Below are 56177 nucleotides of genomic sequence, written 5' to 3' on the forward strand. Positions count from 1 at the left end.
GCCGGATCGGCTCAACCGCCACGTAGGCGCGTCCCTCTATCGGGTCGCCGGCCCGCATCGGCAGGTAGAAGCCACGCGCCATGAAGGCCGTTTGCGCCGCGGGCGGTCGCGCTGGGCAGGGCGGCTGCAAGGGAGACGGCGTCCCGCAGACCGAGGTTGAGTCCCTGGCCGCCGACCGGGCTGCACACATGGGCGGCGTCGCCGATCAGCAGCACCCGCCGGCTGCCGTGGCGTGCGGCGAGGCGCCGCTGGGTGTGGAAGGTGCTCGTCCAGCGGCATTCGCGGACGACCGCCGTCCACCCGCGGGCGGCCGCCTCGGCGGCGAGCGCCTCCGGGCCGTCCGCTCCGCCCGGCGCGGGGCCGTGCGGCAGGTGCAGCACCACCCGGGCCCAGCCGTCGAGGTGCATCGGCAGCACCACGAGCAGCCCGCGGGGCCCGCCGACCATGTGCACGCGCGTCGGGTCCAGCGAGGGACCCTCGACTCGCAGGTCGGCGAGCTGCCACAGGCCGGCATAGGTCCGGCCGTGAAACGCCGTACCGGTCAGGGCGCGCAGTGTGCTCGACGCGCCGTCGGCCGCCACCACCCAGCGGGCGCGCAGGGGGTCGAGGGAATCCGACAGCAAGGTGACGCCGTCGGCGTCCTCGTCGACCGACCGTACGGCCGTCGAGCGGTGCACGCGCACACCCATGCGCTCGGCCTCCGCGGCGAGCATGCCCTCGGTCGCACACTGCGGGACGGTCAGGATGTACGGGTACGGCGAGCGCAGCCCCGCCATGTGGAAGCCGCCGAGCCTGCGGCCCTGCGACCACATCTCCACCGTGTCCACGCGCCGCCCCAGCGGGTGCAGCGACTCGGCCAGCCCGCTCGGGGCCAGAGCCTCCAGGGTCCGCGCGTGCAGGTCCGTCGCCCGGGACTCGGTCACCGGACCGGGGCGGCGTTCCAGCACCACCACGCCGAGCCCCGCCCGGGCGAGCAGCAGCGCGGCGCTCAGACCGACCGGCCCTGCCCCCACCACCGCCACATCCGCGTCGACCGCCATGTCCGGCACTCTAGCCGGGCCCGGCGGGGCGCCGACCGCGGGCCTGGAGCCGGTTGGGCCTGCTGTCTTGGCCTGCCCACGGCCGCCCTGGCGGTCAGCGGTCAGCGGTGGCCAGCAGCGGTCGTACGGCCGGGAGTTGCCGGTGGCTGCCGTGCGACCGGTCGCCTGGAGCAGTCGCCTGGAGCGAACGGCACATCGTCCCGCCCACGTCCTCGCGCGGCCGATCCACCCCTCGACCTGCGGGAACCCCCGCGTCCGTCAGGGGTGCCGGCGCAGCTCGTACACGGCCAGATGCAGACCCTGCACCGCCTCCTGGGCGCGCCCGCGGTCCCGGCCGTCGTCGATGGCCTCCAGGGCGGCGGCCGCGGCCGTGCGCACGGTGTGCGGCAGCCCCTCGTCGGCGGCGATCCGGTAGGCGAGGGTACGGCGAGCATCCCGTTCTCCGGCGGAGACGGAGGCGGGGCCGGTCAGGGGGAAGGCGGCGGCCTCGTACGAGGCGATCCCGAGGAGCACGGCCTGGGACAGGCCTTCGCCGTAGCCATGGACGGCCGCGTCCGACTCGGCCTGCCTCAAGTCGGCGAAGACCCGGCGGCGGATGACGACCGCGCCGCCCCACGCGGCGACGCCGGTCACCAGCGCCGAGACGACAGCCGCCACCGTCCCGCCCAGCACATACCCGCCGCATGCCGCGACGACGGCCGCGGCGAGCGACAGCAGAGCAGTGATCACCACGTACACGCGGGTGACGGCTTTGGTGTCCATGAGAGGTCAGTATGCCGAGCCCCGCGGACAGGGCACCAGTCGCGCCCTCCGGGCGGACTCCCCGCCCGGCCGAACTGCCGTCGGCCCCAGCTCGCGTGAACTCTCCGGTATCTTCTTCCGGACTCGGTGACGGCGAGTTCCGTGGGAGCAAGTGATGTCGATCGTGCCTGCTGAGCGTCTCGACGCCGAGTGGGTCCGCCGCTGGTGCGAGCGGGCGGACGCCGCCCTCTCGGAGCTGATGCGGTCGTTCCTGCTCCGGCACGGCTTCCCGCCCGGCCCGAACGCGGTCGGCCTCGCAACGGAGGCAAGCCGCCGGGCGACGGACGCGCTCGTGGAACTGACGCCGATCCCCTCCGATCTGACCACGATGTACTGGGTCGTCGACGAGGTGTCCCTGCCCGATGTGGGCGTCGGCTGCTTCGTTCACTCGCCCTCTACGGTCGCAGGGCACTTCCGCGAGTACGGCGCCATACGGATCGACGGAGAGGAGCCTGCGCTGGTCTTCGCCAGCGACGGCGGGGGTCGTCTGTACGCACTGGCCGGGAGCGGACGGGTCTGGATGTCGGCGACCGCCTCCTGGTTCGATCAGTTCGATCTTGCCGCGGCCAGCCTCCAGGAGTTCCTCGAAGGGCTGGAGCGGCGGATCGCCGAGCAGCTCTGAGCGACGGTCGACGAGTAGCCGACCCGGCGTCTCCCACCGGCAGGAGCAGAGCCGCGAAGCCCCCAGGCTCTGCTCCCGCTCCCCAAGTGGCCCAGTTCCATAATGGAGTTGGGCTCAGTGAACGGAGAAACCGCCGTCGACGAAGATCGCCTGGCCGGTGACATAGCTGGACGCCCGGCTCGCCAGGAACACGGCCGCTCCGGCGAAGTCCTCGCCCAGGCCGTTGCGTCCGACCATCGTGCGTGCGGCCAGCGCCGCCACCCTCTCCGGGTCGGACGACAAACGCGCGTTGAGCGGGGTCATGACGAAGCCGGGCACCAACGTGTTGCAGGTGACGCCGTGCGGCGACCACGCCTCGGCCTGAGAGCGCGCCAGCGACTCCAGCGCCCCCTTGGACACCCCGTAGGCGCCGCTCTGGACGAACGCCCGGTGCGCCTGCTGGGACGTGATGTGGATGATCCGTCCGAAGCCCCGCTCGGCCATGCCGGGCCCGAAACGATGGCCCAACAGGTAGGGCGCCTCCAGGTTCACCGCCATCGTGACGTCCCACACCTCGTCGCCCAGCTCGCTCATCGGCGGCCGCAAGTTGATCCCGGCGCTGTTGACGAGGATGTCGGGCTCGCCGAACACCTCGGCTGCCTGCTCCGCCGCCGCGCGCACACCGTCACGGGATCCCAGGTCGGCGCTCACCCAGGCCGCCCGGCAGCCGTCCGCCGTCAGCTCGTCGACTGTGGCGGCCAGTTCCGACTCCTTGCGCGCCACGATCACGACGCTCGCCCCCGCTCGCGCGAGAGCCCCGGCGATGGCTCGGCCGATGCCGGAGCTGCCACCCGTCACCACGGCGACCCGGCCGTCCAGCGAGAACAGTTCGGAGAGGTAGCTATGCGAGTCCATGCCCGCACCCTAGACGGCTCGTCCACGGCGACCGTGCCCGGGGCTGGGGCCCTCGGCGCGGCGACCGCACAGTGCGCTACGGCGAGTTGGACAGATGGGGAGTCGAGTCAGCCGAGCGGCTTCGCCAGGAACTCCTCGAACGTGCCCTTGCCCACCGCCCGTTGTGGCGTCAGATGCCCGCCGTCCCGCGCAGCACGGAAGGCCTTTCCCGGCAGGCGGACGTTCAGCAGGCGACGGCGGCGACCGCTCGCCCGCAGATAGGCGCGGGCCAGGTCGGGGAACGTGCGCACCTGGGGGCCGCCCATGTCCGCGACGCGCCCGGCGGGGCCGCCCAGGGCCAGTTCGGCCAGCCGGTCGGCGACCTCCGACACCTCGATCGGCTGGTCGCGGAGGCCTGCCGGCAGCAGCAGGACCGGCAGCTTCGCCAGGCCCTGCAGAATCTGCAGCACCAGGTCGTGGAACTGCGTCGTACGCAGCACGGTCCAGCCCAGCCCCGAGTCCTCGATCAGCCGCTCGACGGCGAGCTTCGTCCGGTAGTAGCCGAGCGGCACCCGGTCGACGCCGACGATCGAGATATAGACGAGGTGGCGGACTCCGGCCCGCCGCGCCGCCGCGATCAGATGGCCGGCGGCCCGCTCGTCCCCGCCCCGCGGTGAGGAGGCGCAGTGCACGATCACCTCCACCCCCTCGACGGCGGCATCGAGACCGGCGCCGCCCTTGACCAGATCGACGGCGTACGGCTCGGAGTGCCGGCTGAGCACGCGGACCTCGTGCCCGCCCTCACGCAGCCGCTCGGTGACGAGCCGTCCGAGCGTTCCCGTGCCGCCTGTCACCAGAATCGTGGTCATGTCCTCTTCCGTCCTTTCGACGACCGTGCCTGTACGACTCACCGGATCGGCCCCGTGCCGGGTCCCTGGAGGTGCTGCCCGTCCCTCGACGCTCTGCTCACGCGAACTCCGTCGACGAGCCCGGCACCGCCGCAGCACGGTCCCGACCTCCGGGTGGCGAAGTCGGGAGCCCCGTCAGCTCTACCGGTCATGATGTCGCCGGCGAGCCTCGTTCGCCTCGCGGACGACCGCCCACGCGTCCGCTACGGGACCCACGTGCCCGAGCTTGTCGGGGTTGATCACCGAGCGGATCGTCTGGATCCGTCCGTCGAGCACGTCGAGCGAGAAGGTGTTGAGGACCTTGCCGTCCCGGTCGCGCAGGACCGCGCCCGGCTGTCCGTTCACCTCGTGCGGCTCCACCATGACGCCGATCTCGACGAAGGGCGTGGCGAGCGCGGCGAGCAGCCGGGCCACGTTCTCGGCGCCGACGATGCTCCTGGCCCACTGCGGGGCCTTGCCGCCGCCGTCGCCGACCATCTGGACGTCTGCGGCGAGCAGCTCCTTCAGCCCGTCGACGTCCCCTTCCCTGAAGGCGTCGAAGAACCGCTCGGCGAGCTCCTCGCGCTCCTTCCGGTCGGCCTCGAACCGGGGCCGGCCCGCGTCCATATGGCGACGCGCCCGCACGGCGAGCTGGCGGCACGCCGCCTCCGAGCGCCCCACGGCCGACGCGACATCCGGGAAGCCGAACCCGAACACCTCGCGCAGCACGAAGACCGCACGCTCGAGCGGGCTCAGCCGCTCGAGCAGCAGCAGCGCCGCCATCGACAACGAGTCGGCCAGCTCCGCCGAGCGCTCCGGGTCCTCAAAGGGATCGGTCAGCAGCGGCTCGGGGAACCACGGCCCGACGTACTTCTCCCGCCGGAGGCGGGCCGACCGCAGGACGTCGATCGAGATCCGGGTGACCACGGCCGAGAGGAAGGCCTTGGCCGACGTGGGCTGGGTCGGGGAGGACTCCCAGCGCAGCCAGCTCTCCTGGACCGCGTCCTCCGCCTCGCTCACGCTGCCGAGGATCCGGTAGGCGATCGAGAACAGCAGGGGCCGCAGCTCCTCGAACTCCTCGGTCCTGGTCACGCCAGCTCCTCCTTGAAGCCTTCTCGCCACGACGGATAGCGAAGCTCCCAGCCGAGCTCCCGCTTGGCCTTGGCGTTGGAGAAGCCGCGGCCCTCGGTCATCATCGTCACCGCCACCTCCCCGGCCAGCAGCCGGGCAAGCCACGTGGGGACCCGCATCGGCGGCTTCGCGCCCGCGCACCGGGCCAGATAGGGCAGCCACTCGCGGGCCGGGGCCGGTTCGTCGTCGACGATGTTGAACACGCCTCTCGCCTTCTGCTCCACGGCCAGGACGGTGGCGCTCGCGGCGTCGTCGAGGTGCACCCACGAGCTGTGGCCGGCGCCGCTCCCGACGAGCGGGAACTGTCGCTTGCGTACCAGCTCGACCTGGTCGTCGGTGGCGCCGGGGCCGTAGAGCCCGCCGTACCGCAGGGCCGCGCCGCCGGCCTTGACGACGACGTCCTCGAGATACCGGATCGCATCCGCCACCGCGCGTGCCTTCGTCCCCGTCTCCGGGTCCAGCGGGTCCTCCTCGGACTTCACCCATCCGCCCGTGCGGACGCCGTTCCAGCTGCCGTAGCTCTGCGCGACGACGTGGGACACGCCGGTCGCCTCGGCGGCGGCCAGCAGGTGGTCCGTCCCCTCGGTGCGCAGCCGGATCGTGGTGGCGAACCAGCGGTCGATGTGCTTCAGATCGGGCTTTCCGGCGTGCGCCGGGGAGATCGCGGTCATCTGGTGCACGATCGCGTCCGGCCGGGCAGCGCCCACCGCCTCGCCGACCGACATCGCGTCCAGCCCGTCCATCACGACGGCATGGGCGCCCAGCTGCTCCAGCAAGCCCGACTTGGCCGCGCTCGTCGTCGTAGCCGTCACCTGGTGGCCCCTGGCCACGAGCTGCGGCACCAGCCGCCGCCCCAGGACCCCGGACCCGCCTGCTACGAATACCCGCACGACCATCACCTTCCCGACTCCACAGACGACCCTCACCCATGAGACGAGACAGCCCCGTCATCTGTGACATGGGAGCGCGGACGGCTGGGAGCGGAGGCGGATCCGGCCGCCGATCGCGGCGATGTCAGCTGCGCTCTGTGTGCCGGCCCTGCTCGTGGAGATAGTCGCCTATCTCGGCGGACGCATGGAGCATGGCGAGGGCGCGTGTGTGGAGGCGGTGGCGACGGTCGGCGATCGCCGACCCCGCCGAGGCCGGGGAGGCGACGTCGCGCAGCTCGCCCAGCAGCGGCGCGATCTGGGTCAGGAGATACCCGCTGCGTCGCAGCTGGTGGACGATGTCGGCGTCGCGGACGTCGCTGGGGGAGTAGGTCCGGTACCCGGTGACGGAGTCGCGCCGCGGGTGGAGCAGCCCGGCGCTCTCCCACCGACGCAGTGTGGCCGGACGGAGGCCGAGCCGGTGCGCCAGGGCGCCGATGGTGGTGGGCCGATGGGTCGGCCGCTCGTCGGGCGCGTGCGTCAGCTCCGTGAGCGCCTGCTCGACGGTGTCCAGCGTCTGCCGGTCGGTGAGCAGTTCGGCGTGGCTGCGGTCGATGACGGTGAGCGCCTCGTCGGTACTGCCGGTGTTGAGCAGTGTCATGACCGACCGGGCTTCGGCGTGGCCGTGGGCCGGGATCAGGGCGAGAAACGTGCGCAGCGCGGCGGCGTGCGTGCTGGTGTAGTGCCGGTAGCCCGACGCGGTGCGCTCGGCGGCGGGCAGGATGCCGGCCGCTTCGTAGTTGCGGACCGCCTGGCCGGACAGTCCGTGCGGCCGCGCCAAGTCCACGGGCCTCATACGTACTCCTCCAGGTGTGGCGCCCGGTTGAAGGTTGCTGCCGTTCCTGCCTGCGAATTCCGCGCCAACCTTCAACCGAAACGTCAAAGATACCATCGAAGCCATGACACACGATGAGCTGGTGAACGCGGTCGTCGAGCAGTTCCTGAACGAGCGAGAGCAGCGGCCCCGCCTGCTGGCCCTGGGCGAGCCGTTGCACGGCGAGGAGGCCTTCCCGCTGCTGCGCAACGCCCTGCTGCGGCGGCTGGTCGACGACGAGGGGTGTCGCTGCGTGGCGCTGGAGTCGGGCTGCCTGGCGGGGCGCGTAGTCGACGACTACGTACACGGCGGCGACGGCCGTCTCGACCAGGTGATGACCGACGGCGTCAGCCACGAGTTCAGGGGCTGTCCGGCGAACCGTGCGCTGGTCGAGTGGATCGGCGAGCACAACCGCGTGCGACCCCCGGCCGACCGGGTCCGGTTCGCCGGCTTCGACGCGCCGATAGAGCACAGCGGAGCGGAGAGCCCCCGCGCGGCCCTGCGCGTGCTGCACACCTTCCTCGCGGCCAACTGCCCGCCTGTGCCGCACGAGTGGAGCCGGATCGAGGCGCTCCTGGGCGACGACGACCGGTGGACCAACCCCGACGTCGTCATGGACCCCTCGCAGTCCATCGGCGACTCGGCCGACGTCCGCGAGCTGCGATCGATCACCGAGGACCTCGGCTGGTTGCTCGCCTCCCAAGCGCCCCAGTTCACCGCGGACGGCTCGGCGGAAGCGCTGCGGGACGCCGAACTCGGCGCCCGTACCGCCGCCGGTCTGCTCGCCTACCACGTGACCTTGGCGCGGACCGATCCCCAGGAGCGGCTCGCGCGAGGCCTCGGGATTCGCGACGCGATGATGGCGGCCAACCTGCACGCTCTCGTGACCCGCGAACGCGAACACGACCACGGGCCCGTCCTGGCCTACGGCCACAACGAGCACATGCGACGCGGCGAGCTGCGCATGCAGGTGGGCGACATGGACCTGCGGTGGACCCCGGCCGGCGCCCACCTCGCCCGCACACACGGTCCGCACTACGCCGTCATCGCCACCGCGATCGGATCCGCCCCGCACCTGGGCATCGACGAGCCAACGGCGAACACCGTGGAAGGCCTCCTGGCCGCGACCACGTCGGCGCCACGGCTCGTGTCCGCCGCCGAGCTGGTCAAACTGGTCGCGGGAGCCGCCGACCTGACCCGGCGCACATCTGAGAACCGCGGCTACTTCCCGCTCGACCCCCACGCGCTCGACGCTGTCGACGCCGTCCTGTTCCTGCCGCACATCGACCCGCCCGAGCCGGCGACGGAGGCCTCCGCCGTTCGTTAGCGCCAGGTGTACGACGAAGAGGGCGCGCGCCGGGAGTCGCGGTGCGGCGAACGGCGCCCGTCGCGGCGCTAGCGTGCGGCGAGCCGCTCCAGCAGGGCGGCGCTCCGTGCCAGTAGCGCCCGCTCCTCATCGGTGAGTTCGGCCTCGATGGCCTGCGCGAGCCAGCCGGCCCTGCGGCCGCGCTCCGCCTCGAGCGCGACCCGGCCCGCGTCCGACAGCTCGACCAGCGACTTGCGGCCGTCGGTGGGGTGCGCCCGGCGCGTGATCAGGTTCTGTTCCATGAGCAGCCCCACCGCCCGCGCCATCGACTGGGGGCGTACGCGCTGATCCGCGGCGAGGTCGCTGGTGGTCATGGCGCCGTTGCGGTCGAGCGCGCCGAGCACGGCGGCCTGGCCCAGCGGGATGCGGTCCTCGTGTTTGACGCGTCGGGTGAGCTTGCCCATCGCGATGCGCAGTTCAGCGGCGATGGCGGCGGCTTCCGAGGTGGGCATAGGGCACTTTACCCCGTTGCTCAGGACAGCTGTGCACCTGACCTGCACAGCAAAGCTGCGCAGCAATACTGCACAGCAAAACTAAGCAGCATTGCTGTATGGTCTGGCTCTGTCGGGCTCAGCGCCAGCGTCGTCGCAGCCAGGGCCACGGCACACGACCCAGGGGAAGGGACTCCCATGTCCGCAAAGTCAGTCGCACCCGCCGGCATCACCGACATCACCGGCATCGCCGACGCCGCCATCGAGACCGTCACCGCCCGCCGGATCATCGACAGCCGGGGCAACCCCACGGTCGAGGTCGACGTCGTCCTGGCGGACGGGTCCCTGGGGCGCGCGGCTGTCCCCTCCGGCGCCTCCACCGGTGCCCGGGAGGCCGTGGAGCTGCGCGACCAGGACTCCGCGCGCTGGCACGGCAAGGGCGTCGACCGCGCGGTGGCCCACGTCAACGGGGAGATCGCGGCGGCCGTGCGCGGCCAGGACGCGGCGGACCAGGCGGGTCTCGACGCCGCGCTGATCGCCCTCGACGGCACCGCTGCGAAGTCCCGGCTCGGCGCCAACGCGATCCTCGGCGTCTCGCTCGCCGCCGCCAAGGCCGCCGCGGCGGCCCGCCGCCAGCCCCTCTACCGCTACCTCGGCGGCGCCGACGCCTGCCTTCTGCCGCTGCCGATGATGAACATCGTCAACGGCGGCGCCCACGCCGACAACCCGCTGGACTTCCAGGAGTTCATGATCGTGCCCGTGGGCGCGGACACCTTCGCCGAAGCCGTCCGCATGGGCAGCGAGGTCTTCCACACCCTGCGTCGCGATCTGCTGGCCGCCGGGCACTCCACGGGCGTCGGCGACGAGGGCGGCTTCGCGCCCGCGCTGCGTACCGCCGAGGAGGCGCTCGACTTCGTGATGACCGCCGTCGAGCGCACCGGCTACCGCCCCGGCACGGACATCGGCCTGGTCATGGACCCGGCGTCGTCGGAGTTCTTCCGCGACGGGGTGTACGACTACACGGGCGAGGGGGTGCGCCGCACCCCCTCCGAGCACGCCGACTACCTGGCCAAGCTCATCGACTCCTACCCGGTTCTCTCCATCGAGGACCCGATGGCGGAGAACGACCTGGACGGCTGGCGCGAGCTGACCGCCCGCGTCGGCGACCGCTGCCAGCTCACCGGCGACGACGTGTTCTGCACCAACGAGACGCTGCTGCGCGAGGGTATCCGCACCGGCGTCGGCAACTCGGTCCTGGTCAAGGTCAACCAGATCGGGACCCTGACCGAGGCGCTCGCCACGGTGGCCACAGCTCACGAGGCGGGCTGGACAGTCGTCATGTCGCACCGCTCGGGCGAGACGGAGGACACCACCATCGCGGATCTGGCGGTGGCGACCGGCTGCGGTCAGATCAAGACCGGCTCGCTCTCCCGCTCCGACCGCACGGCGAAGTACAACCAACTGATCAGGATCGAAGAGGAGTTGGGCGACTCGGCGCGCTTCGCGGGCCGCTCCGCACTGCGTCGGGCGTGAACAGCCGGCAGAGGTAGACAGCGAGCGGGCCCCCGGACCGATCGGGGGCCCGCTCGCGTGCCGGGGAGACGGATCTTCCTGGGAGTCTCAGTGAGCGACCGCCGGGGGCAGGCAACCGGTCTCGGGGTAGTGGCCGTTGACGTCCGCCCACACACGGTCTTCGCTGACGGCGCCCGTGACGCAGGCGGTCTCGGCGATCCAGATGCCGTAGGCGCTGCCTTCGGCGTGTTCCATCCCGGTGCCCACCTGCCGTCCTTGCACGGAGAGGTGGGCGGGGCCGGCGAGCTGCGCGAGGACGGGCCGCACCTCGTCCGGGCTGATCCTGCCGCTTCGCCGCAGCTCGTCGAGGGCCCGATGGACCTCGGCGGCCTTCTGCCGGGCTCGCTTCTCGTCCTGCGGGCTCATCTCGCCGGCCCGCCGGGCCCGGTTGTCGTCGGCGTAGTTCGGTGGTGCGTCGCGCTGCGCGTCCGGGGTGGCGGTGTCCGGCGAGCTGGACGGGCTGGTGCCGTTGAGGTTGGAGAACACTTCGTCCGAGCTGGGCCCGCAGCCCGTGAGAGCGAGGAAGGCGACTGCGGTCGCGGCGGCGGCGGTACGTGTCCGTGGAGGCATGATCGGATTCTCCCCGCGCCGGTGCTGGGGTTCATGAGTACGGCTACTCAATCGAGGAGCTGAGCGCACAGCCCGTCGACCGCGAGCCTGTCCACACCCTGGGACAGACCGTCCTCGGGCTGAAGGCCGCAGTGGGCGTGATGGCAGGATGAGCGTATGTCGATCAATCAGCCGTGGTCAGGGCTTCACAGCGACCTGCTGGCGGCGAGGACGCAGGTGTACGACCCGAGTGGCTTCGCCTGCTCGCAGCCGGCGCCCGAACCGGAGAGCGCCGAGTACGCGGCTCACGGTTTCACACTCGACGGGCTGACGGTCCGGTTCCGTGTGGCCAAGACCACCCCGACGAAGGTCGGCCAGTTCGTCACGGTGTGGCAGCGGTCCTCGGAAGGGCCGATCCGGCCCTTCGACGTCGCCGACGGGGTGGACCTCTTCGTTATCAGCTGCCGCGACAGCGACCGGTTCGGACAGTTCGTGTTCCCGCGGGACGTGCTGTGCGAGCGCGGGGTGGTGTCCGGAAACGGCTCCGCCGGGAAGCGAGGGTTCCGCGTCTACCCGCCGTGGGTGACCACAGCCAATCGGCAGGCACGCAGCACCCAGGCGTGGCAGGTGAACTACTTCCTGCACCTCGACGAGCCTGTCGACCAGGCGCGTGTGCGCGCGCTCTACCACCTGTAGGCCCGCCTGCCACCGGTAGGCCCACGCCTCGACCGGCGTGCAGGAGCGCGACGTCATGCGTCATACCTCGTACTCGTCGGGGATGCGCAGTCCCGGGCCGCCGGCCTCCAGGCCGAGGGGGACGGCGCGGCCCTCCGGCTCCTCCCACGGCTCCTGGCGGCCGAGCGCGGTGAGGTCGAGATGGGGGTAGCCGTTGTGGAACTCCTCGATGCCACGGCCGAACGTGGAGTAGGTGTGGAAGACCTCCTCCCCGACGCGCAGAAACGCGCTGATGCCGGGATAGTCGCCGCGCATACTCTCTGACCAGGGGCTTCCGGCTTCGGCGAGCTCGGCCTCGGTGCGGTAGCCGAGCCGCACCGGCGCCACCCGCTCGTCGAGGGTCGTGTGGAAGTCGTAGTTGAAGTCGCTGCCGGCCGAGGAGTACCAGGGGAACGTCCACCCCATCCGCTCCCGGTACGCGGCGAGCTTCGCGTACGGCGCCCGCGTCACGGCGGCCAGCGCGGTGCTGCGGACACGCAGCTGCCTCAGCCTGCCGATGCCGTCGGCCGCGGAGGAGCAGCTGGGACAGCCGGTGTCGCGGGGGTGCTCGGCGCCGTCGGCGTCGATGTCGAAGGTCCACATGAAGTGGTGCACGACCAGCTGGGGCCGCCCCTCGAAGAGATCGAGCAGGCTCGCCTCGCCGTTCGGGCCCTCGAAGGTGTACGGCTTGTCGATGCGGACCATCGGCAGCCGTCGGCGGTCGGCGTTGACCTGGTCACGCGCCCGGGTGAGCTCCTTCTCCTTGACCAACAGCTCCTTGCGGGCGGCGAGCCACTCCTCGCGCGACACCACCTCGGGCAGGTTCGACATCGTCGCCATCTCGGCTCTCCCAGCTGCTCTCGTTCTGCCGTCGGACCAAGCGGGCCACACCTCCAGCTTGCGCCCGGATCAGACCCACTGCGACGAGCGGCGCACGGGGCCGAAGTCCGTACGCGGCGTGCCCCCTCCCGGCTGCGCCGAGCCGGGAGCCGGAGAGTGCTTCAACATCCCGTTTAAACGAATCGGGGGGTAATTAGCCCGTACGTGGCCCACTATTCTCACTGTGAGTGCCTCACTGAATACTGTGAGTGATGTCGACTGTGGTGGTCAGGAGCGGCCAACTCGGTCCAGTGGGCGGGGTCTTGGGGGACTTCGAGCGCTTCGACGACCGGTGCTCCCGCCTCCCCGACTCGGGACCGCCATGTCCGGACGGCATCCATCCACCGCTGGAGACCACGGAGAGGCACGAGCATGAGCGTTGAGGAGCCCGCGAACAAGGACGCGCGGGCGCTGTACCGGGCGATGATCGGCGCGTGTGGCCCGGAGGCCACCGGCTGGACGGGATCGACCGGCCTGACGGGATCCGCGCCCGAGGGCGCGTCGGTCGTGGTGCTGGGCGGCGGGATCGGGGGGCTGACGGCGGCGTACGAGCTGAGCAAGCGCGGCTACCGGTGCACCGTTCTGGAGCCGCAGACCCGGGCCGGCGGCCGCAACCGCACCGCGCGCGCAGGCGACAGGCTCTACGAGATCGGCGCGTCCGGGCAGCCGGTGCTGACCCACACCTGCTCGTTCGACCCCGGGCTGTATCTCAATCTCGGCCCCGGCCGCATCCCGTACCACCACCGCCGGGTCCTGGACTACTGCCAGAGGTTCGAGGTCGCCCTGGAGCCGTATGTCATGGAGACCACGGCGAACCTCGTCGCCCCGTCGGAGGTGTCCCCTCGTGCGCCCGCCGCCGCGCAGCGCTGGCACAGCCGCCGGGTCGCCAACGACGTCCGCGGCCATCTGGCCGCCCTGCTCGTCTCCAAGCTGACCGACGCCGACGACTTCACCGGCGAACTGCGGGATCTCCTGCGCGTCTTCGGCGACCTGGACGAGGCGGGGGAGTACACCGGCTCCACCCGGTCGGGGTACATGCAGGACCCGGAGGTCCACGACTTCCCGCAGCCGATGCCGCCCCTGGACTTCCGTGAACTGGTGGAGTCGAGGTTCTGGAAGTACGGCTTCTACCAGCCCGTCGACTACATGTGGCAGCCCACCCTGTTCCAGCCGGTCGGCGGCATGGACCAGATCGTGAACGCGTTCACCCGCCAGCTCGAGCAGCAGTTCGGCCTCGGCATCACGCTGGGGGCGGAGGTCACCGACGTCACCCTTCCCGACGAGGGCGGAGTCGTCGTCGAGTACGTCCACGACGGGGAGGCCCGCAGCCTCGACGCGGACTACTGCGTCAGCAACATCCCGCTCCCCGTGCTGCGCGGAATGGGGCTCAACAACTTCTCGCCGGAGTTCACCGACGCCATCGCCGCCGTGGGCTTCGCGGCCACGTGCAAAGTGGGCTGGCAGGCGAACAGGCGATTCTGGGAGGACGACACGAACCAGATCTACGGCGGGATCAGCCGCACCTCGCATGTGATCAGCCAGCTGTGGTACCCGTCCAACGACTACTTCTCGGAGAAGGGCACCCTGACCGGCGCGTACAACACCGGCAGGAACGCGCAGTACCTGGGCTCCCTCCGGCCGAAGCAGCGCCTGGAAGCAGCCCGCAAGGGCGCGGTCGCCCTGCACGAGGAGTTCGGGAACACCAGCGTCGTGCCGGACGACAAGGGCGTCACGATCGCCTGGCACAAGGTCCCGTACCAGCTCGGCGGCTGGGCGGGCTGGGACCCGGCGAACCCCGACCACATGGTCGCCTACAAGCAGCTCCTCCAGCCCGAGGGCGGCGGCCGCTTCCTTGTCGTGGGAGACCAGGCGTCGCCCCTGCCCGGCTGGCAGGAGGGGGCGATGATGTCGGCCCAGTACGTCGTCGGCCAGATCCTCGGGCTCCTTCCGCTCACCGTCCCGGAGGTCGTCCGGGTCCCCGACGCCAAGGCCCTCACCGACGGCCTCACCTGACGACGGACTCCGTCCATCGGCCGGCGGCGGCGTACAGGTCGAGAGCAGTCTCCTCGTCGCCGCCGCCGGTGGGTTCGGGCCCCGCCTCCACCGCGGCGCACCCGCCGAGGGCGGTTCGCACGGTCCTGACGACGGCCTCGGGCCAGGAAGGGACTCCACCGACCAGCGCCAGCAACTCAGCGCAGCTCGATCAGGGCCCGGGAGGCGCTTCGTGCGCAGGACGCATCACCGGATCGCCCGGCCCGCTCCCCGCCCCGTCGAGGGACCAGTCCCAGCCGTGCTCGCCCATTCCCTCCTTGGTCCACTCCACCAGCAGCTCCGCCCCCTCCTGGACACGCGACATGTCATGGCCGCCGCCGGTGGCGAACCAGGCCAGCAGTGCGCCGGCCGCGGGCTTGCCGGCATCACAGGCAGAGCACAGCTCGAGGTGGATCGGAAAGCCCTCGTCGTCCTCCTGCGGCATCACGGCACTGGTGATCAGCCGGCCGCCGCAGCGCGAGCACGACGGCAGTCTCTCTGCGAGTTCCACTCGGGTCACACCAGCCTCCTTGCGTTGCCTGCGCCTACCCAAGACGGTGTGAACCGCAGCGTCAACCATCTCGTCGGATCGGCCGCCGCGCCGCCCACACGGGCAGACGGGCGTGCGTGCGCCTATGACGCTGTGTCCGCCCCGCCAACTACTGTCTCCTCCTATGAAGTTGAACATACGTACGCACCGCCGGGTCCGGCTCAGCGCGGCACTGGTCGCGCTGTCCTCCCTGGCGGCCATCCTGACGGGTACGCAGCAGGCCGCTGCCGCCCCCGAGGATGGACGGTTCGAGAAGGTCGACCACTCCGCCTTCGTCCTCTATCCGCGCGAGATACCGGGCGTCGACCCCGGACAGCTCGGGGACCAGACGGCCCGCTCGGTGATCGAGGGCGCAGAGGCGACGAAGGCCGTCACCAGAGCGTCGGTGCCGAGCATCGCCCAGTCGCGGCAGCACACCGGCCGGAATCTGTGCCATACGACCGGCATCAACGGCACGTACAAGTACAACGGCTTCTGCTGGGACAAGACGGATGACGCCACCAGCGCCTACAACGACGCCGGGGGCTGGCATCCGCAAGGCCTGACGGCCTCGCACGACGCAGAGGCGAGCGGCACGGTGGGCGGCCGTCACCTGTATATGCAGGCCTGGTACTACGGCCACGGCAATGGGGCGACCGACCGCGACAAGAAGGCCCGTGTCTCCATACTCGAGTCGACCGGCAAGGACTGGAGCTACGGGCATGTGCTGCTCGTCAGGCCCCAGGGCAGCCGGACCGACCCCGGCTTCCAGGCGGTCGACAACGTCCACGCCGACGGCATGGCGTGGTACGGGAACAGGCTGTTCGTGGCCAACGGCGGCGAGCTGCAGATCTACGACCTGAACCATCTGTGGAAGGTGAACTCCCTCTCCCCGGAGGTGGGGATCAAGGGCGGTGTGTCGTCGGCGGGCCATCACCAGTGGGCCCTGCCGATGGTCGCCCGCTACGGGTACCAGACCAAGGCCCAGGAAACCGCTTGGGAGCAGGCGCACCCCGGCAGGAAGGCCGTCCGTGCCTGTGAAGGCCTCATCGCGTGCCTGAGCTCCCTGAGCGTGGACCGCAGCAGCGGGAGCCTGGTGTCCGGGGAGTACCGGAGCAACTCCACGGAGAAGGTGTTCGAGCACAAGGAAGAAGAGATCGACACGCGTCCGGCGCGGGTGATCACCTGGCCCCTCGCGTCCATCGGCGAAGGGGGCACTGCCCCGGTCACCGCGACGTCCGCCCATGTCGCCCCCGTTCGCCAGCTCCAGGGAGTGGCCACCGACGGCACGTACTACTACCTGTCCGCCGAGTGCCCCGTCGGCTACATGGGAGATCCCCGGCCCGGAGACGCACTCAGCTACTCCTGCGTCTACCAGGCCCGACCGGGCGAGCGCGCGTCGGTGCTGACCCGCGCACCGGCTCTGACCCAGAACCTGTCCTACGCGCCCAGCTCGGGCCGTCTGTGGGGCAGCAACGAACAGACCAATCATCGCGTCGTCTTCTCCCTGCTGCCACGGCGGGCCGACAGCGCGGTCTACCTCAGCAACGACTACAGCGCACTGTGCGCCGGCGCGGGCAACAAGATCACGAACGGTTCGAAGGTCATCCAGTGGGGATGCACCAACGCCCAGGACGAACGGTGGGTGTTCGAGGACACCACCGACGCCGACGGCAAGCGCGCCTATTTCCTGCAGAACGCGTACTCGGGCAAGTGCATGGGCCCCGCTTCGAGCCTCGCCGACGGGGCGGGCATGGTGCAGTACACCTGCAACGGCGCGGTGGACGAGAAGTGGTGGTACGACCCGGGCACGCACGAGCTGCGCAACGTCTACTCGGGCAAGTGCCTCGGCCTCGGCTCCCACGCGACCAAGGGATCCCAGCTGATCCAGTGGACCTGCAACGGCGCACCGGACGAGAAGTGGTCCAAGACGGCACGCTGATCCGTCTGCCGACCCGCCTCAGGGCGCCCTGAGGCGGGCTCCGAAGCGCGGCGCCCGCCAGGAGGCCGACGGGCGCCGCGGTCCTCCCTCTGGGCGGCTCCGGTGGCGCGAGCCCCAGATCGCTGATGTCTGTACGGAAGAGGTGCAGACAGAAAGCGAGGAACCATGCAGCGGAAGCAGGAGCGCCTTGGGACGCCCCGGGCCGCAGGGATCGCCGGAGTCGTGTTCGCGGTTCTGATGGCCGCGGCGATCGTCCTGGTGCGCATCGCCCTGCCCGGCGGCGCAGGCGGGACCGACATGACCGTCGACGACGGGCAGCGCAGCGCCGTGCGGACGGCGCTGGCGCTGCTGCCCTTCGCCGGGATCGCCTTCCTGTGGTTCATGGGCGCCCTGCGCGAGCAAGGAGGCGAGGGAGAGGACCGCTTCGTCTCCACCGTGTTCATCGGCAGCGGCCTGGTCTTCGTCGCCACCCTGTTCTGCAGCGCCGCGGCGGCGACCACCGTGCTCGACGAGGGCCAGCAGCCTTCCCCGTTCGGCCGCCACTTCGCCTACACCCTGCTCACCACGTACGCGATGCGGATGGCGGCCGTGTTCATCTTCACCACCTCCGCCATCGGCCGACGACTCGGCGCCCTCCCGCGCCCCCTCGTCGTCCTCGGCTACCTGGCGGGCCTGGCGCTGCTCGTGCTGGGCGCGTCCCTGCCCTGGTCCGAGCTGGTCTTCCCGGCCTGGGCGCTGATCGTCAGCCTGAACATCCTGTGGGGCCGGCGCGGCACCGGGCCACAGCCCGCCGCTCCGAGCTGAGCCGGCCGCACCGTTCACTCCAACGGACTCTCCCTCGTCGCCGCATCCCCTCCGGCCGTCGAGGGTGGTCGGAAGGGCTTGACCGGGCCATTGGAGAGGACAGATCCGTTGGTAAGGGTTGTCGTCGATCTGAACCGCTGTCAGGGGTATGCGCAGTGCGCGTTTCTCGCCCCCGAGATCTTCGCCATGCACGGCGAGGAGGCGCTGCTGTACGACCCGGAGGCCGACGAGGCACAGCGCGAGAAGCTGGCACAGGCCGCCGCGGCCTGCCCCGTCCAGGCCATCCTGGTCGACGCGGTGGACGCCCCGGCCGAGGCGGTGTCCGGTGAACGGTGACGGATCGCTGGAACGGCTCAAGCGCGAAGGCCGCATCGTCGTCGTCGGCGCCTCGCTGGCGGGCCTGCGGGCTGCCGAGACCCTGCGCGACAAGGGCTTCGCGGGCTCCCTGACCATGATCGGCGACGAGCCCTACGAGCCGTACGACCGACCCCCGCTGTCCAAGCAGGTGCTGCTGGGCAAGGCGACCGCCGACCGCACCGCGCTGCCCAGGACCCGGTCCGTCGACGCCACCTGGCGGCTCGGCGTCGCCGCCGCCGGCCTGGACATGGCCGCCAAACGGGTGCGACTGGCCGACGGCGACGAGGTGCCGTACGACCGGCTCCTCATCGCCACCGGCGTACGGGCGAGGCCCTGGCCGCGCGCAGCCGAGGCGGAACTCGACGGCGTCTTCGTGCTGCGGACCCGCGACGACGCCGCCGCGCTCGCACGGCGGCTCGGCGAGGCCCCCAAGCGGGTCTTCGTCATCGGCGCCGGCTTCACCGGCTCCGAGATCGCCTCCGCCTGCCGCGAACGCGGCCTCCCCGTCACCGTCGCCGAGCGCGGCGCCGCGCCCCTGGTCGGCGCGCTCGGCGGAGTAGTCGGCGCGGTCGCCGCCGAGATGCATCGCGCGCACGACGTGGACCTGCGGTGCGGCGTCATGGTGACCGCGCTGGAGGGCGACTCCGCGGGACGGGTGCGCGCCGCGCATCTGTCCGACGGCTCCACCGTGGAGACCGACGTGGTCGTCGTCTCGCTCGGCGCCACCCGCAACACCGACTGGCTCGCCGGATCCGGCCTCGGGGCGGGCCCCCGCGGCATCGCGTGCGACGCCGGCTGCCGCGCCTTCGACATCCGCGGGATCGTGACCGACGACATCTATGTGGCGGGCGACGTCGCCCGCTCCCCGCACGCCCTGTTCGGCTACCAGTTCCTGTCCCTGGAGCACTGGGGCAACGCCGTCGCCCAGGCCGAGACCGCGGCGCACAACATGCTCAGCGAGAGCGCCGACCGTCTCCCTCACCTGTGGATGCCGGCCTTCTGGTCCTCGCAGTTCGGAGTCAACATCAAGTCGGTCGGCGTGCCGTCGCTGGGGACGGAGATCCTCATCTCGCAGGGCTCGCTCAAGGGCCGCGGCTTCGTCGGCGTCTACGGGTACCAGGGGCGCGTCATCGGCGCGGTCGCCTTCGACCACGGCCGGTGGCTGCCGTTCTACCAGGAGCTGATCGAGACCACGGCGCCGTTCCCGCCGCCGTTCGCCACGGTCGACCGGCGCACGGACGGAGAGCAGCCGATGGACGCGGACTTCCCCGACCCGTCGATCCCCACTCACGGCCCCACCGTGACCCTCAGCGGATACTCGCCGGCCGACCGCCGGCTGACGTTCACCCCTGCGCACTGACCCGCACGGCCACGAGGACTCGCCATGACGCAATCCCCGCTGCACCAGATCCTGGACTACGCCAACCGTGCCAACCCGTACCCCATCTACGAAGAGCTGCGGAAGACGCCGGTCCACCACGAAGCCGACGGGCCGTACGTCATCAGCACCTACTACGAGATCCGCAGCCTCCTGCACGACCCTCGGATCAGCTCCGACGCCCGCAATCTGGCCTCGACCGCCCACGACCCGCTGGCCGAGTCCTCCCAGGACGAGCAGACCGCCCTGCCGCCCAGCTTCCTCCGGCTCGACCCGCCGGAACACGACCGGCTGCGACGCATGACCAACCGGCCCTTCGGCCCGCCGCACTCCCCTCACCGAGTCGACGGGATGCGCGAAGAGCTCCACGGCATCGTCTCCGGCCTCATCGACGGCATCGGCGACCCGAGCCGGATCGACCTGGTGGACCAGTTCTCGTACCCCTTCCCGGTCACGGTGATCTGCCGGCTGCTCGGGGTTCCGCGCGAGGACGAGGCGAGCTTCCACAGCTGGGCGGACACCATCGCCGCGAGCCTGGACCCCGACCCGGACGCGGACCCCGCCGAGCGGGGCAAGGAGTCGCACGACGCCCGCATGCAGCTCGGCATGTACCTCGCCGGCCTGATCGAGGAGCGCCGCAAGAAGCCCGGAGACGACATGCTCTCCGAACTGGCGACGGCCAAGGGCCCGGACGGCGCGATGACCACGATGGAACTCCTCAGCACCGCGGCTCTGCTGCTGATCGCAGGGCACGAGACCACCGTCAACCTCGTCACCAACGGAATGCTGACCCTGCTGCGCAACCCCGACGTCCTGCAACGGCTGCGCGCGGATCCGCGGCTGGCCGTGCCCATCGTCGAGGAGCTGCTGCGCTTCGAGCCGCCGGTGCAGCTCGTGCCGCAGCGCACCACCCTCGCCGACATCGACGTGCGCGGCGTCACCATCCCCAAGGGCGCCTCCCTCTGGCTGGTCCTGGCGTCAGGCAACCGCGACCCGCAGCGCTTCGAGAACCCGGATCGCTTCGACCCGGACCGCCCGGACATCCAGCACCTCGGCCTGGGCAGCGGCATCCACAGCTGCTTCGGGGCGCCGCTCGCCCGACTGGAGGCCCAGTTCGCGCTGTCGGAGCTGGCCCGCAGGCTGGAGAACCCACGGCTGATCGAGGACCCGCCTCCGTACCGGCAGAACGCCGTGCTGCGCGGGCCTCGCCATCTGCCCATCGCCTGCGACGGAATCCGCCCCTAGGAGCGGTGAGATGCGCCCGAGCCGAGACCGTCTGGAAGGAGCGTGGCCGGCGTGGCCCGGAACCGCCGTCTGATCCTGAGCTCGCCGGCCGAGGTCTGGAGCCTGCTGTCCGACGGCCATCGCTATGGGGAGTGGGTGACCGGAACCCAGCAGGTCCTCGCCGCGGACCCGCACTGGCCGGACGTAGGCGCCCGGCTGCGCGTCCGAGTCGGCGTCGGCTCTCTGACCCTCGAAGACACCTGTGTCGTCCGCATCTGCGATCCGCAGCGGCGTTTGGAGCTCGAAGCGAAGGCAGATCCCTTCGGCGCCGCCCGTATCGCCATGAACCTGATCCCGTGGGGCGAGCACACGCTCGTCGTCCTCGACTGGCACCCCCTTCGGGGCCCCGGGACCCGGATGCACGGACTCCCGGTGGACTACGTCGTCGCGATCCGCAACGGCATGATGCTCACGAAGCTGGCCCGGATCGCGGTGCGCGAGCACGGCGGAGGCGCCGGCCGCACCCTCGACGGCGGAACGCGGACGACTTCTCGCTGACCGCTGACCGTCGCATGCCGTGCGGCTCACCCGTTTTCGCGGCGCCTCGGGTGGGCCCGTGCCTCGGGTGGGCCCGTGTGTCGGGTGGGCCTGTGCCTCGGGTGGGGCCCGTCAGGTCGTCAGCAGCCGGTCGAAGAAGGACCGGTACTGCCGCAGCGCGATCCGCAGATCCTCCGTGGCGGCCTCGTTGCCCTGGTGCCACTGGCTCTCCAGACGTGATCTGGGCGCGCGATCACTGGAGCGCGATGTCTTCCCGGCGTTGAGGCTGCCAACGGCCAAGGAGCAGGGGGACGCTGGTGGAGCGTCCCACCGTTCGGCGGCTTACGCCTATGCGGTCGCTATCGGATGAATCGAGGGAGCCACTTCGCTTTGTAGTCGGGGTGCCAGGCGTATTCGGCAGCCAATTGACGTACTGCGAAGCCGAGTCCCACGGCGCGGCCGGACGTGTAGTCGTCGTCCGGACGGTCGGTGTCGCGGGCGGCCACCTCGGTGTACTCGCCGAGCAGGACGCGGTTGGTCTCGATGCGGGTGAGCGTACGGGCCGGGTCCTGGAGCGCGATGTGCTGGTCGTAGCCCGCGCCTCTGACCGTGAACGCGATGCCGGAGGTCCTGTCGTGGACCTCGCCGGGCACATCGGCCGGGCACCGCCAGCTGGCGCCTCCGGCGTCCCGCGCGACTTGTTCCTCCTCGGCAAGCCGCGCCTCGATGAAGGTCACCATGTCCGTATTGCCTGCCATGCGACGGCGTTTCCTCTCGCGACGTGATGTGCGCTCACTACCCCGCGTCATTGTGGGGGAACCTTGGCCCGGTGATCCAATTGCCGCCTAGCAGGGGCGCGGGCCCCGGAGGGGGCGCTCCGGGTGGGCGGATATATCCATGGCGCCTCAACGCGCCCCCGCGGGAATGCCGGAAGAGCGCGGTGCTGTTGTGGCGTTCATGACGTATTCCGTAGACATCACCGTGCGTGGTTACGAACTCGACACGCAGGGCCACCTCAACCAGGCCGTGTACCTCCAATACGCCGAGCATGCGAGGTGGGAGCTGCTGCGGGCCGCCGGTCTGCCGCAGGAGAAGCTGCTGGCCAGCGGGGTGGGTCCGGTCGCGCTCGAGGTGACGGTGAAGTACGCGCGTGAGCTGCGCGGCGGCGATCGGGTGCGGGTGACCTGCCAGTTCGTCTATGGCGAGGGCAAGACCTTCCGGGTCGTGCAGCAGATCGTCAAGGACGACGGCACGCTTGCCGCCGAGATCTCCGGCGTGGCGGGGATGCTCGACTTGTCGACTCGCCGCTTGATCGCCGACCCGAAGGCGCACCTGGCCGCGCTGGCCGACAACCCGGACCTGCTCAGCGGCTGACGACGGGGGCGGGCGTCGGTGGGAGCGACGCCCGGCAGCGGATCGTACGGACCGGGGCTGATCGGTCCGTACGATCCGATGGCCACTGCCGGTATCTCCCGGCTGGTCGCCGCCACGGCGGATGCGCTGGGCCTCCATCGGAGCTTCTTAGTTCATGGTTTCCTGAATCCATGCATCGCTGTACTGTCGTAGCGTGCTGACTATCGCCTCCGAGATCGAGGTCCTCGCGCGGTTCGGCCGCGCGCTCGCAGACCCGATCCGCTGCCGCATCCTGCTCGCCCTGCGCGAGGCCCCGGCCCACCCGGCCGACCTGGCCGAGACGCTGGGCATCTCGCGCACCCGGCTCTCCAACCACCTCGCGTGCCTGCGCGACTGCGGCCTGGTCGCCGCCGTCCCGGTCGGCCGCCGCACCCGCTACGAGCTCGCCGACGAGCGCCTCGGCCACGCGCTGGACGACCTGCGCACCGCCGTCGTCGCGGTGGAGACCGACCGGACCTGCGTCGAGGCGGACGAGAAGGGCTGCTGCTGATGGCGGCGATCTCGCTGGGCCCGTCCCCGGCCCGCCGCGACGCGCTCGCCCGGCGAATACGGCTGCTGGTCGCCGCCACGATCGCCTACAACGTGATCGAGGCGATCGTGGCCATCACGGCCGGCGCCATCGCCTCCTCCACCGCGCTGATCGGCTTCGGCCTGGACTCGATCATCGAGGTGTCCTCCGCGGCCGCGGTGGCCTGGCAGTTCTCCGCCCGCGACCACGCCGTGCGCGAGGCGCGCGAGAAGACCACCCTGCGGATCATCGCCGTCTCCTTCTTCGTGCTCGCCGCCTACGTCGCCCTCGACTCGATCCGGGCGCTGACCGGCACGGGCGAGGCCGAGCGCTCCATCCCCGGCATCGTCATCGCCGCCCTCTCGCTGGCGGTCATGCCGTTCCTGTCCGCCGCCCAGCGCAAGGCGGGCCGCGAACTCGGCTCCGCCTCGGCGGTCGCCGACTCCAAGCAGACCCTGCTGTGCACCTATCTGTCCGCCGTCCTGCTGGTCGGGCTGGTCCTCAACGCCGCGCTCGGCTGGTCCTGGGCCGACCCGATCGCCGCCCTCGTGATCGCCGCCGTCGCCGCCAAGGAAGGCCGCGACGCCTGGCAGGGCAAGGGCTGCTGCGCGCCGACAGCCGGAGGCGGCGTTCCGGCGGCGCAGGCCGACGGGTGCGGCTGCGGGTCCGGCTGCTCGTGCTGCCCCGCCGGACCGGAGTCGGCCCGGTGACCGGCTGGGCGTCGACGGCGCTCGTCCTGTACGCAGGGTGGGCGGGGTACGCCTTCGGGATACGGGCTGCCGTCCAGCGCCGACGGACCGGTGACGCGGGCTTCCGTGGGATCTCCGGACCGCCCGGCTCGGCATCCTGGTGGGCCGGAGTGCTGTTCGTCCTCGCGCTGCTGGGCGGCGCCGCCGCCCCGGTCGCCGCGCTGGCGGGTCTGGGCAACCTTGCGGCCACCGGGGGCGCGGCCGTCCGGTGGGCCGGACTGGCCGTCGCTCTGGTGGGCATCGCAGCCACCACGGCCGCGCAGGGCGCCATGGGCGCCTCCTGGCGGGTGGGTGTGAAGGACGGCGAGCGCACCGCCCTGGTCACCGGCGGCGTCTTCGCCCTGGTCCGCAACCCGGTCTTCACCGCGATGACCGCGACCGCCGCCGGCCTGGCGCTGATGGTCCCCAACGCGGTCGCCGTCCTGACCCTGGCCGCGCTCGTCGCCGCCGTCCAACTGCAGGTACGGGTGGTGAAGGAGCCGTACCTGACGCGCACCCACGCGGGCGCCTACGCCGCGTACACCGCCACGGCCGGGCGCTTCGTACCCGGCGTCGGGCGTCGGAGTGCGTGAGCTGCCGCACCGCACACCCCGCTGACCCGGATCGCCGTCCGCGCCACTGGCAACCCGCGCCGGTGTCCACCGCGTACACGCCCGACCCCTTCTCCTCGCCGGTCCCAACCTCCTGAGCGACCCCCACCCACCTGTCCCACCTGGAACGACGCCCGACACTGTGCCCGATCGGTGCGGCCAGGCTGTGCCTTGGCATGCGCAGCAGTTTATGTCATATACTTTTAGTGCTTCATAAACATGAGGGGGATCGATCCATGGCTCGCGAAGAACCCGGCGGTCGGCCCGATGGCGTATCCGACCTGAGCGCGGTAGCGGACCTGCTGTGGCGCACCGACGCCGAACGGGCCACAGAGGCCCGCCCCCGGCTCAGTGCCCGGCTGATCGTGGAAGCCGCCGTCTCCATCGCGGATGCCGAGGGGCTGAACTCGCTGTCGATGCAGCGCGTCGCGTCCGAGCTGGGGTACACGGCGATGGCGATGTACCGGCATGTCCCCGGCAAAGACCAGCTCATCGCGGCGATGATCGACGCCGCCACCGGCCGCCCGCCGGCGCCCGCCCCCACCATGACGTGGCGCACCGAAGTCGAGGTGTGGGTCGATGCCCTGTGGGACCTCTATCTGAGCCACCCGTGGATGACGAACGCGCCCACTCTGAGCGCACCGGTGGGCCCGAACGAACTGGCTTGGTTCGAGGCGCTGTTGAGCCCTCTGTCCCGTTCCGCGCTCGACCGCGCGGAGCTCGTCCCGATGGCCGCCTTCATCTCCAGCGCCGTGCGCGACCTAGCGCGGGTGGCCACCGAACTCGACCCGGCGGGCGCCGCCGCCTACGGCCAGGTCCTGGCCGAGCGCCTGGACCCGGAGCGGTTCCCCGTCCTGTGCTCGCTCGCGGGCGGGGACGGCTTCGACGACGAGGAGGACGGCGACGTCACGCCGATCGTCCGGTGCGGGCTCGACCGCCTCCTCGACGGCATCGAGGCGCAGCTCGAACACCCGTGAAATTCAAGGCAGGGAGTAGCGATATGAATGAGTCCAGCATTCGACGCCTGATGGGCGCGTGCGGCATAGCGGCGGGCTTACTCGCCGCGGTCGGCGTTCCCCTGTACTTCGTGTACTCCGGAGCGCCGCCGGCCTCGAACGTCCTCGCCAGGATTCTGCTGAACATCCTGACCTGCGGCGCGCTCCTGGTCTTCCTGGTGGGTCTGCGCCACCTGATCCGCGGCGCGGGCCCCGGCTTCGAGTGGCTGGCCAGCCTGGTGTTCGGCTCCGGGACGGCCTACGTCACCGTCACCCTGGTCGCGGCCTCGGTCGAGGCGGGAGTCGTCCTGGAGCACTCCGACGGAACACTCGACCCGACTGTCGACGGTCCGCTGGCACACGCGAACATGCTGCTGCACGGCTCGATTGCCAGACTGCTGACAGCGGTTCTCCTGACCGCCGCCGGATACGCCATCCTGCGCAGCGGAGTGCTGCCGCGCTGGACCGGGCGCGCGGCCTACGCCGTTGCTGTCATCAACCTGGCGTTCGTGCCGTCGCTGTTCTTCGGGACGGACGCCGCCCAGTTCTACAGCGCCGTCGGCTGGGGCAATACGGCCATGACCGCGGCGCTCGTCGTGTACTGGGCCCTCGCCGTCGGCGTCGTGGTGGTGCGACGCCCCTCCCGGCCCCTCGCCCGACTCGCCTGAGGCGTATGAGGCGTACGTGGCGTAGGTGGCGTCAACGGAGTGCCGGATCGTCTCGCACGCTGGGCGGTCCGGTCCGTGGGCGACGGTGGAGCGTGCGCACCCTGGGAGCTGGCCTCATGGGGTGGGCTCGGCGCTACGCTGGGGGGATTGGACCCGAGCAGCGGTGGGGACGAGACCGCGTCGCCGGGTGATCGACTGCGGTGTCAGCAGGATCAGGCTTGTCTCCAGCCTGCTTCCGCGGGAGGGCGGAGGGGCGTCTTGGGCTGGAGCCCGTTGATCTACAAGTTCGTTGACGGCGGTGAGGTGCCCGTGCCGCTGGATCTGGCGTTGGTACGTGCTGTTCTGGAACCGTACGACGTCGGCGATCCGCAGCTCACGGAAGGCGAGGACGCGAGCCTGGCTTTCTGGATCCGGGCTTCGGACGGCAGCGAAGCCGAGATATTCGCCGATGAGAACGGCATCCTGGTCGAGCGCCCGCATGCCGGCGGCGTGTTCGGCATCATCGCGGAGCTGGCCGCCCGGCTTGGCGCGGTCGTCATCAGCCCGAGCAGCGCCGGAATCGTGTGCGGGGCGGACGAGCACGCACACCTTCCGGCGGGCATGCGAGACGATGCCATCGTCATCGAGATGGAGGGCGAGACCCTCGAAGCAGTGCTCACGGGGCCGCGTCGTCCTCGATGACCACGTCCCCTATGTCGTCCGATCGCATAGACGGCTGACGGGCCCGGTCTCCGCTCCCCGGGCGGGAGCAGGTCGCAGCTCCACCTCACCGCCGAGCGCGCCGCACTGCCTGACTGCGCCTGGCAGGCGACGGCGGCCGCCCCGCCGCGCTCGCGACCGCCCGTCCGCACAGCCTCGCCCACGCGGGGGCGGTCAAGAAGCGCGTAGGTCGGCAGGCGCGTTGGCGGTCGCCGGCTTCACATGGCCAGGGGCGTGACCGGCGGATCCGAGACGACGGCCAGCTCGGGCGACACGACCCGCACCACAAAGAGTGTGATGACGACTTACCGTATGTTTCCGACATCGTGCTTCATGCTGGTTCGTGCCGCGCCAGGCCCGCCTGGCGCGCCGCCCCTTGCAGGGGCGGGGTGCGCGCAGGTGCGACCGACCGGAGGACCATGTTCAGGCAGGATCACACTCGTCCGGACTCTCCCACCCGGCGTGCCGTACTCGGTGCCGGAATTGCCGCAGTGGGATCCGCACTGCTCACGGGTTGCTCGGCCAGCGGCGCGGGCGGCACGGGAAAGGAGGCCGCCGGCCCCAGGGCCGGAGGCTCGGTCTCGGCGGACGGCAAGAAGGTCCGGGCCACATGGACCCCCAGCCCCGAGGGAATGGTCCGCGGACTCACCTTCAAGGCAACGCCGGCCACGGTCGAGATCGGCGGCGGACGCACCGTCAGGACCTCGACCTACAACGGCGACCTGCCCGGCAGAGAGGTGCGGATCACCGCCGGCGACACCCTCGAGCTGACGCTCGCCAACCAACTGCCCGAACCCACAACGGTGCACTGGCACGGAATCGCCCTGCGCAACGACATGGACGGCGTGCCCGACGTGACACAGCCGTCCATCCAGCCGAGCGGATCCTTCCGCTACCGCTTCCAAGCGCCGCACCCCGGTACGTACTGGTTCCACCCGCACGTGGGCCTGCAGAACGACCACGGGATGTACGCGCCGCTGATCGTGGACGATCCCAACGAGCCCCTCGCCTACGACGCGGAATGGATCGTCCTGCTGGACGACTGGATCGACGGGATCGGCGGCATCAGCCCCAAGGACGTGTTCGACCGGCTCCGCAAGGGCAAGCCGGGCATGAGCCACGGCTCCGGGCACGCCCACGGATCCCCGACCGCAACACCCTCCGCGGGAAGCACGCTCAGGCACGGTCCGCGCAGGGCCCACGCCCCGGCGCGGGACGGCGCGTCCACCTCACCGCAGCCCGGCGAGACACCCGGCTGGCTGTTGACCGGTGGCAGGAGCCCACTGCTCGGCGGCCCCGCCGGCCATGTCGCCTACCCGCACTACCTGATCAACGGACGCACACCCGACGACCCCGCTCAGTTCAGGGCCAGACCCGGTGACCGGATCCGGCTGCGGCTCATCAACGCGGGCGCCGAGACACCGTTCCGCGTGGCACTCGGCGGCCACCGGATGACGATCACCCACAGCGACGGATTCCCCGTACGCCACCACCGGGCCGACTCCCTGCTCATCGGCATGGGCGAACGGTACGACGTACTGATCACCGCGAAGGACGGCGTCTTCCCGCTCACCGCAATCGCCGAAGGCAAGGGCGATGCCGCCATGGCCGTGCTGCGCACAGCCGGCGGCGCACTCCCCAGTCCCAGCACCCGCCCCGGCGAGTTGTACCGCGACGTCCTCGCCTCAGCTCGTCGGCTCAAGCCTCACGAATCCGTCGCACTCGACCGGCGCACCCCCGACCGCACCCTCGAACTCACCCTCACCGGCGGCATGCAGAGCTACGACTGGGGCGTCGCCCACCGTCCCAAGGCGCCCGACGGCGTCCAGCGCGTCGAACACGGTGAACGCGTACGATTCATCGTCGTCAACGCCACCGATATGTGGCACCCCGTCCATCTCCACGGCCACACCTACGCCCTCACCGGCATCGACGCCGGCGGAGCGCGCAAGGACACCGCCACCGTCCTGCCCCACAACAAACTCGTCCTCGACTTCGACGCCGACAACCCCGGCCTGTGGATGCTCCACTGCCACAACCTCTACCACTCGGAATCCGGCATGATGACCACCGTCGCCTACCACTCCTGACCCGCACATCAGCGCCCAAGCACCCTGTGCCGAGACGCCCCGGATGGGCCGGGTGGGAACGGCGGGCGTGCCTCGCTTGCTCCGGACGGGTTGGACACGCCGCCGCCCAGCGCGTGCACCGGCCGGCATGTGGGCGGCTTGAGGATCCTGATCCTGCAGCAGTGCGGTCGATCATGGGCGGCCGTTCTGCGGCCCCGTAATCGCCGCTGCCGATCCCTCTCGTCGGTGTGTCAGTCCGTCACGTCTCTGGGTCGCCCGCGGGAGTCGTTCCGGCCCGTGGCCGTGCGGGGCGCGGCGCTGTTCGCCTCCGCCTGAGGGCCGTACACCGGCCGACACCCTTCAGACGAGGCATATATGACCCTCCCTTCGTCAGCCCTTCGTACGGCCGCCGGGCACATCGGCCGCCGCCGGTTCCTCACCGCCGGCGCCACCGCGGCTCTGGCCTTCGCCGTCGATCTCCCCGGCTCCGCGCACGCCGTCGAGCTGAAGGCGAAGGAGATCACCGAGAACCCGTTCACGCTCGGGGTCGCCTCGGGGGACCCGCAGCCCGGGTCCGTCGTGCTGTGGACCCGGATCGCGCCCCGCCCGTACGAGCCGGGCAGCGGGCTGCCCCGCGCCCCGCTCAGCGTGGGCTGGGAGGTGGCGCACGACGAGCTGTTCACACGCGTGGCCCAGAGCGGCACCGTGATCGCGGATCCGGAGTTCGACCACAGCGTCCATCTCGAGCTGAACGGCCTGGAGAACGACTGGGTCTACTACTTCCGCTTCCGCGTCGGCGAGTGGATCAGCCCGGTCGGCCGGACCCGCACCGCGCCGGCCCTCTCGGCCGACATCCGGGAGCTGAGACTGGCCGCGGTCTCCTGCCAGGCGTACTACGACGGCTACTTCACCGCGTACCGGCACCTCGCCGAAGAAGACCTCGACGTCGTCTTCCACCTCGGCGACTACCTCTACGAGTACGCGGTGACCGGCGTCGGCGGGTACCGCAACTACACCGACCGCCAGCTGCCCGCCCTCTTCAACCGTGAGACGCTCACCCTCGAGGACTACCGGCTGCGCTACGCGCTCTACAAGTCCGATCCCGACCTGATGGCCGCGCATGCGGCCCATCCATTCGTGCTGACCTGGGACGACCACGAGACCGAGAACAACTACGCGGGCGAGGACCCCGAGAACAGCGTCCCGTCGGAGGAGTTCCTGCTGCGCAGGGCCGCCGCCTACCGCGCCTACTGGGAGAACCAGCCGCTGCGTACGCCTCAGCTGCCGGTGGGCGCCGACATGCAGCTCTACCGGCGGCTGCACTTCGGGCAGCTCGCACAGTTCGACGTACTCGACACCCGCCAGTACCGCTCGGACCAGGCATACGGCGACGGCTGGCACGCACCGGGACCCGAGTCCGACGACCCGTCGCGCACCATGACGGGCGCGACGCAGGAGCGCTGGCTGATCGACGGCTGGCGCGACTCGAGCGCGCTGTGGAACGTGGTGCCGCAACAGGTCCCCTTCGCCGAGCGACGCGACAGGCCCACCGCTGACTACCTGGTGAGCATGGACGACTGGGACGGCTACCCGGCCTCCCGCAACCGCATCCTCGACGGCGCCGAGGCGGCCGGCGTCGAGAACCTGATGGTGCTCTCCGGCGACGCACACCGCGCACACGCCTGCGACATCAAGCGCGACTACCAGGCCCCGGACGCGAGGGCCGTCGGCGCCGAGATCGTGGCCACCTCCGTCTCGAGCGGCAGAGACGGCGCCGACCAGCCCGCCAACTGGAACGACCTCATGCTGGCCAACCCGCATCTGAAGTTCTACAACGGCCGCCGCGGCTACACCACCGTCACGCTCGGCACACGACAGGCGCGCGCGGACTTCAAGACGCTCAGCCACGTCACCACGCCGGGCTCGCCCATCGCCACCACCGCCTCCTTCGTGACCGAGGTCGGCTCACCGGGGATCACGCCTGCCTGAACCGAGCGGACCGGCGGCGAGGTGTGTCCTGAGGCATCCCGCCGGCAGCGCCTTGCCGTGTCCCGGGGGACCGAGAGGCGAGCCTCGGCCCGGCACGCTCGCCCATTCTCACAGTCGCGGTCCGGCGAGTGTGTGACGAGCGTTACCGTCCAAGATCGGCCGGGGTCACACCGGCGTAATGGGCGTTTCGTACCGTCGGGGGCACGCTTCGCTCGACAGAGAGGCCCTTCGGTGCCACCACAGGACACGTCGACACCCGTCTCCCAGGTTCGGACGGTGTGCTCGTACTGCGGTGTGGGCTGCGGAATGGTCCTCGACATCGCGTCCGGCCCCGACGGCCGCCGCAAGGTCCTCAAGGCGTCCGGCGACAAGACGCATCCCGCTAATTTCGGCCGCCTGTGCACCAAGGGCGCGACGACGGCCGACATGCTGGCCGCCCCGGGGCGGCTGACGACCGCGCTGGTGCGCGACGAGCGCGGGGCAGAGCCGGTCGCCACCGGTGTGGACGAGGCGATCACGAGCACGGCTCGGCGGCTGCGGGCGATCATCGACGAGCACGGTCCGGACGCCTTCGCGTTCTACGTGTCCGGGCAGATGAGCCTGGAGGCGCAGTATCTGGCGAACAAGCTCGCCAAGGGGTTCATACGCACCAACCAGATCGAGTCCAACTCGCGACTGTGCATGGCGAGCGCGGGCACCGGCTACAAGCTGTCCCTCGGCGCCGACGGTCCGCCCGGTTCCTATCAGGACTTCGAGCACGCGGACGTCTTCTTCGTCATCGGCTCCAACATGGCCGACTGCCATCCCATCCTGTTCCTGCGGCTCATGGAACGGGTGAAGGCGGGAGCGAAGCTGATCGTCGTCGACCCGCGGCGCAGCGCCACCGCCGACAAGGCCGATCTCTTCCTGCAGATCAAGCCCGGAACGGATCTCGCGCTGCTGAACGGCCTGCTGCACCTGCTGGTGGAGAACGGGCACACGGACCCCGCCTTCATCGCGGACCGCACCGAGGGCTGGGAGGCCATGCCGGAGTTCCTCGCGGACTACCCGCCCGCCACGGTCGCCGAGATCACCGGCATCCCCGAGGCGGACATCCGCCGGGCAGCGCAGTTGATCGGCGCCGCGGGGGAGTGGACGAGCTGCTGGACCATGGGGCTCAACCAGTCCACCCACGGCACCTGGAACACCAACGCCCTGATCAATCTCCACCTGGCCACCGGCGCGATATGCCGCCCGGGCAGCGGCCCGTTCTCCCTCACCGGCCAGCCCAACGCCATGGGCGGCCGGGAGATGGGCTACATGGGACCCGGCCTGCCCGGACAGCGGTCGGTGCTGGTGGACGAGGACCGCGCCTTCATCGAGGAGCTGTGGGGCCTCGAGCCCGGCGCCGTACGCAAGGACGGCTCCGGAAAGGGCACCGTCGAGATGTTCCAGCGCATGGCCGAGGGCGAGATCAAGGCCTGCTGGATCATCTGCACCAACCCCGTCGCCTCGGTCGCCAACCGCAAGACCGTCATCGAAGCGCTGGAGGCGGCCGAGCTCGTCATCGCCCAGGACGTCTTCGCCGACACCGAGACCAACGCCTACGCCGACGTCGTCCTCCCCGGAGCCCTGTGGACCGAGACCGAGGGCGTACTGATCAACAGCGAGCGCAACCTCACCCTCGCCCAGCCGGCCGTCGACCCGCCGGGACAGGCGCTCGCGGACTGGCGGATCATCGCGCGCATCGCCTGCGAGATGGGATACGCGGATGCCTTCTCCTACGGCAGCGCCGAGGAGGTCTTCGAGGAGATCAAGGGCTCGGCGAACCCGAAGACGGGCTACGACCTGCGGGGTGTGACCTACGAGCGGCTGCGCACGACGCCGGTGCAGTGGCCCGCGGCGACCGCTGACGGACCGGACCGCAACCCCATCCGGTACATGGGGGAGGACGCCGCCGGTCCGGTGTTCCCTACGGCGAGCGGACGGGCCGTCTTCTTCGCCCGCCCGCACATCGCGGCTGCGGAGATGCCGGACGACGACTACCCGTTCGTCCTGAACACCGGACGGCTCCAGCACCAGTGGCACACCCTCACCAAGACCGGAAAGGTCCCCAAGCTCAACAAGCTCAACCCGACGCCGTTCGTCGAACTCCATCCGGAGGACGCCGAGAGGCTGGGGATCGGGGAGGGCGACTCCGTCGAGGTCGCATCCCGGCGCGGCCGGGCCGTGCTGCCCGCCGTGGTGACGGACCGGGTCCGGCCGGGATGCTGCTTCGCGCCGTTCCACTGGAACGACCTCTTCGGCGAATACCTGAGCGTCAACGCGGTGACCAGCGACGCCGTGGACCCGATCTCCTTCCAGCCCGAGTTCAAGGTGTGCGCGGTGACGCTGGCGAAGATCGCCACGCCGGTGGCCGTCGCTCCGCCGGCCCCTGACGTCCCCACCGCCGCGCCGGCGGTGATCGTGCCGACCGCCGTCCAGCCCGGCGCGGCCTCGGTCTTCGGGCTGGAGAGCGCACCGCCGCCCGTCCTCGCCGCGCACGAACGCCAGTACCTGGTCGGATTCCTCGCCGGTCTAGAAGCAGGCGCGCCCGGTGTTCCGGTGCTGCCGGCCGGCGCTCCGTTCAGCGAGGAGCACGCCCGGTGGGTGAACGGTGTTCTCGCGGGCATGTACTCGCGTGCCCGCGAGAACACGGCGGAACCGGCGCCACCCGGCGCACCGGGCCGCGAGGTGGTCGTCCTGTGGGCCTCGCAGACGGGCAATGCCGAGGAGTTCGCCGCCGCTGCCGCCGACCGGCTCACCGCGACGGGACACCGTGCCGCGCTCGTCGGCATGGACGACACCGATCCGAGGGCCCTTCCTCCCGCCGCCGACCTGCTCCTGATCACCAGCACGTTCGGCGACGGCGACGCACCCGACAACGGCTCCGGCTTCTGGAGCGCGCTGACCGCCGCCGACATCCCGCGCATGGACGGCAGACGCTATGCGGTCCTGGCGTTCGGGGACTCCTCGTACGACGACTTCTGCGGCCATGGACGCCGTCTGGACCAGCGCCTGGACGAGCTGGGGGGCGTACGCCTGGCTCCCCGTGCCGACTGCGAGCCGGACTACGAGCCCTCCGCCCTCGCCTGGCTCGACCAGGTCCTCGCCAATCTCACCGATCTCACCGGCGACCCCACCGGAAACCCGACACTACCTGCACCGGCTGCCGCACAAGCCGCCGCACCCCCGTCCGTACGCAGCGCCAAGCCGGCCCCCGCCGCCGCCCGCCTGGCCGGAAACCGGCTGCTCAGCCTCCCGGGCGCCGGCAAGGAGGTCCGCCGGTTCACCTTCGACACCCGCGAGAGCGAAGCCCCGCTCGTCTACGAGGCCGGTGACGCGCTCGGCGTGCACCCCGTCAACTGCCCCGACCTCGTCGCCGAATGGCTGGCCGTCACCGGCCTCGACCCCGCCGCTCGCGTCGACGTCGCCGGAGTCGGCGACGTCCTGCTGGCCGACGCGCTGCACGAGCATCTGGACATCACCAGGCTCACCCCCGACCTGCTGGGATTCGTCACCGAGCGCACCGGCGACCGCGACCTAAAGAAGCTGTTGCGCCCCGACAACAAGGGCGAGCTGGCCCGCTGGTCGTGGGGCCGCCAGGCGGTCGACGTCGTGGTCGAGCGCCCGGTGCGCGCCACCGCCCAGGAGTGGGCCGACGTCCTCAAACGCCTCCAGCCCCGTCTGTACTCCATATGCTCCAGCCCGCTCACCGACCCCCACCAGGTCTCGCTCACCGTGTCCGTGGTCCGCTACGAGAACCTCAACGGCCGCCCCCGCAAGGGAGTGTGCTCGCCCTTCCTCGCCGATGCCGCGCCCGACGCGCCCGTGCCGGTCTTCGTACGGCGTTCCCCGCACTTCCGACCGCCGACGGACCCCGGCACGCCGATGGTGATGGTCGGTCCGGGGACCGGGGTGGCCCCGTTCGTCGGCTTCCTCGAAGAACGCAGGGCGCGCGGCCACCGCGCCCCCAACTGGCTCTTCTTCGGCGAACAGCACCGCGCCACCGACTTCTACTACGAGGACGAGCTGACCGCCTTCTGCGCCGACGGCACCCTCGCCCGCCTCGACACCGCCTTCTCGCGCGACCAGCGCGCCAAGATCTACGTCCAGGACCGGATCCGCGAGCACGGCCCCCAGCTCTGGTCCTGGCTCCAGGACGGCGCACACTTCTATGTGTGCGGCGACGCCGCGCGCATGGCCAAGGACGTCGACCGCGCCCTGCGCGACATCGCCGTCGCACACGGCGGCCTCGATGAGGAGGGAGCGGCGCTCTACGTCAAGCAGCTCGCCGCCGACAAACGCTACGTCCGAGACGTCTACTGATCCATGGCTACCCGACGCGCGCCCTCCGCCACTCCACTTCGGCGGCCGCCATCGGGGCATGGATGCTGTACACATCGCCGAGGCGCAGCCTGTCCGGTGTGCTGTACTCGCCACAGGCGCCTATGACGGAGACGGCCACCTTCGATTCGGGCTGCCAGAACGACCGGTAGTACGGCGCGTTCGCGGACGCCTCCGGGATCTCCAGCAAAGGGACGCCGCGTCGCTCCAGTAGGCGCCGCACCTTCTCGAACCGAAGCCTGGGGGCGAACCGCCCGTACCGGGCGCGCAGCGCGTCGTTGACGAGGGTGCGGTCCCGGCGCGCGAGCCTGTGCACCTGCAAGGTGAAGTGGCGCCCCGACCAGGGTAGGCCGGCGGAAGCGCGGTCCCAGAAGAACTCGGCCAGGCCGTAGTCACGCCACATGCTGCTGTCGTCGAAGCTGTTCTCGGCGAAGTCCGGCCCGAGGACCTCGGTGACGCGGTCGGGAGAGTCCGTGGGGCGCAGGCCGAGCACGGTGCCGGTGGTGACGACGTCCAGGTAGAACGCCAGGGAGTACGGGGTCACAGGTTGATCCTCGGCCAGGCCCTCGCCATCCCTCCGCTATCCGTCCTCCCGCAGGTGGAAGTAGACGGTCCCCGACCGCCAAGGGCCGTGCTCGGTCGTCTCCGACTCGATCACCACGTCCTGGATCTCGACAGGGCCCAACGCCTCGATGGCATCGGCCAGTCGCCGCAGGAGCGCCGGAACGCTGTCGCAGCCCGGCCCGGCAGGGTTGGCCTGCGAGAAATGGCGCACGGTCCAGTGCTGGGGAGTCTCCGTCATGGGCTGATCGTATGACCTGCTGATCATGACGTCGAGGTCAAGATCAGCAGGTGCTCGGGGTTCGGGACGGGTGTGAAGGCGGAGGAGTCGGCGCCTCGTCGCCGGAGCCGGCCTTCGCATAGATCTCAGTGCCCGATTCGCCAGCGTGCCTAGTTCCTGCCCGGGCGTTGTCCAGCCGAGTGCGCGGCGGACGCCGGTACGCTCGCACCGATCCGCTGGCCGGCCACGTGCTCTCTGCGCCAGAGAGGAGACCAAGTCGGGCTACTGCCAGGCCACTTGAGCAAGTGAACTGGGGCTGTTGCTCCACCACGGCAGCTCCTACCCTCCGAGTATGGACTGGGGAACGATCATCGGTACCGTCACGGGCGCGGTCATCGGCGTCGGCGCCACTTCGCTGGCCGACCGGTCGCGATGGCGCCGAGAACAGGCGGCGAGCCGATCCGCGATCAAGCGAGAGCTGTACGCCGCCTACCTCGCGGCGGTAGCGCAGGCGTGGAACGAGATCCGCGCGGCGGTCATCGACAGCGACGAGCCCTGGCCGGAGCGCGCACGCATGGCGAGCCTCGCCTATCGAAACGGTGGTGTGTACGAACTGCGCTACCAGATGGCCATCACCGCTCCACCGAACATCGTGGTCCTGTCCGACCAGACCATGCGTGGCATACGCGACCTGACGAACAAGCTGAGCGCTGGCCACACGTATGCCAGTTGGGATGACCTCAAGAGCGACAACCAAGCATGGTTCGACGCCTTCAACGCCATGCGCCGCATGATGCGCCTGGACCTCGACCCCGAGGCGCTCCCCGTGCCACCGCCCAGTCGATGACATTCCATACACGCCTCAAGCCGAGCGCCTGCCGGAGCCTGATCAGTCGGCGTGCTGCGGCGCCCCGCGAATCCGCCGTCGCACCCAACGCCGTCGCACCAACCGCCGTCGCGCCAAAGCCACTGCCTCACCGTGCCTTTGGGACGAGATCTCGCAGCACGGCCCCCAGTCGGCGCGCTCCCTCGTCCAGTTCCGTGTGGTCGGCGGTGGCGGCGAAGCCGAGGCGGAGGTGGGCTGCCGGCGGCTCGGCGGCGAAGTAGCGGCTGCCCGCGCTCGCCGCCACGCCCCGCTGCCGGGCGGCGGCCGTGAGCGCCGTGTCGTCCACGCCGGGCGGCAGCCTTAGCCATAGGTGCAGCCCGCCGACCGGAACGCTGGTGACGGTCGCCGTCGGCATCTCGCGGGAGAGCGCGGCGGTCAGCCGTGCGCACCGCTCGCGCAGGTCGGCGCCGAGCGTCCGGACGTGCCGGTCCCACGACGGGGAGCTGAGCAGTTCCAGCGCCGCTTCCTGGAGCGGGCGGGTGACGAAGAAGTCGTCGACCATGCGGACCGCCCGCATACGCTCCATCACCGGGCCGCGGGCGACCAGCGCCCCGATCCGCAGGCTCGGCGCCGCGGGCTTGGTCAGAGAGGTCACATGGACGACCGTGCCGTCGCCGTCGTCCGCCACCAGTGGCCGGGGCACGGGACCGCCGTGGCCCAGGTACCGGGCGAAGTCGTCCTCGATCACGAAGGCGCCCGAGGCCCGGGCCACGCTCAGGACTTGCCGCCGGCGTTCGCTGGACAGGACCGTTCCGGTCGGATTGTGGAACGTCGGCTGGCAGTACAGCAGCCGTGCCCCGGTCATCGCGAAGGCGTCGGCCAGCAGGTCGGGCCGTACGCCGTCGGCGTCGAGCGGCACGGGCACCAGGCGCAGTCCCGCCGCGCTGGCCGCGGCCAGCGCGCCCGGATAGCTGGGCGACTCCACCAGGACCGGGCTGCCCGGCCCGGCGATCGCCCGGAACGCGATGGACAGGGCGCTCTGCCCGCCCGAGGTGACAAGGACGTCATCGGGGGTCACGCCGCCACCGGTGATCTCGGCGAACACGGCGCGCAGTGCGGGGAGTCCGCTCGCCGTGGCGCGGTCCCAGGCGTCCGGGCGGCGCGCCGCCCGCGCGAGCGCCGCACTCAGTGCCCGGGTCGGCTGGAGCGAGCGATGGATGTAGCCGCCGTCCATCGTGATCGTGCCGGCCGGAGCGGGTGGGAGCGGTTCGGCGATCAGACGTGTGTCGACGGCGCGGTCGGTGAGCGCGACCGTCTGCCAGGCGGTGTCCACGACTTCGGGCTCGGTTCGGGCCCGCACCGCCACATATGTGCCGCTGCCCGGGCGGGTGACCACGGCGCCCTCCGCCGCCAGCACGGCAATGGCCCGCGCCACGGTCGCCGGGCCGACCCGGTACCGCTGGATCAGCTCCCGGCTGCTCGGCAGCCGGTCGCCCGGCGAGAGCTGAGCGATCAGCTCACGGAGCCTGGCCGCCAATCCGGCAGAAGTGCTACTGTCTGACATGAGAGATGAGAATAGCGCTTCTATAGCGACCGGGGAAGCACTTCAGCTGGACGTCGCCGCCCTGCGAGCCGACACCCCCGGGTGCCGGCAGGTCATCCACTTCAACAACGCGGGCTGCGGGCTGCTGGCCGCCCCGGTGCTGACCGCGATGGTCGGTCACCTCAACCTGGAGGCACGGATCGGCGGTTACGAGGCATCGGCCGCCCAGGCCGACGGAGTCCGCGAGTTCTACACGGAGCTCGCCGCGCTGATCAACACCACGCCCGACAACATCGCCTTCGCAGGCAGCGCCACGCATGCGTACGCCAACGCCCTGTCCTCGATCCCGTTCGAGCCCGGCGACACGATCCTCACCACCCGCGACGACTTCGTCTCCAACCAGATCGCCTTCCTGTCACTGCGCAAGCGGTTCGGCGTACGGATCGTCCACGCGCCCAACACCCCTGAGGGCGGGGTGGACGTGCCGGCGATGGCCGAGCTGATGCGGACCCACCGCCCCCGCCTGGTGTCCGCCACCCACGTCCCCACCAACTCCGGTCTGGTCACCCCGGTCGCCGAGATCGGCCGGCACTGCCGCGAGCTGGACCTGCTCTACCTGGTCGACGCCTGCCAGTCCGTGGGCCAGTACCCCCTCGACGTCGAGGAGATCGGCTGCGACCTGCTCACCGCCACCTGCCGGAAGTTCCTCCGCGGCCCGCGAGGCTCCGGATTCCTCTACGTCTCCGACCGCGTCCTGCGCGCCGGCTACGAGCCCCTGTTCATCGACATGCACGGCGCCCGCTGGACCGCGCCCGGCAGCTACCGGCCCGTCGCGACCGCGGCCCGGTTCGAGGAGTGGGAGTTCCCGTACGCCACCGTGCTCGGCTGCGCCGCCGCGACCCGCTACGCCCGCAACGTCGGCATGGAGGCCATAGCGCACCGCACACCGGCGCTCGCGGCGAGGCTGCGGAGCCGGCTCGAAACCGTCCCCGGAGTGCGCCTGCTCGACCGCGGCCCGCAGCTCGCCGCGCTCGTCACCTTCGCCGTCGACGACGGCTGGCAGCCGCAGCCGTTCAAGGAGGCCATGGACGCCCGCAACATCAACTCGGCGCTCAGCCTCCGCGAGTTCGCCCAGTTCGACTTCGGAGACAAGGGCGTCGACTGGTGCCTACGCCTGTCGCCGCACTACTACAACACCGAAGAGGAAGTGGACCACGTCGCCGACGCGGTCGCCGACATCGTCCGACAGAAACGGCGGTGACGGCCGTCCTCCGGACGCTGTCCCAAGCGTGCGCCGGGCCCTGCGACACGGAACGTGGCCGCGGATAGCGGCGAACACGCCCGCTTGGTTCGGCAGGCGGTCGGGCGTCGGGCGTCGGGCGGGCCGGCGGATCGCGGCGCCCGGCCGCCCGCGCTCACGCGGTCAGCTGCGCCGGTCGGCCCAGTTCGATGCTGTGGTGGGTCTGCTCGACCTTGGCCCGCAGGTAGCGGAGGTTGTGGTCGGTGGCGAAGACGCCGGTGGGGACGCGGCGACGGACGTCGATGCTCTGCTCGCGCAGTTGCAGCGTTTTGTCGGGGTTGTTGGAGAGCAGGTCCAGTTCCCGAACGCCGAGTGCGGTGAGCATCTGCGCCGCCGCCGCGTAGTCGCGGGCGTCCTGCGGCAGGCCGAGCGCGGTGTTGGCGGCGTAGGTGTCCATGCCCTGGTCCTGAAGGGCGTAGGCGTCGAGCTTGTTGTACAGGCCGATGCCGCGGCCCTCCTGGCGCAGGTAGAGCAGATACCCGCCGGCGTCGGCGATGCGCTCGACGGATTCGCGCAGTTGTGGGCCGCAGTCGCAGCGTGCGGATCCGAACACGTCGCCGGTGAGGCACTCGGAGTGGAGGCGGACGAGCGGGGTGCGACCGGGCTCCGGTGTGCCGAGCGCTACGGCGATGTGCTCGGCCCGGTCCACGAGGCCGTGGAAGGTGATGAGCTCGGCGTCCACCGCGTACTCGTCGAAGCGCAGCGGCACCCGGACGCGGGTGCGCACCGTGGCGGCGGGGATCTCAGGCATGGATGGCTCCACTCGTTGCCGGTGAACAGATAGTTCAAACTCGAACGACCGATGAGGGGACCCTAGCGTGTGATTCAAATTTGAACAACTGGGCGTACGATGGGTCCATGGGTGACACCAAGTGGCTGGACGACGTCGAGATGCGGGCCTGGCAGGGCTTTCTGGCGGCCGGAGCCTTGCTGAACAGGCGGATCGAGCAGCAGCTCAAGAGCGACGCGGGCCTCTCGCATGCGCAGTACGAGATCCTCGCCAGGCTCTCCGACGCGCCCGACGGCGAGCTGCGCATGACCGAGCTCGCCGACGCCCTGTTCACCTCCAAGAGCGGCCTCACCTATCTGGTCACCCAGATGGAGAAGGCCGGCCTGGTGTGCCGTCGCTCCTGCCCGAGCGATGTGCGCGGGGTGCTGGCCTCGCTCACCGACGCCGGGCGGGAGCGGCTCGCGCAGGCTGCGCCCGGTCATGTCGCCCTCGTGCGGGCTCGGCTCATCGACGTCCTCGACCGGCGCCAGCTCGCCGTGCTCGCCGATGGGCTGGCCGAGGTGGTGCAGGGGCTCCGCTGCCCCGAGGAGGATGGCGGCGGGGAGCCAAGCGCCTGACCTCGTTCGACGTCGACAGACTGAACGTCAGGGGGCTCTGGGGGGCGTACTGCCTCACGATGCTCGACGCCCTCGAACGACCCGGCCCCTGGCGCGCAACAGGACGGTCAGCGCAACGGGAGCCGCCGTCGGAACACGGAGCCGCCCGAGGCCCCCGCAGTCGGCGTCATCGGACGCCGAGGAAGATGCCGCCCGGTGTGTTGAGGTCGTCGTTGTAGAGGTGGAACGCCCTGAGCGACCTGGATACCTCTCGCTGGGAGATGAAGGCGTCTCCGTCCAGGTCCAGACGCTTGAAGACGGCCGCGGCCTCAGAGCCGGAGATACCGCAGAAGTCCAGGTACCTGGCGAACTCGTCCTTGCTGATTCGCTTGTCGCCGTCGACGTCGAGGATGCTGAAGATAGCCTGCGCGAGATCCTCGAGCAGATGGGACGCGTGCGTGTCGTAGTCCGCTGCGCGGTGCGCCGCGACGAACTCGTCCCGGGACAGCCGGTCGTGCCCGGGGGGCGCGTGCATCAGAAGGCCCAGCCACTGCGACCAGTACGCCTTCTCCAGAGCCTTGATCTTGGAGTGGCTCGTCGGCAACGCATAGCCGGTCGTGTACTTGTCCACGATCCGCTGGAGGTCGTCCCAGGTGACGAAGCCGTCTTCGTCGGCGTCCAGGACCGAGAAGAGCCCTCGGAGTCTGCGGGTGATCGGATCGAGCGTTGCCATGCGTTCCGTGTCCTTCGCTAGCGGTGGTTGCGGACGCCGGGGTCGTTCGTCCTCGAGTCGTTGCACGGATCGACGTCCGCGGCGTACTCGACGTGTCAGACGCTCGCACGCCGCCGATGGTTCACCGTGCGCGCCGGGCCGTCGTCCGGGCAGGTGAGGTCGGCTGGCCCCGGCTCGAACCTCGGTTTGATCCTGGACGTGGGTCATGGAGCGCTCGAACCGCCGACGCTAGCAGGACCGGCTTCGGTCGATGCTGTAGTCGCTGATCAGCCAGCGGTCGCCCACTGCACTCGATCTCCCCTGTCTCGCCTGCCAGTTGACAACCCGGGGCAGCACAGTAGATCACGTGGGTCCCTCAAGCATCCCTGCGGCGAGCGGTACGTTCGAGGGCGCGATCAGCCGGGCGCGGAGGTCCGGGGCGGGCATGTCGGGGTCGAAGGGGAACATGGGCCGCCGGATGCGGTGGTGGCCGAGCCTCGTCAGGTCCTGGTCGACTCCTCCCGGGGTGAGGGCCATCCTCCAGTCGGCGGCCATGGCGTAGAGCTCCGGCTCCAGATAGCCGATCTTGACGATGACGACGTCCGCCTCGCGCGGAGCCAGCTCCAGCCGCGCGAAATCGTGTTCGTGGTGGTAGGGCTTCCGCAGCCGGGTCAGGATCACGTACACGCTCCCCACCCGCAGGACGACCTCCGTCTCCGCGTCCGGGTCGCCGTGCCGGACCGCGTGCACCACGCCCGTCAGGGTGAGCGGTCCGCAGTGCCGGTCGTCCACCTCGGCGCCCGCGGTGACGGTGACGGTGGCCCCGACGCCCGCCCGCACCGCCTCGTCGACGGCGGACGGGCCCGGCAGCGAGGCGTAGACGACGACCGGTCCGGACGGATCCTTGAACTCCGCGCGGGACAGCACCTGGTCGAGGCCCCAGGTGACGTCACCTGCGCCGCCCGCGGTCGGGTTGTCGCCGGTGTCGCTGATGAAGTACGGGCGGGCCTCGGACGCCAGCGCCTCGTCGAGGCATTCGTCGAGCGGACCGGTCGGGGCGACGAAGGCGAAGTCGCGCCGCGCGTCCCAGAACGCGCGGGCCAGCCGCTCGGCGCCCGTCGCGACCGCCTCGGGATCCTGCCCGGTGACGACCACCGCTGCCCGGTTGCGCGGCTCGTCCGCCCACGCGTACCCGACCCAGATCGCCGCGTCGACGACGCCGCGCAGCGCCGCCACCTGCTCGACCCCCGCGTACACGCTCTTCGCGGGCTCGATCCGGGTCGAGGTCTGCTCCCCGGCCAGCAGCACCGGCACGGGGATCCACGCCTTCACCGGGCGGGGCGCTCCGCTCGCCAGCAGGTCGACGAGGTTGCGGGCCGCGCGCTCCTTGGTCTCCATGGCGTCCTCGTGCGGGGCCATGCGGTAGCAGGTGATCAGGTCGCTCCGATGGACCAGTTCGCGCGATACGTTGCCGTGCAGGTCCATCGACGTCGAGACGAGGGCGTCCGGGCCGACGGTCGCGCGGATACGCGCGAGAAGGACCGCCTCGGCGTCGTCCAGGCCCTCGACCGTCATCGCTCCGTGGATGTCGTACCAGACCCCGTCGAGGGGCCCCAGCTTCCGCAGCCGGTCGATCAGCTCGGCCGAGAGGTCCGCGAACGCGGCCGCCGTCACCGTACCGCCCGGCAGCGCCTTGCCGACCAGCGCGCCGCGCCAGTCGGCGGCCGTCCGCAGCGGGGCGCCGGGGGAGAGGAACGGGTAGCGGCCGAGCACATCGGCGCCCCGCCGCGGGTGGAAGGCGGGGGCCTCGGTACGGGCCGGGGAGAAGGCCGACGACTCGATGCCGAGGCCGGCGATCGCGATGACGGGACGGGGGTGTGACATGGCTCCTCCAGGTGTCGGGACCGGTGGCGGCGGGATTCAGGAGTGGTTGCCGGCGACCGTCCGCAGCGTGTGCGCCAATGCACGTTGCAGGGCGAACTGGCCCGCGCCGACCAGCCCCGCGTCGGCGCCGAGGCTGGCCCGCTCGATGACCAGATGCTCGGTCACCAGGGGATGGCAGCCCTCGTACAGCTGGCTGCGCACAGCGGCGACGAACGGCTCCAGGGTCGAGAGGATGCCGCCGAGGTACACGGCGTCGGGGTTGAAGAAGTTGACGTTGGCGGCCAGCACCATGCCGAGGTAGCGACCGGCCTGCCGGACCGCGCGGGTCGCCTCGGGGTCGGCGTCGGAGGCGAGGCGTACGACGTCCTCGGTGCTCGTCACCACCAGCCCCCGCTCGCGCAGGATCCGCACCAGCGCGGCGCCCGACGCGACGGTCTCCAGGCAGCCGGTGTTGCCGCAGGAGCAGGGGGTGTCGTGGGCCGCCTCGACCCGCACATGGGTGATCTCGCCCGCGGCGCCTGTACCGCCCCGGTAGAGCCGGCCGTCGGCGATGACGCCCGCGCCGATCGCCGTGCCGGTCTTGACCATGATCGACTGCCGGCGCTCGGGCGGCTGGACGGTGTGCTCGCCGACGGCCATGCAGTTGGCGTCGTTCTCGATCGCGGCCGGGACGCCGAAGCGGTCCTCCAGCCAGGACCGCACGGGGAATCGGTTCCAGCCGGGCATGCGGGACGGCAGGGTGACGACGCCGGAGACGACGTCGACCGGGCCGGGCAGCGAGAGGCCGACGCCCTGGAGCAGGTCCCGGCCGTGCTGCTCGGCGAGTGCCTCCAGCGTCCCGGCCAGTCCGGGCAGGGCGGCCTCCGGACCGTCGGCGGTCGCGAACGGCACCGTGGAGACGTCGGCGAGACCGCCGCCGGGCAGGACGACGCCCACGTGGGCGTGCCGGCCGCCGAGTTCGGCCGCCACCGCGAACCCGTCGCTGCCGCCGAGCCGCAGCACCTTGCGCGGCCGGCCGCCCGCGGAGGACACCGTGCCCTCCTCGGCGACCAGGCCGAGAGACATCAGCTGGCTCACCGCGAACGACACCGTCGACGGCGCCGCGCCGAGCAGCTCGGCGATCTCCGTACGCGTCGCCACCTGCCCGGAGGCGAGGAGCTCGAGGACCCGCCCGGTCAGCGAGGAGAGGCCCGCGTTGTGCTTCCGTCGCGGTGGACTTTTTTCAGTCATGGAGGAAGTTACTTCCGGCGTCGGCGGCTGGGGCGTCGAGCGTAAGTCCCTGGGGGCGGCACAACCCTTTTTCCAGAACAGCAGTAACAGGCTTTTTACAGCAACATCCCTGTTTCTCCAGTCAGTTGGGTCGTTGACTGACCTCGCCACGCCTCAGTTCCCCGTTTTCCAAGGAGAGCCATGTCCCCAAGGAGAGCCATGCCGCCGAGGAGAGCCGCGTTCCCCTCGCGTATCCGACTCCGCGCCGGCGCCGTCCTGGCCGCAGGAATGCTGCTGCTCGCGGGCTGCACCGGGACGAGCGGCACATCGTCCTCGTCCCACGACTCGATCGACTACGCGCTGCCCGCGAACTTCACGCCTAACTGGATCCTGCCGATCGGCACGGCCGCCCACCTGAACACCAACAACATCTCCATCGCGAACACGCTGTGGGAGCCGCTCGTCGCCTACGACGGCTCGACCGGCAGCATCGCCTGGAACAAGGCCGGCTCGGTGGCCACCGCCGCCGACTTCGCCCCCGACGGAAAGAGCGTGAAGATCACGCTGGGCGACCGCCACTGGAGCGACGGAAAGCCGATCACATCGCGCGACGTCGAGTTCTGGTTCAACCTCGTCAAGGCGAACAAGGCGCAGTGGGCCGGCTACAACCCCGGCAAGGCGCCCGACAACTGGACGTCCTTCAAGACCGACGACGACCGCCACTTCACGATCGCCTTCGACAAGGCCTACAACTCCCAGTGGATGCTCGCCAACCAGCTCAGCAGCATCACCCCGCTGCCGCAGCACGCCTGGGACAAGACCGCCGCCTCGTCGCCGGTCTCCGACGCCGACCGCACGGACGCGGACGCCAAGAAGGTGTGGACGTACCTCAACAACGCGGCGAAGAACATCGCGGGCTACCAGAAGGACGACCTGTGGAAGACCATCAGCGGCCCGTACGCCGTCAAGTCCTTCTCGACAGCCGGCAAGGTGGTCCTCACCGCCAACAAGAAGTACGACGGCGGTGAGAAGCCCGCCATCCCCACGGTGAACCTCCTCCCCTTCACCACGGCCGACGCCCAGAAGAACGCCCTGCGCTCCGGCGCCGTCGACTACGGCTACATCGAGGCGACCGACCTCGACCAGAAGGACCGGTTCACCGCACAGGGCTACACCGTGAAACCGTGGTCCGGCTGGGCGATCACCTACATGCCGTACAACTTCAACAATCCGGCGATGGGCCCCGTGTTCAAACAGCTCTACGCCCGCCAGGCCATCCAGCGCTCCATCGACCAGACGAGCCTGGCGAAGGTCGTCTTCAACGGAACAGCGGCGCCCGGCTACGGCCCGGTTCCGCAGGCGCAGCCGTCGTCCTTCCTCTCGCCGACGCAGAGCGACAACCCGTACCCCTTCTCGACCTCGGCGGCGCGCGAGCTGCTCACCGGCCACGGCTGGACGGAGGAGGACGGCGTGATGACCTGCACGAGTCCCGGCGCGGACGCCTCCCAGTGCGGTGAAGGCGTCGCCGAGGGCACGAAGTTCGAGATGCAGGTGCTGTCGCAGTCCGGCTCGACTGTCACCGACAACATGATGAGCGCGATCCAGTCCTCGCTGGCGAAGACCGGGATCAAGTTCTCCATCAAGACCGCGCCGGTCAACTCCGTGCTGTCGCAGACCCCGCCGTGCACCGAGCGGCAGCCGATCTGCGCGTGGCAGCTGTCCTTCTTCGGCACGGCCGGCAGCTGGTACTTCTCCGCCTTCCCGACCGGCGACTCGCTCTTCCAGACCAAGGGCGGCTCGAACTTCGGAAGCTACTCCAACCCCGAGGTCGACGAGCTCATCTCCGCCTCCACGACGGCGAAGTCGGAGCAGGCCGTCCAGGACTACAGCGCGGCCCTCGCCAAGGACCTGCCCGTGATCTGGCTGCCGGAGCCCGTCTACCAGATCTCGGTGATCAAGAACGGCCTGAGCGTTCTCTCGCAGGACTCGCTCGCCAACTTCCACCCCGCGCAGTGGAAGTGGACCAGCTGAGTGGACACCGTTCGCTACCTCGTCCGACGGGTCCTCCAGGCCCTGGCCGTGATCCTGATCGTCACAGTCGTGGTGTTCTGCCTGCTGCACGCGCTGCCCGGGGGGCCCGCACGCGGGATCCTCGGACCGCAGGCCACGGCCGGGCAGATCGAGGCGTTCAACCACGACCAGGGCCTGGACCGGCCGCTGCCCGTCCAGTACGTCTACTACCTGAGCACGCTGCTGCACGGCGACCTCGGCACCTCGTACACCCTCAACGAGACGGTGTCCCGGCTCATCGAGCAGCGCCTGCCGAAAACGCTGCTGCTGACCGTCCTGTCCGCTCTCGTCGGGCTGCTGGTGGCCGTCCCGCTCGGCATGTGGCAGGCGGTACGGCGCAACAAGCCGGTGGACTACGTGGTCACCACGCTGAGCGTCGTCGCCTACTCGACGCCCGTGTACTTCCTGGGACTCGTCCTGGTGCTGCTCTTCACGCAGACTCTGCGCTGGTTCCCGTCGCAGGCGCCCCAGGGGGAGACGCTGGCGCAGGTGTTCGCCGAACCGGGCGCGCTCGTACTGCCGGTCGCCACCGGAGCGGCTTCCACGGTCGCCGTGTTCAGCCGGTTCATGCGGGCCGCGACCCTGGAGAACCTCGCCGAGGACTACGTCCGAACCGCCCGCGCCGGCGGCTCCCGCCCGCGCGCGATCCTGTGGCGGCACGTGTTCCGCAACTCCCTCACCCCGGTCGTCGCCATGCTCGGCTACTACGTGCCCGTGATCTTCGGCGGCGCCCTCGTCGTCGAGCAGCTCTTCAACTACCCGGGAATGGGGCTGCTGTTCTGGAGCGCCGCGCAGTCGTCCGACTATCCGGTGCTGCTCGGCTGCGTCCTCGTCATCTCCGTTGCGACCGTCGTGGGCACCCTGCTGGCGGACGTCGTGCAGCGGATCGTCGATCCTCGAGCGAAGGCGGAGCGGACATGAGCGCGGTGGCACAGGCTCCCTCGCTGGAGCCGGTCTCGGGTCACCGCCTCTCGGTGCGCCGGTTCGCCCGCAACCGGCCGGCCGTCGCCGGGCTCGTCGTGGCCGTCCTCTTCCTGCTGTTCTGCTTCGTCGGCCCGCTCCTGTACCCGACGGACCAGACCCATACGGACCTGACCCAGGTCAACCTCCCGCCCAGCGGGGCGCATTGGCTGGGCACCGACGCCGTCGGACACGACGAGCTCGGACGGCTCATGTACGGCGGGAAGGTCTCGCTGCTCGTGGGCCTCGCGTCCGGGCTGCTGGCGACCGTCGTCGGCACGCTGTGGGGCGCGGTGGCGGGCTACGCGGGCGGCTGGGTGGACGCGGCGATGATGCGAGTGGTCGACGCGGGCATCGCGATCCCCGCCCTGTTCATCCTGCTGGTCTTCTCCGCCATCGCCACCCCCGGCGCGCTCGGGCTGATCGTCATCCTGGGCCTGGTGTCGTGGCTGGTGCCGTCCCGGCTGGTGCGGGCGGAGACGCTCACGCTCAAGAACAGGGACTACATCCTCACCCTCCGCGCGATCGGCGGCACCCACGGCCGCGCGATCGTCCGGCACATCCTGCCGAACTCGGTGTCGACGATCGTGGTCGCGGCGACCTTCCAGGTCGCCGACGCGATCCTGCTCGTCGCCTACGTGTCGTATCTCGGTCTGGGCGTCCAGCCGCCGTCGACCGACTGGGGCGGCATGCTGTCCGCCGGTCTGACGGCCGCGTACTCCGGACGCTGGTGGCTGATCGTTCCGCCGGGCCTCGCGATCATCCTCGTCGTGTGCGCGTTCAACGCGATCGGCGACGGGCTGCGCGACGCCTTCGACGTGAGGGGGCGCGGATGAGCACCGCGTACACGACTGACTCTGACACGACCGTCCCGGGCGCGGCCATCCTGGACGTCGAGCGTCTCAAGGTGACCTTCGCGACCGACACGGGCGACGTGCCCGCCGTGCGTGACGTGTCCCTGCACGTCCGGCCCGGCGAGACCCTCGCGCTGGTCGGCGAGTCGGGGTCCGGCAAGTCGACGGTGGCGCTGGCCGCGATGGGGCTGCTGTCCGCCGGCGCCCGGGTGACGGGGCGGGTGTCGGTCGACGGGACGCAGGTCGTCGGCGCCACCGAGGCGGAGCTCGCGCGGCTGCGCGGCCGTACTGCCTCCATGGTCTTCCAGGAGCCCGCCACCGCCCTCGATCCGCTGACCCGGGTCGGCAGACAGATCGCCGAGGTCATACGGAACCACCGGAGCGTCTCCGCCCGGCAGGCCGCCGCGGAGGCGGTCGGACTCCTGCGCCGCGTCGGCATCGCGGACCCGGAGCGGCGGGCGTCCGCGTTCCCGTTCCAATTGTCGGGCGGGCAGCGGCAGCGGGTAGTCATCGCCATGGCGATCGCCAACTCGCCCCGTCTGCTGGTCGCCGACGAGCCGACCACCGCGCTCGACGTCACCGTGCAGGCCGACGTCCTCGACCTGCTGCGGGGGCTTGCCGCCGACTCCGACACCGGCGTGCTGCTAGTCACCCACAACATGGGCGTCGTCGCCGACTTCGCCGACCGGGTCGCCGTCATGCTGCGGGGCGAGATCGTGGAGACCGGTCCCGTGGAGGAGGTACTGCTGCGGCCGACGCACGAGTACACGCGGCTGCTGCTGGCGGCGGTGCCTCGGCTGGCGGTCACCGAACGAGAGGCCGACGGGGCGGTGGAGGCGGTGGGGGCAGACGGGGCGCCGCAGGCGCGCCAGGAGCGACCTCCGGATGATCCAGGGCGGGCGGCCGACGCCGAGCCGGTGGTCCGGCTTCGCGACGTCTCGGTGAGCTTCGGCCGGGGACGCCGTGGCGTCAAGGCCCTCCAGGAGGTGTCCCTGACCGTCCGACCCGGCGAGACCGTCGGCCTCGTAGGCGAGTCGGGGTCCGGCAAGTCGACGGCGGCACGGGTCGCGCTGGGTCTGGTGGCGCCGGACTCCGGCTCGGTGTCGCTGTTCGGCGCGGATCTGCGCCGGGCCCGCGGACGCGCCCGCCGGGCGCTGCTGGCCGGCGTGGGCGTCGTGCTCCAGGACCCGGTCGCGTCGCTGGACGCGCGGATGAGCGTCGCCGAGTGCGTGGCCGAGCCGCTGCGCGTGCACTGCAGGGGGACGACGGCGGCCGAGCGGCGGGCGCGGGTCGCCGAGGTGCTGGAGCTCGTCAGGCTGCCGGCGGGGTTGGCGGGACGGGGGCCGCGGGAGCTGTCCGGAGGGCAGCGGCAGCGGGTCAGTCTGGCCCGGGCGCTGGTACTCGAGCCGCGGCTGCTCGTGGCGGACGAGCCGACCAGCGCGCTCGACGTGAGTGTGCAGAGGACGGTGCTGGAGGTGATCGGCGAGCTGCAGGAAGAGCTCGGGTTCGCGTGCCTGTTCGTCTCGCACGACCTGGCCGTCGTGCAGCGGTTCGCCCAACGGGTCGTGGTGCTGCGAGCCGGGCGGGTCGAGGAGCAGGGGCCGACCATGTCCACGCTCCTGCGCCCGGAGACGGAGTACACACGCCGGCTCATCGCCGCCGTGCCCGTACCGGATCCGGTGCTCCAGCGCCGCCGCCGCACCGAGCGCCGGGCATCGGCGACCGCCGCCGGACAGGGGGCCACCGCGTGACGCGCCAGGCGAACGCTCGGGGACGAGCCGCCGGACACCCGGCAGCAGTCCTCGCCGGGATCGACATCGGCGGCACGACCACGCAGGCGATCCTGTGCACGCCGGACCTGGACGTCCTCGACCGCGCGGAGACGCCGACCCCGGCGGCCGAGGGCGGTGAGGCGATGGTCGGCGCCGCGTTGGACGCCCTACGACGGCTGCTGGACCGTACGCCCGCACGGCTGCTCGGCGTCGGGGTGGGCGCGGCGGGCGTGGTGGACGCACGGGCGGGGCGGGTACTGGTGGCGAGCGACTCCTTTCGCGACTGGGCCGGCTTCCCGGTGACCGGGACGGTCGAACGGGCCCTGGGCATACCGGCCTTCCTGGACAACGACGTCAACGCGTTCCTGCGGGGCGAGACGGCGCGGGGCGCCGTCGTGGGCGAGGCGCATGTGCTCGGCATGACGCTGGGCACGGGCGTCGGCGGGGCGCTCTGGCTGGACGGCGCGCTGTACGAGGGGCCGCGGGGCGCGGCCGGGGAGATCGGCCATGTGCCCGGCTTCGGGGACCTGCCCTGCACCTGCGGCGGCCGAGGCCACCTGGAGACCCTGGCGTCAGGCCGCTCCCTCGCCGCCCGCTACGCCGAGCGCACCGGGCGGGAAGCCACCGCCCGCGAGATCGCTAGGGCGGCGCGGCGCAACGACCCGGACGCGCTCGCCGTCTACGGGGCCGCGGGCGCCGCCGTCGCCCGCGCGATCCTCCTCACGGCCGGCCTGCTGGACGTCGCCACCTTCGTGATCGGCGGCGGCGTCAGCGGGTCCTGGGCTCTGCTCGAACCCGCGCTGACCAAGGCCCTGGCCGCCGAGCCTCCCGTCAGCGGCCACCCGGTCCGCGCCCTGCAGTCCCGCCTGGGCGGGGACGCGGTGGCCCTGGGAGCGGCTGCCCGCGCACGGGAAGGGCTGGACGCCTGGGCGGGGACGCGCGACGTCGGCCCGACCGGCTCCACTACACCCTGACGAGGCGGTCCGGAGCCAAAAGGTTGAAACCGCAACAGCGGCTCGTGTTGTCCGTAGGCTTCTGTCTCTCATCGTCACCATTGAGGGGGGACCTCACCTTGCGTACCCATGCCGTCGTCACCGCCGCCGTCGTGGCCGGAACGTTCGCCGCGCTGACCGCGAGCCCGGCCCAGGCCGCCGAATACTCCTCCGCGCTCAAGGTCCGCGGCGTCCAGTACGACGCACCGGGCAGGGACTCCAACCGCTGCACAGGCGGCAACACCCGCGAGGAGTATCTGACGATCAAGAACTACTCGTCCTCGGGGACCGTGAACCTGAAGGGCTATGTCGTCAAGGACGCCGTCGGCAACCGGTTCACCTTCACCGCCAACCACTATCTGCAGCCCGGCGACTATGTGAAGCTCCGGGGCGGCAACGGCGCCGACTCCGACAGCGGCAACGTCGTCTACCGCGACAACTGCAACTTCCTGTGGAACAACGACCGGGACACCATCTACCTTCACAAGCCCTCCGGCAGCCGCGCGGACGTCCACTCGTACAGCAAGAGCGCAAACGACCGCGACGGCAACGGCTATGTGACGTTCCACTGATACGCGGCACTGACTCCGGCCTCGTCGCCCAGTCGACGACGAGACCGGAGGCGGCTGCGCGGCAAGGACTCTCCGTCAGGACACCAGCGTCTGCTCCTCCAACTCCGTCAGCTTCACCGTGCACAGGCCGCCGCGCTCGACCTTGACGTCCGTCACCTTCAGCTGGGTGCCCGGCAGGAGGATGAACTCCTCCTCGCCGGTGAACGCGGAGAAGTCACGGATGCCCACGGCCCGGGAGGGGACCACCTCGAACAGCGTCCTCTTGCCGCGGCTGCCGAGGAACCCCTTGGCCACGCCGAACTCGGACGTGCACGAGGACACACCCCACCAGGCCACCGTCCGTCCGAGCGGGTACTGCGCGCGCAGGTCCAGCGACACACCGCGCCACAACGGCTCGGTCCGGACGGGGAGCTGCGACACCGCCGAGAACAGCAGCCGCAGATACGGCAGGTACGGGACGAGCCTGGTCCGGTCCGGGGAGCGCAGGATGGCGTTGATCTCCCGGTAGAACCCGGACTCGCAGGTATAGAGGTACAGGGCGGCGATCGCGTCGGCGGACAGGCCGTCGGACGCCTCGTCCGCCCGCCGCTTGCCGAACTCGTGCGACCGGTCGACGTGCCGGCCCAGCCCGGACAGCAGCGCGGCGACCGGGGAGACGGCGTCGCGGAAGTCCATGAGCGGGGTGTCGAACACACCCGTGATCGCGGGAAGGACGAGCCCCTCGTCCTTGACGCTGGAGAGCCGGTCCAGATACAGCTGATGCAGCTCCATGGTGGACGCGATGAACGCGCCCATGCGGTCGGCGACGTCGCCGTCTGCCCCGCCGGTCTGTGCCGCGGACTGGTTCCAGCCGGTGCTGGGCAGCCAGTCGATCTCGTCGGCGCCCACCGACGCGAGGGCCTCGTTCACCATCCCGAAGTGGTCGCCGTCGCAGAAGATGTCGCCCTGCGCCGCAGGGTTGGCGTGGTCGATGTGCCGGACCTCGACCTCGGGGTACTTCTTCTGGAGCTCGAGGACGACCTTCTTCAGACTGCGCGCGTGCGCTCCCCACCACGCGAAGACGACCCCGCGGTCCTCCTCGTCGGCGTTCTGCTTGGCCTTGAGGATCTCCTCGACGATCCGCTCGGCGACCGGCCGCCAGAACTTGGTGTGCCGGTCGGTGGCGATCGCCCCGTCGCTGTTGGCCGTCAGCGCCGCGTTCAGCAGCAGCACGCCCTGCGTGAGCATCGCCTGGAACCACTCCGGCGGCTGGACGGTGTCCTGCTTCTTCAGCAGCCCGCGAATGTCGGCTATCGGAGTCTTCTTGGGTATGCCGTACTTCCACATCGCCGCTGCCTTGATGATGCAGCGGACGCTGACGACCCGGCCGAACTGGCTGTCCTTCCAGTCGTGGAAGGTGTTGTCGAACATGGCGATGCCGGTGGCGCTCTCCGGCCGCGGGTACGGGTTCTGACCGAAGACGACGACCTTCCACTTGTGCGGCGCGTTGGGCTTGAGCGCCTGGAAGGTCAGTTCGCGGACGGGGACGACTTCCGGGCTGCGGCCGGGGCCGATGAACGCGGCCGCGTCCGGCTGCGCCTCGATTACCGGCTTCAGCAGCGGAAGCCACGGTTCACCGCCGCCCTTGAACAGTTCCGCGAGGGCGAGCGGGTCGTTCGGGTCGGGCGTGGCGGGGGTGTGGGCATCGCTCATGGCAGAAGGACTCCGAATGGTCGAACTGTGCTGGTGGAAGGCCTGATTGGCGAAGTGCCCATGAGGATATGCCAGCCCACTGACAGCCCCCTCCGGCTGATGGAGGACGCAGGGCCGGGCGGCTGCGTTGTCAGTGGGGCGCGGTAGCGTTCCGATCAGTTGAGTGACCTTCTCGATCGGAGTGAACCATGACCGTAGACCGAGTGCCGTCGCCGCTCAGGGTGGTGCTGACCGACATCAACACCGCAGTGGTGGAGGCGTGGCGAGCGGCCTTCGCCGACACCCCCGAGATCGAGATCCGCAAGGGCTCGATCCTCGACGAGGACGTCGATGCCTGGGTCAGCCCCACCAACTCCCGGGGCCGCATGGACGGTGGGGTCGACGCGGCCATCAAACGGCATCTCGGCGCGGGCATCCAGCTGCGGGTGCAGAAGGCGATCCGCAGCCAGTTCGCCGCAGCGCTCCCGGTGGGCAGCGCGGTGTGCGTACCGTCCGGGGCGGTCAATCCGAGGTTCCTGATCTCGACGCCGACGATGGAGACGTCCTCGCAGAACGTCAGCGAGACCTTGAACGTGGCCCTGGCCTGCGCGGCCGCGTTCCAGGCGATCCACCAGCAGAACAACGAGGCGCCGGGCAGCATCCGGTCGGTGGCGCTCGTCGGCATGGGCGCCCAGACCGGCCGGGTGCCGGCGCGGGTGTGCGCCAACCTGATGTGGACGGGCCACACCCTCTTCAACGACCACTCCTTCGACGACTACGACGAACTGCGCCGCACGATCGTCGCGCAGCTCGACGACCTCGAGAGCGCGCCCGTGGAGAAGAGGGTCCGTATAGCGCCGCCGAAGCGCGCCACCTCGCGCCGCTGACGAGGCGGCAGCGTTGGCCAAGCGGCCCGGTTCAGGTTTCCAGGCCCGCAGGATCTGGAGTTCGCCGGTGCAGCAGCCCGCTCCTCGGCTATGAGGTGGCGTCATCGATGGTCATGCGCGTCATGTGGGCAGTGGCGCCGAGGTGGCCGAGTGATGAGCCGATGCACCACGCCCGCGAAGTCGACGGCCCCTTCCGGGTCATCGGCGTAACGGGCGACGGCGAGCGGGGCGATCCAGCTCAGCAGGACGTCCTCGGCAGCCAGCAGATGTCCCAGGGCGAGCAGCGCGGAACGGCCGTTGCCGTCGTCGAAAGGGTGGAAGAAGGAGATGTCGAGGTACAGGCGGGCGGCCCTGGCAGGCAGCGGCACAGCTGGCTCGCGGCTCTGGGCCAGGCAGGCGGCGAAGCGCTCCGGTGTGTCCGCGCACAGGCCGTACCGCTCCCGACCCCGTTTGGCGAACGCCGGTCCGGTGCGGAACTCGGCACGGGGAAGCCCGAGTACGGTCCGCTGCCAGCCGGCGAGCAGCTCGAAGTCCAGGCAGCGGCCGGCGCGCCCATCGGCATAGGCCTGCCGCCAGGCGGCCTCCAGCCGCCGGGCCCGGTCCTCGCCCCGCGCTGGACCGGACGCCGCTGCGTAGGCCGCGATTCCGTCGGCGGCTCCGCGCACCGGAGCGGTCACCTCGGGGCACGCCCCGGCCCAGTCGACCCGCTCGCGGACGCTCAGCCACACCAGGAGATCGTCGACGGTCCTGCCGCGGTCAGCGGTTCGCATGAGCGGCTATCTGCTCGGCCACGTCGTCGACCAGCCGCAGCCCCGGCTCCGTCCAGCTCTTGAACCGGCCCCCGACGGCTTGCTCCACCAACTCCATTGCCTTTGCGGGCGCTACGCCATTGCTCTCCAGGTACCAGCGCAGCACCAGCATGCAATGCCCGTACCAGCCCGACTCGCAGGAGGTGCGGTCGAGCACCACCGTCACCAGCCGAGCCACCGCTCTCTCCCACGCCCACTCCCGATCCTCGGCCGGGGCGTCCGAGGCGGGGGAGAGGCGGTCGAACTTCTCGGCGAGCTCTTGGAGCCAGTCCCACCACTCCTCGAGAGAGTCCATGACCAGGTCAGGAGTCTGCTCCTGGTCGGTGACCGAGTGGGAGGGGCAGCACCAGGCGCCGACAGGCCCGCCGAAGTGCGTCGAGTGGCTCCAGCCGACCACCCAGGCGCCGAACCGGTCGACGAGGGCCCGGGTCACCTCGTCCTCGTACCGGAACCCCCGCAGGCCATCGCCATCCTGTTCCGGAACGGGGGTGGCAACGACGACGTCATAGGCGGCGTCCACGTGGAATTCACGGCCCGCCGGGTCCATTTCCGCCCAG

Annotated in this window: 55 protein-coding genes (1 of these 55 running past the window's edge); 31 read left to right on the plus strand and 24 right to left on the minus strand. The window is 70.9% G+C overall.

The annotated features are described in order from the left end of the window. Window positions 1–11: 11 nt before the first annotated feature. Together AB0M39_RS21860 and AB0M39_RS21865 are read right to left on the minus strand one after the other, a co-directional pair. Entirely contained in the window at window positions 12–1040 is a 1029-nt protein-coding gene (locus AB0M39_RS21860; RefSeq protein WP_365366785.1) for an NAD(P)/FAD-dependent oxidoreductase, read from the minus strand. Window positions 1041–1298: 258 nt separating this feature from the next. After that, entirely contained in the window at window positions 1299–1802 is a 504-nt protein-coding gene (locus AB0M39_RS21865; RefSeq protein ID WP_365366787.1) for a hypothetical protein, read from the minus strand. A gap of 154 nt (window positions 1803–1956) precedes the next feature. Here AB0M39_RS21865 and AB0M39_RS21870 point away from each other — a divergent pair, with 154 nt between their 5' ends. After that, on the plus strand, window positions 1957–2463 hold the full coding sequence (locus AB0M39_RS21870) for a hypothetical protein (protein WP_365366790.1): 507 nt from the start codon (window positions 1957–1959) through the stop codon (window positions 2461–2463). A 114-nt stretch (window positions 2464–2577) separates the two neighbouring features. Here the strand turns inward: AB0M39_RS21870 and AB0M39_RS21875 are convergent, their stop codons facing one another. From AB0M39_RS21875 to AB0M39_RS21895, 5 genes are all read right to left on the minus strand, one after another. After that, window positions 2578–3357: an SDR family oxidoreductase gene (locus tag AB0M39_RS21875; protein ID WP_365366792.1), complete on the minus strand. Its 780-nt coding sequence runs from the start codon at window positions 3355–3357 to the stop codon at window positions 2578–2580. Between the two features lie 107 nt (window positions 3358–3464). Next, a complete protein-coding gene (locus tag AB0M39_RS21880) occupies window positions 3465–4205 on the minus strand; it encodes an NAD(P)H-binding protein (RefSeq protein ID WP_365366794.1) in 741 nt (246 codons plus the stop codon). Window positions 4206–4385: 180 nt separating this feature from the next. Beyond that, window positions 4386–5315 carry an RNA polymerase sigma-70 factor gene (locus AB0M39_RS21885; protein WP_365366796.1) on the minus strand — a complete coding sequence of 310 codons (930 nt, stop codon included), beginning with the start codon at window positions 5313–5315 and terminating at the stop codon, window positions 4386–4388. Next, window positions 5312–6250: an NAD(P)-dependent oxidoreductase gene (locus tag AB0M39_RS21890; protein ID WP_365366798.1), complete on the minus strand. Its 939-nt coding sequence runs from the start codon at window positions 6248–6250 to the stop codon at window positions 5312–5314. The genes AB0M39_RS21885 and AB0M39_RS21890 overlap by 4 nt, the downstream gene beginning before the upstream one ends. 118 nt (window positions 6251–6368) lie before the next feature. Continuing rightward, window positions 6369–7076, minus strand: a complete 708-nt coding sequence (locus AB0M39_RS21895) for a MerR family transcriptional regulator (RefSeq protein ID WP_365366800.1) — start codon at window positions 7074–7076, stop codon at window positions 6369–6371. 103 nt (window positions 7077–7179) lie between these two features. Here AB0M39_RS21895 and AB0M39_RS21900 point away from each other — a divergent pair, with 103 nt between their 5' ends. Further along, window positions 7180–8421: an erythromycin esterase family protein gene (locus AB0M39_RS21900; protein ID WP_365366802.1), complete on the plus strand. Its 1242-nt coding sequence runs from the start codon at window positions 7180–7182 to the stop codon at window positions 8419–8421. A gap of 68 nt (window positions 8422–8489) precedes the next feature. On the opposite strand, the gene AB0M39_RS21905 is transcribed toward AB0M39_RS21900, so the two are convergent. Continuing rightward, window positions 8490–8912, minus strand: coding sequence for a MarR family transcriptional regulator (locus AB0M39_RS21905; RefSeq protein WP_365366804.1), 423 nt, complete (start codon window positions 8910–8912; stop codon window positions 8490–8492). Window positions 8913–9089: 177 nt separating this feature from the next. Between AB0M39_RS21905 and eno the strand changes: the two genes are divergently transcribed. Continuing rightward, the gene (eno, locus tag AB0M39_RS21910; RefSeq protein ID WP_365366806.1) at window positions 9090–10424 is read left to right on the plus strand and encodes a phosphopyruvate hydratase; all 1335 of its coding nucleotides are present in this window, start codon (window positions 9090–9092) and stop codon (window positions 10422–10424) included. 87 nt (window positions 10425–10511) lie between these two features. Here the strand turns inward: eno and AB0M39_RS21915 are convergent, their stop codons facing one another. Next, window positions 10512–11033: a hypothetical protein gene (locus AB0M39_RS21915; RefSeq protein WP_365366808.1), complete on the minus strand. Its 522-nt coding sequence runs from the start codon at window positions 11031–11033 to the stop codon at window positions 10512–10514. 156 nt (window positions 11034–11189) lie between these two features. On the opposite strand from AB0M39_RS21915, the gene AB0M39_RS21920 reads away from it, so the two are divergent. Beyond that, the gene (locus tag AB0M39_RS21920; protein WP_365366810.1) at window positions 11190–11708 is read left to right on the plus strand and encodes a MepB family protein; all 519 of its coding nucleotides are present in this window, start codon (window positions 11190–11192) and stop codon (window positions 11706–11708) included. Between the two features lie 60 nt (window positions 11709–11768). On the opposite strand, the gene AB0M39_RS21925 is transcribed toward AB0M39_RS21920, so the two are convergent. Then, window positions 11769–12566, minus strand: coding sequence for a DUF899 domain-containing protein (locus AB0M39_RS21925; RefSeq protein WP_365366812.1), 798 nt, complete (start codon window positions 12564–12566; stop codon window positions 11769–11771). 411 nt (window positions 12567–12977) lie between these two features. On the opposite strand from AB0M39_RS21925, the gene AB0M39_RS21930 reads away from it, so the two are divergent. Next, window positions 12978–14618, plus strand: a complete 1641-nt coding sequence (locus AB0M39_RS21930; RefSeq protein ID WP_365366814.1) for an FAD-dependent oxidoreductase — start codon at window positions 12978–12980, stop codon at window positions 14616–14618. Here the strand turns inward: AB0M39_RS21930 and AB0M39_RS21935 are convergent. Further along, window positions 14611–14739 carry a hypothetical protein gene (locus AB0M39_RS21935; RefSeq protein WP_365366816.1) on the minus strand — a complete coding sequence of 43 codons (129 nt, stop codon included), beginning with the start codon at window positions 14737–14739 and terminating at the stop codon, window positions 14611–14613. The genes AB0M39_RS21930 and AB0M39_RS21935 overlap by 8 nt on opposite strands. 69 nt (window positions 14740–14808) lie before the next feature. After that, a complete protein-coding gene (locus AB0M39_RS21940) occupies window positions 14809–15156 on the minus strand; it encodes a DUF6300 family protein (RefSeq protein WP_365366818.1) in 348 nt (115 codons plus the stop codon). A gap of 154 nt (window positions 15157–15310) precedes the next feature. Here AB0M39_RS21940 and AB0M39_RS21945 point away from each other — a divergent pair, with 154 nt between their 5' ends. The 6 genes from AB0M39_RS21945 to AB0M39_RS21970 all read left to right on the plus strand — a co-directional run bounded on the left by AB0M39_RS21945 (window position 15311) and on the right by AB0M39_RS21970 (window position 21428). Further along, window positions 15311–17107, plus strand: a complete 1797-nt coding sequence (locus AB0M39_RS21945; RefSeq protein ID WP_365366820.1) for an RICIN domain-containing protein — start codon at window positions 15311–15313, stop codon at window positions 17105–17107. A 165-nt stretch (window positions 17108–17272) separates the two neighbouring features. Next, on the plus strand, window positions 17273–17911 hold the full coding sequence (locus AB0M39_RS21950) for a hypothetical protein (protein ID WP_365366822.1): 639 nt from the start codon (window positions 17273–17275) through the stop codon (window positions 17909–17911). A gap of 108 nt (window positions 17912–18019) precedes the next feature. Then, entirely contained in the window at window positions 18020–18247 is a 228-nt protein-coding gene (locus AB0M39_RS21955) for a ferredoxin (RefSeq protein WP_365366824.1), read from the plus strand. Further along, window positions 18237–19628 carry an FAD-dependent oxidoreductase gene (locus tag AB0M39_RS21960; RefSeq protein WP_365366826.1) on the plus strand — a complete coding sequence of 464 codons (1392 nt, stop codon included), beginning with the start codon at window positions 18237–18239 and terminating at the stop codon, window positions 19626–19628. The genes AB0M39_RS21955 and AB0M39_RS21960 overlap by 11 nt, the downstream gene beginning before the upstream one ends. Window positions 19629–19652: 24 nt before the next feature. Then, window positions 19653–20891 (plus strand): cytochrome P450, encoded by a 1239-nt coding sequence (locus AB0M39_RS21965; RefSeq protein ID WP_365366828.1) that lies wholly within the window; start codon window positions 19653–19655, stop codon window positions 20889–20891. Between the two features lie 51 nt (window positions 20892–20942). Beyond that, a complete protein-coding gene (locus AB0M39_RS21970) occupies window positions 20943–21428 on the plus strand; it encodes an SRPBCC family protein (RefSeq protein ID WP_365366830.1) in 486 nt (161 codons plus the stop codon). 111 nt (window positions 21429–21539) lie between these two features. On the opposite strand, the gene AB0M39_RS21975 is transcribed toward AB0M39_RS21970, so the two are convergent. Together AB0M39_RS21975 and AB0M39_RS21980 are read right to left on the minus strand one after the other, a co-directional pair. Then, window positions 21540–21707, minus strand: coding sequence for a hypothetical protein (locus AB0M39_RS21975; RefSeq protein ID WP_365366832.1), 168 nt, complete (start codon window positions 21705–21707; stop codon window positions 21540–21542). 59 nt (window positions 21708–21766) lie between these two features. Next, the gene (locus AB0M39_RS21980) at window positions 21767–22165 is read right to left on the minus strand and encodes a DUF6221 family protein (protein ID WP_365366834.1); all 399 of its coding nucleotides are present in this window, start codon (window positions 22163–22165) and stop codon (window positions 21767–21769) included. 199 nt (window positions 22166–22364) lie between these two features. Between AB0M39_RS21980 and AB0M39_RS21985 the strand changes: the two genes are divergently transcribed. The 10 genes from AB0M39_RS21985 to AB0M39_RS22030 all read left to right on the plus strand — a co-directional run bounded on the left by AB0M39_RS21985 (window position 22365) and on the right by AB0M39_RS22030 (window position 35434). Beyond that, window positions 22365–22781, plus strand: coding sequence for a thioesterase family protein (locus tag AB0M39_RS21985; RefSeq protein ID WP_365366836.1), 417 nt, complete (start codon window positions 22365–22367; stop codon window positions 22779–22781). Window positions 22782–22974: 193 nt separating this feature from the next. After that, window positions 22975–23310: a metalloregulator ArsR/SmtB family transcription factor gene (locus tag AB0M39_RS21990; RefSeq protein WP_365366838.1), complete on the plus strand. Its 336-nt coding sequence runs from the start codon at window positions 22975–22977 to the stop codon at window positions 23308–23310. Further along, window positions 23310–24038, plus strand: coding sequence for a cation transporter (locus AB0M39_RS21995; RefSeq protein WP_365366841.1), 729 nt, complete (start codon window positions 23310–23312; stop codon window positions 24036–24038). The genes AB0M39_RS21990 and AB0M39_RS21995 overlap by 1 nt, the downstream gene beginning before the upstream one ends. Beyond that, window positions 24035–24649 (plus strand): methyltransferase, encoded by a 615-nt coding sequence (locus AB0M39_RS22000; protein ID WP_365366844.1) that lies wholly within the window; start codon window positions 24035–24037, stop codon window positions 24647–24649. The genes AB0M39_RS21995 and AB0M39_RS22000 overlap by 4 nt, the downstream gene beginning before the upstream one ends. Window positions 24650–24903: 254 nt before the next feature. After that, window positions 24904–25644 carry a helix-turn-helix domain-containing protein gene (locus AB0M39_RS22005; protein WP_365366846.1) on the plus strand — a complete coding sequence of 247 codons (741 nt, stop codon included), beginning with the start codon at window positions 24904–24906 and terminating at the stop codon, window positions 25642–25644. A 23-nt stretch (window positions 25645–25667) separates the two neighbouring features. Beyond that, entirely contained in the window at window positions 25668–26330 is a 663-nt protein-coding gene (locus AB0M39_RS22010) for a hypothetical protein (RefSeq protein ID WP_365366848.1), read from the plus strand. 273 nt (window positions 26331–26603) lie between these two features. Continuing rightward, window positions 26604–27011, plus strand: a complete 408-nt coding sequence (locus AB0M39_RS22015; protein ID WP_365366851.1) for a hypothetical protein — start codon at window positions 26604–26606, stop codon at window positions 27009–27011. Window positions 27012–27448: 437 nt separating this feature from the next. Then, window positions 27449–29119, plus strand: a complete 1671-nt coding sequence (locus tag AB0M39_RS22020) for a multicopper oxidase family protein (protein ID WP_365366853.1) — start codon at window positions 27449–27451, stop codon at window positions 29117–29119. 354 nt (window positions 29120–29473) lie between these two features. Next, the gene (locus tag AB0M39_RS22025; protein ID WP_365366855.1) at window positions 29474–31087 is read left to right on the plus strand and encodes an alkaline phosphatase D family protein; all 1614 of its coding nucleotides are present in this window, start codon (window positions 29474–29476) and stop codon (window positions 31085–31087) included. Between the two features lie 276 nt (window positions 31088–31363). Then, window positions 31364–35434, plus strand: a complete 4071-nt coding sequence (locus tag AB0M39_RS22030) for a molybdopterin-dependent oxidoreductase (RefSeq protein ID WP_365366914.1) — start codon at window positions 31364–31366, stop codon at window positions 35432–35434. 7 nt (window positions 35435–35441) lie between these two features. On the opposite strand, the gene AB0M39_RS22035 is transcribed toward AB0M39_RS22030, so the two are convergent. Beyond that, window positions 35442–35996 carry a hypothetical protein gene (locus tag AB0M39_RS22035; RefSeq protein WP_365366857.1) on the minus strand — a complete coding sequence of 185 codons (555 nt, stop codon included), beginning with the start codon at window positions 35994–35996 and terminating at the stop codon, window positions 35442–35444. A 36-nt stretch (window positions 35997–36032) separates the two neighbouring features. After that, on the minus strand, window positions 36033–36254 hold the full coding sequence (locus tag AB0M39_RS22040; protein ID WP_365366859.1) for a hypothetical protein: 222 nt from the start codon (window positions 36252–36254) through the stop codon (window positions 36033–36035). A 331-nt stretch (window positions 36255–36585) separates the two neighbouring features. On the opposite strand from AB0M39_RS22040, the gene AB0M39_RS22045 reads away from it, so the two are divergent. After that, window positions 36586–37080 carry a hypothetical protein gene (locus tag AB0M39_RS22045; protein WP_365366861.1) on the plus strand — a complete coding sequence of 165 codons (495 nt, stop codon included), beginning with the start codon at window positions 36586–36588 and terminating at the stop codon, window positions 37078–37080. Between the two features lie 127 nt (window positions 37081–37207). Here the strand turns inward: AB0M39_RS22045 and AB0M39_RS22050 are convergent, their stop codons facing one another. Continuing rightward, window positions 37208–38623 (minus strand): PLP-dependent aminotransferase family protein, encoded by a 1416-nt coding sequence (locus AB0M39_RS22050; RefSeq protein ID WP_365366863.1) that lies wholly within the window; start codon window positions 38621–38623, stop codon window positions 37208–37210. On the opposite strand from AB0M39_RS22050, the gene AB0M39_RS22055 reads away from it, so the two are divergent. Then, window positions 38622–39863: an aminotransferase class V-fold PLP-dependent enzyme gene (locus AB0M39_RS22055; protein ID WP_365366865.1), complete on the plus strand. Its 1242-nt coding sequence runs from the start codon at window positions 38622–38624 to the stop codon at window positions 39861–39863. The two genes, AB0M39_RS22050 and AB0M39_RS22055, sit on opposite strands and share 2 nt — an antisense overlap. Before the next feature lie 154 nt (window positions 39864–40017). On the opposite strand, the gene ribA is transcribed toward AB0M39_RS22055, so the two are convergent. Beyond that, on the minus strand, window positions 40018–40653 hold the full coding sequence (ribA, locus tag AB0M39_RS22060) for a GTP cyclohydrolase II (protein ID WP_365366867.1): 636 nt from the start codon (window positions 40651–40653) through the stop codon (window positions 40018–40020). Window positions 40654–40760: 107 nt separating this feature from the next. Between ribA and AB0M39_RS22065 the strand changes: the two genes are divergently transcribed. Next, the gene (locus AB0M39_RS22065; RefSeq protein WP_365366869.1) at window positions 40761–41249 is read left to right on the plus strand and encodes a MarR family transcriptional regulator; all 489 of its coding nucleotides are present in this window, start codon (window positions 40761–40763) and stop codon (window positions 41247–41249) included. Between the two features lie 166 nt (window positions 41250–41415). Here AB0M39_RS22065 and AB0M39_RS22070 read toward each other — a convergent pair whose 3' ends face one another. The 3 genes from AB0M39_RS22070 to AB0M39_RS22080 all read right to left on the minus strand — a co-directional run bounded on the left by AB0M39_RS22070 (window position 41416) and on the right by AB0M39_RS22080 (window position 45054). Next, window positions 41416–41961 carry an EF-hand domain-containing protein gene (locus AB0M39_RS22070; protein WP_365366871.1) on the minus strand — a complete coding sequence of 182 codons (546 nt, stop codon included), beginning with the start codon at window positions 41959–41961 and terminating at the stop codon, window positions 41416–41418. Between the two features lie 342 nt (window positions 41962–42303). Next, window positions 42304–43824, minus strand: a complete 1521-nt coding sequence (locus AB0M39_RS22075) for a M81 family metallopeptidase (protein WP_365366873.1) — start codon at window positions 43822–43824, stop codon at window positions 42304–42306. A gap of 36 nt (window positions 43825–43860) precedes the next feature. Further along, window positions 43861–45054 (minus strand): ROK family transcriptional regulator, encoded by a 1194-nt coding sequence (locus tag AB0M39_RS22080; RefSeq protein ID WP_365366875.1) that lies wholly within the window; start codon window positions 45052–45054, stop codon window positions 43861–43863. 267 nt (window positions 45055–45321) lie between these two features. On the opposite strand from AB0M39_RS22080, the gene AB0M39_RS22085 reads away from it, so the two are divergent. From AB0M39_RS22085 to AB0M39_RS22110, 6 genes are all read left to right on the plus strand, one after another. Continuing rightward, entirely contained in the window at window positions 45322–47064 is a 1743-nt protein-coding gene (locus AB0M39_RS22085; protein WP_365366916.1) for a peptide ABC transporter substrate-binding protein, read from the plus strand. Then, a complete protein-coding gene (locus AB0M39_RS22090; protein ID WP_365366877.1) occupies window positions 47065–48024 on the plus strand; it encodes an ABC transporter permease in 960 nt (319 codons plus the stop codon). Continuing rightward, on the plus strand, window positions 48021–48899 hold the full coding sequence (locus AB0M39_RS22095; RefSeq protein WP_365366879.1) for an ABC transporter permease: 879 nt from the start codon (window positions 48021–48023) through the stop codon (window positions 48897–48899). The genes AB0M39_RS22090 and AB0M39_RS22095 overlap by 4 nt, the downstream gene beginning before the upstream one ends. Further along, complete coding sequence (locus AB0M39_RS22100; RefSeq protein WP_365366881.1) at window positions 48896–50668, plus strand: ABC transporter ATP-binding protein; 1773 nt, start codon at window positions 48896–48898, stop codon at window positions 50666–50668. Before AB0M39_RS22095 ends, AB0M39_RS22100 begins: the two co-directional genes overlap by 4 nt. Beyond that, the gene (locus AB0M39_RS22105) at window positions 50665–51663 is read left to right on the plus strand and encodes an ROK family protein (RefSeq protein ID WP_365366883.1); all 999 of its coding nucleotides are present in this window, start codon (window positions 50665–50667) and stop codon (window positions 51661–51663) included. The genes AB0M39_RS22100 and AB0M39_RS22105 overlap by 4 nt, the downstream gene beginning before the upstream one ends. Window positions 51664–51761: 98 nt before the next feature. Beyond that, window positions 51762–52253 (plus strand): lamin tail domain-containing protein, encoded by a 492-nt coding sequence (locus AB0M39_RS22110; RefSeq protein ID WP_365366885.1) that lies wholly within the window; start codon window positions 51762–51764, stop codon window positions 52251–52253. Between the two features lie 75 nt (window positions 52254–52328). Here AB0M39_RS22110 and AB0M39_RS22115 read toward each other — a convergent pair whose 3' ends face one another. After that, a complete protein-coding gene (locus AB0M39_RS22115; RefSeq protein ID WP_365366887.1) occupies window positions 52329–53945 on the minus strand; it encodes an ADP-ribosyltransferase domain-containing protein in 1617 nt (538 codons plus the stop codon). Between the two features lie 188 nt (window positions 53946–54133). On the opposite strand from AB0M39_RS22115, the gene AB0M39_RS22120 reads away from it, so the two are divergent. Beyond that, window positions 54134–54811: a macro domain-containing protein gene (locus AB0M39_RS22120; protein ID WP_365366889.1), complete on the plus strand. Its 678-nt coding sequence runs from the start codon at window positions 54134–54136 to the stop codon at window positions 54809–54811. Window positions 54812–54912: 101 nt separating this feature from the next. On the opposite strand, the gene AB0M39_RS22125 is transcribed toward AB0M39_RS22120, so the two are convergent. After that, window positions 54913–55581: a Fic family protein gene (locus AB0M39_RS22125; protein ID WP_365366891.1), complete on the minus strand. Its 669-nt coding sequence runs from the start codon at window positions 55579–55581 to the stop codon at window positions 54913–54915. Then, window positions 55568–56177: the 3' portion of a hypothetical protein gene (locus AB0M39_RS22130; protein WP_365366893.1), read on the minus strand. Its footprint extends 32 nt past the window's final position; only the last 610 of its 642 coding nucleotides appear in the window; its start codon lies off the right edge, out of view; the stop codon is at window positions 55568–55570. The genes AB0M39_RS22125 and AB0M39_RS22130 overlap by 14 nt, the downstream gene beginning before the upstream one ends.

It is taken from the genome of Streptomyces sp. NPDC051907, from assembly GCF_040681075.1.
GTDB lineage: Bacteria > Actinomycetota > Actinomycetes > Streptomycetales > Streptomycetaceae > Streptomyces.

Coding starts and splice junctions, on each gene's coding strand:
- AB0M39_RS22085 (WP_365366916.1), top strand. CDS start 45,322: ATGCTGCTGCTCGCGGGCTGCACCGGGACGAGCGGCACATCGTCCTCG.
- AB0M39_RS22115 (WP_365366887.1), bottom strand. CDS start 53,945: ATGAGCGATGCCCACACCCCCGCCACGCCCGACCCGAACGACCCGCTC.
- AB0M39_RS21995 (WP_365366841.1), top strand. CDS start 23,310: ATGGCGGCGATCTCGCTGGGCCCGTCCCCGGCCCGCCGCGACGCGCTC.
- AB0M39_RS21945 (WP_365366820.1), top strand. CDS start 15,311: ATGAAGTTGAACATACGTACGCACCGCCGGGTCCGGCTCAGCGCGGCA.
- AB0M39_RS22120 (WP_365366889.1), top strand. CDS start 54,134: ATGACCGTAGACCGAGTGCCGTCGCCGCTCAGGGTGGTGCTGACCGAC.
- AB0M39_RS21950 (WP_365366822.1), top strand. CDS start 17,273: ATGCAGCGGAAGCAGGAGCGCCTTGGGACGCCCCGGGCCGCAGGGATC.
- ribA (WP_365366867.1), bottom strand. CDS start 40,653: ATGCCTGAGATCCCCGCCGCCACGGTGCGCACCCGCGTCCGGGTGCCG.
- AB0M39_RS21930 (WP_365366814.1), top strand. CDS start 12,978: ATGAGCGTTGAGGAGCCCGCGAACAAGGACGCGCGGGCGCTGTACCGG.
- AB0M39_RS21895 (WP_365366800.1), bottom strand. CDS start 7,076: ATGAGGCCCGTGGACTTGGCGCGGCCGCACGGACTGTCCGGCCAGGCG.
- AB0M39_RS22055 (WP_365366865.1), top strand. CDS start 38,622: ATGAGAGATGAGAATAGCGCTTCTATAGCGACCGGGGAAGCACTTCAG.
- AB0M39_RS22005 (WP_365366846.1), top strand. CDS start 24,904: ATGGCTCGCGAAGAACCCGGCGGTCGGCCCGATGGCGTATCCGACCTG.
- AB0M39_RS22095 (WP_365366879.1), top strand. CDS start 48,021: ATGAGCGCGGTGGCACAGGCTCCCTCGCTGGAGCCGGTCTCGGGTCAC.
- AB0M39_RS21870 (WP_365366790.1), top strand. CDS start 1,957: ATGTCGATCGTGCCTGCTGAGCGTCTCGACGCCGAGTGGGTCCGCCGC.
- AB0M39_RS21860 (WP_365366785.1), bottom strand. CDS start 1,040: ATGGCGGTCGACGCGGATGTGGCGGTGGTGGGGGCAGGGCCGGTCGGT.
- AB0M39_RS22020 (WP_365366853.1), top strand. CDS start 27,449: ATGTTCAGGCAGGATCACACTCGTCCGGACTCTCCCACCCGGCGTGCC.
- AB0M39_RS22025 (WP_365366855.1), top strand. CDS start 29,474: ATGACCCTCCCTTCGTCAGCCCTTCGTACGGCCGCCGGGCACATCGGC.
- AB0M39_RS21920 (WP_365366810.1), top strand. CDS start 11,190: ATGTCGATCAATCAGCCGTGGTCAGGGCTTCACAGCGACCTGCTGGCG.
- AB0M39_RS21900 (WP_365366802.1), top strand. CDS start 7,180: ATGACACACGATGAGCTGGTGAACGCGGTCGTCGAGCAGTTCCTGAAC.
- AB0M39_RS21915 (WP_365366808.1), bottom strand. CDS start 11,033: ATGCCTCCACGGACACGTACCGCCGCCGCCGCGACCGCAGTCGCCTTC.
- AB0M39_RS21890 (WP_365366798.1), bottom strand. CDS start 6,250: ATGGTCGTGCGGGTATTCGTAGCAGGCGGGTCCGGGGTCCTGGGGCGG.
- AB0M39_RS22070 (WP_365366871.1), bottom strand. CDS start 41,961: ATGGCAACGCTCGATCCGATCACCCGCAGACTCCGAGGGCTCTTCTCG.
- AB0M39_RS22040 (WP_365366859.1), bottom strand. CDS start 36,254: ATGACGGAGACTCCCCAGCACTGGACCGTGCGCCATTTCTCGCAGGCC.
- AB0M39_RS21985 (WP_365366836.1), top strand. CDS start 22,365: ATGACGTATTCCGTAGACATCACCGTGCGTGGTTACGAACTCGACACG.
- AB0M39_RS22075 (WP_365366873.1), bottom strand. CDS start 43,824: ATGTCACACCCCCGTCCCGTCATCGCGATCGCCGGCCTCGGCATCGAG.
- AB0M39_RS21905 (WP_365366804.1), bottom strand. CDS start 8,912: ATGCCCACCTCGGAAGCCGCCGCCATCGCCGCTGAACTGCGCATCGCG.
- AB0M39_RS22080 (WP_365366875.1), bottom strand. CDS start 45,054: ATGACTGAAAAAAGTCCACCGCGACGGAAGCACAACGCGGGCCTCTCC.
- AB0M39_RS22100 (WP_365366881.1), top strand. CDS start 48,896: ATGAGCACCGCGTACACGACTGACTCTGACACGACCGTCCCGGGCGCG.
- AB0M39_RS22065 (WP_365366869.1), top strand. CDS start 40,761: ATGGGTGACACCAAGTGGCTGGACGACGTCGAGATGCGGGCCTGGCAG.
- eno (WP_365366806.1), top strand. CDS start 9,090: ATGTCCGCAAAGTCAGTCGCACCCGCCGGCATCACCGACATCACCGGC.
- AB0M39_RS22010 (WP_365366848.1), top strand. CDS start 25,668: ATGAATGAGTCCAGCATTCGACGCCTGATGGGCGCGTGCGGCATAGCG.
- AB0M39_RS22125 (WP_365366891.1), bottom strand. CDS start 55,581: ATGCGAACCGCTGACCGCGGCAGGACCGTCGACGATCTCCTGGTGTGG.
- AB0M39_RS21925 (WP_365366812.1), bottom strand. CDS start 12,566: ATGGCGACGATGTCGAACCTGCCCGAGGTGGTGTCGCGCGAGGAGTGG.
- AB0M39_RS21875 (WP_365366792.1), bottom strand. CDS start 3,357: ATGGACTCGCATAGCTACCTCTCCGAACTGTTCTCGCTGGACGGCCGG.
- AB0M39_RS22050 (WP_365366863.1), bottom strand. CDS start 38,623: ATGTCAGACAGTAGCACTTCTGCCGGATTGGCGGCCAGGCTCCGTGAG.
- AB0M39_RS21965 (WP_365366828.1), top strand. CDS start 19,653: ATGACGCAATCCCCGCTGCACCAGATCCTGGACTACGCCAACCGTGCC.
- AB0M39_RS22045 (WP_365366861.1), top strand. CDS start 36,586: ATGGACTGGGGAACGATCATCGGTACCGTCACGGGCGCGGTCATCGGC.
- AB0M39_RS21865 (WP_365366787.1), bottom strand. CDS start 1,802: ATGGACACCAAAGCCGTCACCCGCGTGTACGTGGTGATCACTGCTCTG.
- AB0M39_RS21980 (WP_365366834.1), bottom strand. CDS start 22,165: ATGGCAGGCAATACGGACATGGTGACCTTCATCGAGGCGCGGCTTGCC.
- AB0M39_RS21880 (WP_365366794.1), bottom strand. CDS start 4,205: ATGACCACGATTCTGGTGACAGGCGGCACGGGAACGCTCGGACGGCTC.